Here is a 57,671-nt window from a genome sequence, read left to right on the forward strand (position 1 = left end):
AACTGTCTTGTTGTATAGGGAATGTAGATTCTTCTTTCCTCATCATCCCCTGCATCATCTTGAAAAACACCTATGACTTTAAACGCACTTCCGGTAACATCTATGTACTTCCCCAAGGCATTTTCATTTTTGAACAAATCTTTTTCCACCAGCCTCCCAATTACAGCATATTTGGCCTTTTCTTTGATATCTTCTTGATTAAGATATCTGCCTTTCATAATAATTGTCTTTTCTGCAAATTGATAGGATTCACTAACCCCTCTTGTGGTATAATTATTAGATTCATTTTTGTACTTAACCATTCCACCTCTGTCCACTCGTGGAGAAATATATTCTACAAATAATGGAAAATACTCCTCAATGTCGGTCAAGTCTGAATTATCAAATTCAATTTGTCTATTGGATTTATATCCTTTATAAGGCTTGGAAGTCCTACCAGGAAATACAAAAAAGGTATTGGTGGCATCGTCTTCAAAAAAATCATTGAAGGTATTTATGAGCCCATTCCCAAAACCATAGAGAACAACAAATATTAAAATGCCCAAAGCCACAGTAAAACCAGAAAGGAAAGTCCTTACCTTATTTTTCTGAATGGTTTCGAATATCTCTTTCCAGTTGTCCCGATCAAACATGCTGTCCCGCCCTTACTTGTTTTATTTTTTTATCCTCAACAATAACACCGTCCTTTAGGTGCACAATACGCTTGCACATATGCGCAATATCCTCTTCGTGGGTCACCACCAAAATGGTGTTGCCTTCATCATTGATTTTTTGGATCAAATCCATGACCTCATAGGAAGTTGTGCTGTCCAAAGCACCGGTAGGCTCATCCGCCAAAAGCACTTTGGGCTCCGCAGCCATGGCCCTAGCTATGGCCACCCGTTGTTTTTGACCACCAGACAGCTCGCTGGGAAGGTGGTTGGCCCATGGTTTTAGTCCAACCCTTTCCAAATACTGCATGGCTTTTTCCTGACGTTCTTTTCGGGGTACTTTTTGATAATATAGAGGGAGCGCCACGTTCTCTAAGGCACTTTTGTAATTGATAAGGTTAAAGGATTGAAAAATAAATCCCAAGAATTTGTTTCGGTATTGAGCCGCCTTGGTTTCACTTAAATTTTTAATGGGAACTCCATCCAAGGTATATTCGCCAGAATCTGCTCCGTCCAACATTCCCAATATGTTCAACAACGTTGATTTTCCCGATCCCGAAGATCCCATTATGGCCACAAGCTCCCCATCATCTACCTTGAAGTTTATCCCTTTTAGAACATGAAGGGAATTGCTCCCCATTTTATAGGACTTGTGAAGATCTTTGATTTCTATCATGATTGGTTATGTTAGCTATCTAATTTTTAACTTCTGCATGTAAGACATACAAGTTGTTAAATTGTTACAAGATAGTGTTGAAATTTTATGTTAAATGATTACTTAATTTGAAGGATCTTCCTCTATGGCGTTCCAAACTTTTACTTTGTCATTGGCATTGACACCCGATTTAACCTCTACGTAAATTCCGTCGCTAACACCCAACTCCACGTCCCTGCGTTCAAATTTTTGTTCCGAAGTCTCCACTTCCACAAAGGGTGCTTTGGTGTCATCATCAAACTGGACCAAAGCTTCCTTTACAGCCAAAACGCTGTCGGCCCGTGCCAAAATAATAGAAGCATTTGCACTCAGCCCAGCTCTGATGAAAGTGGTATCCAGTTTTTTCAAGCTGCCTTTTATCTCAAATTGAATGGCCCCGTTTTCTTCTTTCCCTTTGGGAGCGATGTAATCCAAGACGGCATCAAAAACTTTATTTTCAATGGCACCAACCGTAATTTCCAGGGGCAGATCTTCTTTTATTTTCCCCACTTCGGATTCATCCACCTTACCTTCAAAAATCATTTTGTCCACATCTGCAATGGCGGCAATGGTGGTTCCTTCATTAAAATTATTGGCTTCAATGACCTGATTCCCCACCTCAACAGGAACTTCAAGTACCATTCCGCTTACTGTGGCCTTGATTAAAGTGTTGGCCGCACTGCTGAGACCACTTGTGGTTCCGGTCTGGACAATATCGTAGCGTTTATTGGCCGCTCCATACGACTGCTTCGCCTGATCGTAGGATACTTGTGCACGCTCTAAATCCGTTTTGGAGATAACGCCCTTATTAAAAAGTGTCAACTGGCGCTCATAGTTTCGTTTTTGATCATCCAAATTAATTTTGGCCTCATCAATGGCATTTCTGGCATCGTTTAAAGCGGAAAGATTGGGCACCACCTTTATTTTGGCCAAAAGGTCGCCTGATTTCACGTAATCACCTCCCTCAACATAAATTTCTTCAATCACTCCCGAAATGTTGGGTTTGATCAATACTTCCTCCAAAGGAAGAATACTTCCTGTGGCCACTGCCTTTTTTACAATGGTCTGGGTGGATAGCGTTTCGGTTTCGTACACCACGGGATCCTCCGCATTTTTTGAGTACAAATAGTACATAGAGCCCCCGAATACGATCACAATGAGCAACAGGATGATAATGGTTACCGATTTTTTCATTTTTATCTAACTAATTTTGATTGATTTGATTTTGTTTATTCTGTTCGTAATGCTTCAATGGGCCGTACCCTAATGGCACTTTGCGCCGGAATGAATCCTGCCAAAAGACCGGATATCATCAGTATGAGCAATGCACCGCTTACAACCCCGACACTAACACTGGGATTCATGAACATATCCACTGGTCCTACACTTTCCAACAGAGAGTTGATTCCATAAATGATCAGGGAACCTAAAATAATCCCCACCATACCTGATATGATGGTAAGAAAAATGGATTCCATGAGAATCTGTTTTTTGATGGACCAAGGCTGTTCCCCCAATGCCCTCCGAATTCCAATTTCCTTGGTGCGTTCCTTAACAACTATCAGCATAATATTACTGACCCCGATGATTCCAGAAAGCAAAACCATGATTCCAACTATATAAGCCACACCTTTTAGCGCACCGAAAAGGCTTTCCACTCGGTTGTATTGTTCGTAAAGGTCAAAATAACCTATGGCGCGATTATCCTCTGGATGTACCTTATGCCTTTCCTTCATGACTTGGACAATCTTTTCCTTCAATTGGGATATGGAGCTTCCATCTTTGGCCGTTATGGCCATCCACCCCACATCTTCACCTCTATTGAACGCTTGCGAGAATGAGGTAAAGGGCACAAAAATTTCCTTTTGTCCTTCTTCCCCTCCTCCGCTGTTGTTCTTTTTATACGTTCCAATGACCATGAAATTGACCCCCTGAATCTTGATATAGGTTCCCAAAACCTCTTCGTCCCGATCGTAAAGGTCATTTTTGACCCCTTGGCCAATGATGGCCACTTTTCGCTTCTCTTTAATATCATTGAAGTTTAAAAAACGACCGGATGTTACCGTCATGGGGTCTTGGTTGATAATCTCTGGGTAGTCTCCATACACACTATAGGCTCCAGTTCTAATTCCACGTACCACATTGTTGGACCCCCGGAATCCGCCCAATTGGTTTCTGGGTGAGATGAATCGCAGATTGGGAACATTATCTTGGATGGCTTGCACATCACTGATCTTGAATTCAAAACTCCTTCCCTTGGGAAGCCCCTCATAAGGTTTGGTCGTGGCTCTGGTCCACATGAACATGGTGTTGGTGGCTGTATCCCCAAAATCTTGCTTGATACCATTTTCGAGCCCCTTCCCAGCTGCCAGCAATACTATTAGGATAAAGATACCCCAGCAAACTCCAAAAGCCGTGAATATGGTACGCCACACATTGGTGGTAAGGACTTCCAATATTTCGCGCCATCTGTCTCTATTGAACATGGTAAAAACTCTTTTTATTCATCTCGCAGTGATTCTATGACCTGAACCCGAGCCGCCCTCCAAGCTGGCACAAATCCAGCCAAGGTTCCTGCCAAAATCAATACAAGCACAGTAGCAAAGGCCACGTTAAAGTTTACAGAGGGGTTCTTCACATAGTCAATCTCAACATGTGGACCCACCAATTCCAATAAAGCCATACTAAAAATGAGACCGGCAAAGCCAGAAATAGCGGTCACAAAAATGGATTCGTGCAAAATCATGGCAATGATGGACCAAGGCTTTGCCCCCAAGGCTTTACGAATTCCTATCTCTCTAGTACGTTCCTTAACTACGATCAGCATAATATTACTTACCCCTACAACTCCGGCAATAATGGTACAAATGCCCACAAACCAAAAAAAGAGTTTAATGTTGTTGGTAAGTCCGTAATAGCGCTTGGCTTCCTCCAAGGCACTCCAAACTTCCACCGCACCTGTATCATCCGGGGCTATGGTATGTGCCTGTTGAATATATTGTCTGAGATTATTTTTAAAGGTGATGGATTGTGCCACAGCTTCATCAAAATTTTCAACTGGTGGAAGGGTGTACGACATATTACTTACCCTATCGCCTCCATTAAAAACACGTTGGGCCGTTGTGATCGGGATGTAGATTACTTCCTCCTCGCGATCTTCCATTTCATTGAATACTCCTACAATCTTGAAGGGAATCCCAGAAATATCGATGAACTCCCCAATGGGTGAATCCACTTCATTGAAAACATCTTTCTTGATTTTATTCCCGATGATGGCCACCTTTCCTGTGGAAACTTCATCTTGGTAATTGATAAATCGTCCTTCTACCATGGAGGCATTATCAATGAATTGAAAATCTGGGCCCACACCCTGTACCCCATAGATCAATGCCTCCTTGCCATAATTTACGCTAATACCACCAACATATATTCGAGCAGATTCATGTTCAATGGTCTCGTTGAACATGGCACTGACCTTTTCAAAGTTTTCGTTGACCAATTGAATGCGTCGCCCTGGGTTGAGACCCTTATATTCTTTGGAGGTCACTCCCGGCCAAATCCAAACACTGGTAGAGGCGTCTTGCTCAAATTCATGTTCAATGCCATTTCGCATACCCTGCCCAAAACCCAATAAAATTACAAGAATGAAGATGCCGGAGGCTACGGAAAGTCCAGTTAAAAAGGTACGAAGCTTGTTCTTTCGGATGGTGTCAAATATTTCTTGCCACCGTTCAATATCGAACATAGGTCAGTGTTTTGATTGATGAAGTACGCATGCGTACAGTTATAGGACTTCATCAAATTGAGTTTGTTACACTTTTGAGAAAGAAATTTTCCCAAAAATTTTCATCCTCTCATTCTCCGGTAAATAAAATAGAAGAGACCGGCCACCAAAATATACGGAATGGCCATAAGATATACAATACCGTTGTTGATGCCTTCCGCTGTACTTCCATCAGCTTCACTTTCCACTACCGCCCTGCACATGGCACATTGGGCCTCCATGGTATATGGAAAAATTAATATAAGTAGTGTAATCAAGAAAAGTTTAGTCTTCATACTATTTGTGCTATTAATAGTACGGTGAAATCATGATATAGACAATAACGCCCGTAACTGCCACATAAAGCCAAATGGGGAAGGTATATTTGGCCCATAGCCGATGACTTTCAAAATCATCCAAATACACTTTTGAGTAGGTAATCAAAACCAAAGGAATCACCGATATAGAAAGTACAATGTGTGTCATCAAAATAAAATAATACACATATTTAATGTTTCCCTCTCCTCCATAAAGTGTAGTCTCGGAAGTCATATGATAGGCCACATACATGACCAAAAACAAGGCTGACAAAAAGATGCAAGTGGTCATGAGCTTTTCGTGCAAAGCCCTCCTTCCGTTTTTAATTGCAATTACGGCCACTACCAACAAAATTGCGGTAATACCGTTTATAGTTGCATAAATAGGCGGTAAAAAGGTTAGAGGTTCCGAATTCGGTATTTTGTATGCAAACAATAATGCTACAACCAACGGAATCGCCACGGAGGTCACCGTAATCCACTTATTAATTCTCTTTTCCTTGATTGAATCTTCCATTATTCTGCCAGCAATTTTTTAATGTCCTCTTTTAATATGGTAATCTGCTGAGCTTCGCCATCCGCGTTTACCCCTTGTTTTTCTGTAATGGTACCTCTGTAATATATCAGTGGGTTGCCATATTGGTCTTCGCGCGAGCGAATATACCCATTTTTATCGATCAGGGCGAACATGCCAGAGTGCTCAAACCCGCCAGGGGCATCCTCGTCCTCATTGGCCAAAATATAGAATCCCTCTCGTGCCAGTTCATAGATTTTTTCCTGATTTCCTGTCAAGAAGTGCCAATCCTTATCTGTGACACCATATTTTTCTGCATACCTTTTTAGCACAGACGGTGTATCATATCTGGGGTTGATGGTAAAGGATGCCACACCAAATTCCTCATTATCCTTGAAGGTGTTTTGTAATTCCACCAAATTTTGGGTCATTATTGGGCAAATGGTTGGGCATGTTGTGAAGAAAAATTCTACCACATACACTTTTCCCAAATAGTCTTCATTGGTGACCAATATGCTATCCTGATCTAGAAATTGAAATTCGGGCACTTTTCGTTTTTTACCTTGGTTTACTACAAAACCCACCTTGTTTTGCCCTGCCGCCATACTCATACGGTCGTTTTCCACCACAGTGCCACTTTTGACCCTTTTGGTAATTTCATAGACGGCGAAAATCCCAAAAACCAAAATAATCGCTGATACCCAAACGTAGGTATATTTTTTCTTGTTATTTGATCCTGTCGGCATTGTTCTTTTTTAAAGCGAGACGATATTCAGCCAAAATTATTTTGACATCATCCTCCATTTTATTGTTGAGTTCCGCAACTGATGTTGTATTGAACCCAAATTTGACACCTTCATCCTCATCGTCATTTCTTCCTCTTAGGTTACGGTCTTTGTCTATGATGAACACATAAGGTGTGTAAAGATCAGCGTCTAATGTGATGTCTGTTTTCAGTTCTTGGAAAAATACACGTATAGCTTCTTTGCTTCCAAGGGCAAAATTCCACCTTTGGTCATCGGAGAGCTCACTGAGTTCCTCCCGAAGTGGTTCGATTTGGCTTTTGCTTTCTTCTGGCACCACCATAACTATCTGAAAATCTTGAAACTCACTAAAACGCTTGTAGATTTTTTGGTTCAGGTTGAAGGCATTGCCTTTTTTACCTTCCACATCACTCCCCAAAAAGCCCAAGATGGTAATTTTTCCATCCAATGTGACTGAGGAATCCACCTGTGAAATATCAGGGACATTCTCGGTAAGTGTGGGCAATTTTCCAAAGTTGTTGACCCCTGAGGCAAAAAACAGATAGGCCACCAATGGAAAGATGAAGAGAACCACTAAAACAAAGGTCTTTTTCATAACATTATAAGCCTTGCAAAAATAAAAAAAGACGGTTGAAAAACCGTCTTTTACTATCTTAAATCCTGTTTAGAAATTCCAAGCTACAAAGCCTTCCTTAAAGACGTTGTAAATGTAATCCGCCTCAAAAAGAAGGATGAATATTAAATAGCAGACCAAGAATATTGGGGTCCAAACTATTGCTCTTCTCAAGGAACTCTTCTCATCACGCAAGTGCATAAAGTCCCACGCAATGTAATAGGCTTTCACCAATGTAAGGATAATGAATATCCAGTTTAAGAGCTTCATGCCTATGAAATAGTTGTGCGTCAAAAACCGTGGCTTGGTGATACCTAAAGCAACTTCAACAGCCGTTACAATGGAAAGGAATATCAACACACCCCAAATTTTCTGGGTGTTCGACTTAAACTTTACCAGTCCTCTAAAAATCTCAAGTTTATGCTCGTGTGCCATTTATCTAATCAATGTTTTTATACCAAATAAAAGAATGTAAATACGAATACCCATACCAAATCCACAAAGTGCCAGTACAGACCCACTTTCTCCACCATTTCATAATGTCCTCTGCGCTCGTAGGTACCGAGAATAACATTAAAGAATATGATTATGTTGATCACTACTCCAGAGAATACGTGGAATCCGTGGAACCCTGTGATAAAGAAGAAAAAATCTGCGAAAAGGCGGCTACCGTATTCATTATGGATAAGGTTTGCACCTTCAACGACTTGTGAGGCGTCCAATAATTTGGCCAAAGATTCTTCCCTGTTCAAAAGGGTTTTCTCACCTTCTTCATTGATTGTTTCAGTTCGGATAAGAATATTTGGTGTGGTCTTGAATCCTTCCACCACCTCATTCAAGGAGAATGAAGTTTTGTACCCTTCTTGCTCAAACCAAATGCCCTCACTCTTCAAATGTTTTATCCGTTCTTCTGGAAGTGTAGTGGCAAAATCAGCCAATGCCGCTCTTTCACCAGTCTCTGCATTTACAAATTGTAGGATACGACCTCCTTTGGTTTCAACCGCTCCAAAATCTCCTTTAATAAAGGTAGCCCATTCCCATGCTTGTGAACCAACGAAAATGGCACCTCCAATAATGGTCAGGAACATGTAGAGAATAACACTGTTTTGTTTCATTTTATGTCCTGCATCCACAGCCAATACCATGGTCACGGAGGACATAATCAAAATAAAGGTCATAAAGGCCACATAGTACATGGGATAATTTCCATGGAAAAAGGGTACGTGGGTAAATACCTCATCGGCAATGGGCCAAGTCTCAATGAACTTAAACCTGGAAAAGCCGTACGACACCAAAAACCCAGAAAAGGTCAAGGCATCCGAGACAATAAAAAACCACATCATCATTTTTCCATAGCTAGCGCCGAGTGGTCTATTTCCGCCTCCCCAAACGCTGTCTTCTGTACCGGTAGTCACCGTTGTATCCATATAAAAAGGTCGTTTTAGTAAAACTTTCACAAATTTACACCTTTTGACGTATTCAAAAAGATAAACTTGAATGAAAACTTGTTGAACAAAGATTTATTTCACGAAATACATAAATAGTATTAAGTATACCCAAAGAAAATCCAAAAAATGCCAAAAGGTGGCCCCCAATTCCATCCCCAACATATCATCTGGCATATATTTTCCCCGCAGTTGCTGTACCAAGACCACTAAAAGTGATATCAAGCCCGCTACAACATGGGCAATGTGCACCGCTGCAATTAAAAACACATAGGACATTTTAATATTACTGGTAGGCCCTGTAAAGTAGTAGCCGTTTTCCAGCATCTGAGAAAATCCATGGAACTGAAGTGCAATAAAGCATATTCCCAAAACTAAAGTGACCAGCAAAAAGATAGTCCCCATTTTCTGGTCGTTTCTACTCACATACTTTTTGGCGATAAAATAGGTGATACTACTCAGGATAATTATTGCCGTGCTAATGAAAAAAGCTTGGGGCAATTCCAAATCACTGATCCAATCATCCCTTTTGCTGCTCACAATATAGGCGCTGGTCCAACCGGCAAACCCCATGATAAGACTAACAATGCCAAACCAGAGCATCATCTTCTTCGCCCTTTTGTTCTTTTCCTCTGCTGTTCCTTGGGTTAAATCCATTTTATGAAATAAACTTGTCTACTACGTAGATTATTTGAATCAATGATATATAGGTGACACTGGCCAACATTAAATGTCTTGCCGTGCGGTTTTCCTGTTTTTCGTAAAGCCTGAATGCGAAAAAGAGCATAACCAGGCCCGCTAAAAGTACTAGTATTGCTGCTGGAATGGACAGGCTCAACCTTCCCGTAATGCCAAAAGCTGGAATAACGGAAATGACAATCATCCAAATGGTGTAGAGAATAACCTGCATGGCCGTTCCCTTGTCCTTTTTTCCAGTGGGCAGCATTTTAAACCCTGCTCTTTTATAATCCTCGTCCAACATCCAGCCCAGTGCCCAGAAATGGGGGAATTGCCAAAAAAATTGAATCATGAAAAGGGTTCCAGGCTCAATGCCAAAATCGTCCGTGGCAGCTACCCAGCCCAACATAAAGGGAATGGCACCTGGAAATGCTCCTACAAAAACAGATAATGGCGTCTTTGTCTTCAAGGGGGTGTACACACTGGTATACAGAAAAATGGATATGGCACCGAACATTGCGGTCTTGGGACTTAGGGCAAATAGTGAAACCACCCCAAGAACGGTAAGCACAATAGCGATGGTCAGCGCAGTTTTAACCGACATTCGCCCTGAGGGTATGGGTCGGTTTTTGGTTCGGTTCATCAAGGCGTCCAAATCCTTCTCAATAACCTGATTGAAGGCATTGGAGGCCCCAACCATACAATATCCACCAAACGTCAGGAGCAAAAGGGAAACTGCATTGATCTGGTAAGCACCCAAAAAATATCCGGCAATGGATGAAAATACCACACTAATGGCCAGCTTGGCCTTGGTGATCTCCTTAAAATCGGAAAATAGTAAGGAAAGGGACGTATTTTTAACGGAACCTACAGCAGATTTCATCCACACATATAATTGGCTGGCAAAGATAATGTCAGCCTACATCTTATCCAACCAAATACAAGGTTTTATGATAGTTATGAAAAATATGCATAAAAAAAGCCCTGACGTTTCCATCAGGGCTTTTCCCATTCCTGCCTCAACAGGAATTTATAATTCTTTTACTGAAGCTTAAATGTAATTGGAATACTGAAAGGTACCTTTACAGCTCTACCTCTTTGTTTTCCGGGGGTCATTTTTGGCAATTTCTTGATGATACGCATTGCTTCTGCTTCCAAGTTTTTATCCGGTCCACGCATTCTAATATTTCCGATACTTCCATCTTTTTGGATAACGAAAATTACGTTCACCCTTCCTTGAACTCCCATTTCTTGGGCGATTTCTGGATATTGGAAGTTTTTACGGATATGCTTTTGCATCATTTCCTGAAAACATGCTTTTTTATCGCTGGCTCCCTCACAACCGGGAAAAACAGGTACATCTTCAATAACAGCAAATGGAACTGAAATATCTTCCTCAACTTCTTCCACCACTACTTCTTCTATTTCAACAACCTCTTCCTCTTGACTGGTCTCGGTGGATTCTATTACGGTTTCCTCTACTTCCTCTTCATCCTCAACAACCTCGATAACCTCAGGTGCTGCAGGTGGCGGTGGCGGTGGCGGAGTTTTTATTTGTTCGGTCATTGGCACTTCTTCGTCCAGCTGATCCTCTACGTTAAGGGCAATATCATAATCGTTTGCCTTGTCATATTTTTTCCATTCCATGGCTCCATACACCAATGCCAAAACAGCTGCCAGCCCTACAACAAAATAGAGTGAACTGTTTCTTCCTACATCAGCTTTTGGATTCTTCTTTGGTTCCATCTTTTTGAATTTAGTGTTCGCTAATTTAATTATTAATTCGTTAAATAAGCAATTAAAATTTCCATTTTAACGGCCTTTTCTTGGAAAAAAGCCATTGAACTAGGCCAATTCCTACAAATGCTCCTAAAGAATTTGCAAAAACATCGCCCAATTCGGCCATTCTATCGTCTGTAAGTGTATATTGTAAAACCTCAATAAGTATGCCATACCCAATAGCTGAAAGCAAAACGTAGACAATTGTTTTATCCAATTTTAAATGGCCGCGTGTACGTTCCCTTAGAAAAAAACATCCCAAAAACGCAAAGACCATGTAAAATACAAAGTGCGTCATTTTATCCGCATAGGGGATGTTTAACTTTCCGGTATCCAAATCCATATCGGAAAAAGAAAATAAGCTGAGCGTTGTTATGAACATCACCCAGCTTATAAATAATAAGGTATATCTGTGTTTTTTAAGCACCAATCAATGCCTTGTAATCCGCGTCACTCATTAAGTCGTCAACCTCAGAAGCGTCGCTCATTTTGATTTTGATCATCCAGCCTTCACCATACGGGTCGGTATTGACTTTTTCTGGCTCATCTTCCAAGGCTTCGTTGAATTCGATGATTTCACCACTCAGTGGCAAAAAAAGGTCCGAAACCGTCTTAACGGCCTCAACTGTTCCAAAAACCTCCTCTTTATCCAAGGTTTCATCCACGGTTTCCACTTCCACATACACAATATCACCCAATTCTCCTTGGGCAAAATCTGTTATTCCTACAGTTGCAATGTCTCCGTCAATCTTGACCCATTCATGGTCTTTGGTGTACTTTAGTTCGGATGGTATGTTCATTTGTCAAAGTTTGAAATTAGTCGATGGACAAATGTAACGGATCATGGTTTGGTTTTCAAACAAAGCTTTCAATTAAATTTGGGACAAATTCAGAGTCAACCCCAGTTAATTGCCAAAGTTGTACCTTAAGGTAAAACCTGTATTGATCGTGGTTTGCGGAAACGCTGTGGAAACCGCGAACTTGGAGAAGGAATGGTCGTAGAAAAATAGGGCATTCAAGCTTTTGCTCAAGGCATAATCCGCTGTAAACTTTAAGGAAACCAATTGTTGCCCGGATGTAATTTGGTTGTTGTCAATATCCAAGTTTCGGATAATGGTGATGTTATCACGAAGTGATAGATCGGCCTTTAGGTTTAAATCTCCCTTCAAGCGTGTTTTTTCGCCCCCAATATTGGTCACGAACTTTACATCCTTAAAGCGATATCCCAAGCCCAATGTGTATTCCTTACCGTTGATTTCGGTGAGCAAATTGTTGTCAAAACTGAGCGAAAGGGTTCTATCAGTTCTTATCTCAGCCAAGAAACTGAAGGAATTGGCCATTTCAAAGTCAACCCGCATCAATGGGTTAAACTGGTCGGTCAACACCACATTATTAATGATGTTGTCTGGCAGTACATCTCCAGTTTCAGGATCTGTGGCAGTATTTCTTTTTTCCAAATTGGTTTGAAAGGAGTTGATGGAATACGCCGCTCGGTATCCATGACTCAATGAAAAACGCTTGAATTTCTTTCGGAACCACTTGTTTTTCATCAATCCCGTGTATTTAATGTTCCAGTTTGGAATAGGAATTTGCCTGAAGGCATCCAGATTCACCCGGTTCACATCCTGACCTGTATAGGCTGCAAAGAATGCAGGAAGCAATACCTCTTGTTGCGTTTTTCCATAGCGCTCTGGAAATCCATCCTCATCTAGGGTACCTGGACTTTCCCCTCTATCGGCAACAAGTCTGTTGGCTATGGTTAGTCGGTTTTGTTTAAAGGTCTCAAAAGTTTCGGAATCAAACTCATCACTCTTGCTGAAAATAGTCCCGATCATGATGGTTGAAATACTGAAATTTCCGAAGGTATTGCCCAATAAGGTCTCATATTCCAATTGTCCACCCCCTAAATCATTCACCCTAAAGTTTTCCTGGTAGCTATTGGTCAATTGGCGGTCGGCGGTCAAGTCTATGGTAATATCCTGGGTAGGTTGCGCCGTAGCTGTAATGTTCAATTGTTTGGTTGAATTTTGCATATACTGCGAGTTGAACTCCGGGAAAGTCGTCAACCATCCATTACGGGCCGCTTCAAACCGAACATCGGCCTGGCTACCGAATACAAAACCTAAAGTGGGACGCGTTGTTCCGATAAATCCGATGGACTGGGTATATCCCGGTAAGACCTTACCACGGTTCTCGCTATAATTTACGTTTACCCGTTTTACCATGGTCAACACATCTACCAAGGTATTGAACCCTTTACTGGTCTTCTTGGGTGCGTTGCCATCAGTACCATTGGCAGGGTTACCCGCTTTGTCCCTTCTGATGGCCGCTTGGTTCGCCGTAACCTTTCCATCTCGCTTCTTCAACCCCAAATAGTCGTAGAGGCGTTGCATACTCATATTGGCGGTAATATTGTGGGTGCTGGCATTTTGTACCGTATTGATTTGGGCGTTGGGATCGTTCAATGCCTCCTGTACCACTTCAGCCAGTGCGTCACCACCACGTTGCCAGTCAAAATTACTGGTATAGGTGTATTGGGCATTGATGAAATTCAAGAACGGAAACTTACTGAACGGCAATTCATAGTTCAATTGCATTTGTTGGGCATGACGGTTGGGCTCCCCAACATCAAAAAAACCAGCCCATAAATCCAATGTCTCGTCAATACCCGAGTCTGGATCATCATCCATATTGAAATAATTCCGAACAATATTGTTATTGGAGCCGGTCAGATTCAATCGCAAGGATTTGCTCAGGCTATAATTTAAGGTGTACTGCCAATTGAAAAGATAATTACGCTGTTGCAGCAACGGCAATTCCAGAGCATCTACACCGGGTTCCAAAACGTCTCTAAAACGCTGTTGGTTAAAGGAACGGAGGTAGTTTGCATTTACTGACAAACTAGTAGGCAAAGCATTAAAATTTAAATCTTTGAGCCATTGCCAATATTTGCTCATAAAAAGAGAATCTTTCTTGGCAAAAGGGGCTACCGGTGCCGGTTTAAAATTGTGGTTGTACACAAACCCGGTGTTCACGTTTTGATCCCGAAGGTCAGCTACCTCAAAATCCCTGTGATTGGTTTCATTATAGGAATAGTTAAAGGTGAAGTTTTCCACGTCAAAGAAGTTGGCCTCGGCCTCTTCACCTCTGTTTTTTCGGACCCCAATCAGGTTGATGCTTGTGCGCTTGGTATAATCCTCAGCTTGTTTTTTGATGGCCTCCGCATCCTCAGGAGTTGCTGCAGCATCAATTCGATCTTCCAATTTTAGGTCGTCATAAACAGGATCGAACTCCGGAGTGATCAAGGTTTCCGATATACCATAGTTGAATGGCAATTGTAAATTCCATTTCTTCGGAAACAATTGCCCCACATTTACATTGGTGACCACATCGTAGGAAATGGCATCTTCCCTAGACCGTTCATTGGGCATTTGGTCAATGGACCCAAACCCAGAAGTACTTTTGCTTCCCGTGGCCGAAACATTGGCAAAATCAGCCATGTTGGCATCCAAGGCAGCAATAGCAGCCCATCCTCCGTTATTGTCCAATCCGGCCAAGCGTAGCTCATTGAACCAAACCTCACCTCTAGCCGGCAAATCGTCAATGTTTTTGATTCCAACCATCATCCCCCGAATACTTCCCAAAGACGGGTTTCCTCGAATTCCAATCCGCACTCTTCCTAAAGTCCTAGGCGAAAATTCATCCACAGGAACCACTTCGCCATCCACTATCTCATAGTAGCTGATTTGGTTCAGTGTCTGTTCGGCAATACCTCTCGATTTCACCTTGTTCAAATCATCCAAAGCAATGTCAATTTGGTTGACATCCGGCCAAATCTGGTCTGCTGATGTAACATTGAACGGCGTAAACTGAAGCGGTAATTCTATCTGATAAAAGTTTTCCGAAAAGTCGGTTCCAATTCTCAAGAAACCAACCAAAGGCGTATCATCATCTGAATAATCCCCACTTAATATTTTCTCCGCGTGCATGAACATTTTTATCCGCTGATATTGACGCACATCAATGTTCACATTTTTGAAAACCCCTCGCGAATCCTCAGATTCAAGATTTTCAACCACAAAAGACAAGGATTGTTCATTTTGACGGATAATGGTGTTATTGTTGTTCAACTGCTCCCGCACAACTCCTGGAGGCAGTACATAAGGAATAGGCTGACGTCCAAAGTTCTCTTCAATGTTCACGGTGTTCACATCGGTTACGGTACCATCATCCGATGGGTCATTGTCAACATCGGGCTGCAAAGACCTGGTATACGTACGCCAATCACCACGAACCAAATCCAAAGTGGCAAAACGAAGCACTACGTCATCTGAAAATCCGGTGAGGTACATCCGCATAAAGCTAATAGACCTAAAGTCGGTTATTCCGCCCACAGCATCAGTAAAATCACTTAATGGAATTTTATACTGAATCCATCTGCGGTTCAATTGGGTACCATTGGGCAATGAAGGAGTTTGTCCTTCGCGGATATCCGTTACATATTTGTCATTGATCGTTGTATTGGGCTTGATTTCGATACGGTACTCGTAATAACTGTTCACCGTGTTCATCGTCAAATCCCGGTCAATATCCTCCACATCGGGCAAAGTCGTGGAACCCCTATTGGTATTGGTCACGGCCACAGGTGAGTTCCCATCGGTATTGTTAAAATCTGAATATCGTTGTAAAATACCTCCGTCCCTATTTAAATAATATTGATAGTTATCCAAGGCAGGATCTTCCGCGGGACCGTTATAAATGGCTTGCTCCGCAGCATCATCCAATCCGTCCAAACCAACATCCTGTGCAGTCCGGTTGGTTTCATCGGCATCAAAAGCATACACCAATGATTGGGTTGAGGGAACCTGACCCCAGATTGTAGGTCGCGGTATTTCATTGTTGGTACTTGCCGGCAATCCATTTTCGTATTGCTTACGACCATCGCGTAGAATATCTTCGGAAATGTTTCCTAGGTTCAATACCAATTCTCCTGCATTGGCATCAGTGGTCTCACCATCCACATAAGGGTCTAGCACCCAAAACTGCACAAATTCCACATTGGATTGTTCAAAGTTGGTACTGCTCAAGGGACGCATAATACCGGCCCATTTGGCATCTGGTGTCTCCGTTTCAAAACTGGGATTGGCATTATAGGGCCCTTTTTGATTGGGGTAATAGACAATATCCAAGGTACTCTGCACTTGTGTTTGCCCTTGGGCGATATCTGTTTCTGTAAAGACCTCGTCAATGAACACCCTACGGGTGGAATTCAACGAAATATCATTATCCGAAAGCCCTGCTGGTCTCTGATTGGTATAAAAAATAGGGTCTATGGTATACCAAGCCATTTTGGCCCGTTCGTATCCTACATCGATATCGGTTCGGTCCTGAATAAATTCAACTGGAGGGCTCGCCAAGGTCCATCCCAGCGACGAACGGATATCTATCAATGCCTGTGCGCCTTCAAAATCATCCAAATAGGTAGTGGTCTCTCCTTGGAAATCTGCATTCTTCGGTGAGTTCGGCTTCAAAAATGCCACCTCACCCCGTAGAGACAGGTTCGATGGCACGTCGGTATCAATGTTGGGCAATTTATTGGCCAATCGGGTCAAAAAGGGCATTTCGGTACTGAAGTTTCCGTTCAAACCAAAAATGGTATTGTTCACGGGTTCGATTCCGTAGTTGGATTTTTGGGTGAGTGGTCGCTCATTCAGGTTGAGAAGCGTTCCACCCAGCACAAAATTTTCATTGAACTGGTGTTCCACATTGATTCCGGTAAATCTTCGGGTTTGCTGTCCGAAAACGGCATTGTTCTCCACTGAAATGTTGATGGGCGTATTGGAGGCTTGCAAGCTGGGGTCCAAAATCTGAACGGTCCCCGCCTGATAGTTCACGGTATAATCAATCCCTTCCTGAAGTTGACGCCCCCCGGCCGTTACTCTTACCGAACCTCTCGGAACATTAAAGGCACCTATAGGGATACCGTTGTTTCCTTGAGATTTGTATCGTCCTTTTATCTGAAAACGGTTCTTTTCGGCATCTTGTAACGAAGCTGCCTTGGTCTTGGCGTACATGTTTCTGAACACGTACCGCTGTTGGTTGGCGTTATAGCCTTGATCATTCTCAACATCATAGGTTCCACCGCCCAATTGCTCAAACAAATATTCCCCGAAAGGCTCCACTTTGGTAAAGATGATACGTCCTGATTGGGGATCCACCGTAATACCGGGCACATAGTCAAAGAAGCCATCCCCACCAGGTTGCACATCATTGTAGACATTTAGGCGGTCTAGGTTGAAAACGTTGATTAAAATTCGGTCTTCCAAGCCTTCGGGCCATCCTGCATTGGGATCAACAGGAGTAATATAGTTCCGTGGAGTGGGGTCGGAATAAAGAATATTCAACTTAAAATCCTCTTCACTCAACTGAAAAGCTCCAGTGGCGTAGATGTTCTTCATCATCAAATCCCAAATGGGATCCTCCACATTGGTGATATTGCTCTTCAACAATTTTAGAATAAGGGTGTTGTTCTCAATTATGGGATTTACACCGCCTGAAACGGTCGTGGCATCCACACCCCCATTGGCAAACTCCCCTACTTGGTAGACCTCTCCATTGAAGGTGTATTGAAATGCAACCCCCAACACCTCATCATTGCTCAAACGCTGGTTCAAGGAGATATACCCTAATTGGGAATCGAATTGGTAATCCCGCCCCTGTTCCAATTTTCGTGCATTTTCCAAAATGGCGTAATCAAAACCTTGGTTCACTTGGTATCCAGGGATATTGAAACCAGCTTCCACGGTGGCTATATCACGAATGGAAGGGGTCAGTGCCCCAGACCCAATTTGGTTGGGGTTATAGTCGTTGGCCGCATTTTGGGGAAGCCCGGTAGCAATGGCCGCCGGGTTAAAAAATCCTGCTGGGTCCCCATTGTTTCTTCCGATTCGGGTTTTATCCGATAAAGCTTCACCTAAATCCTGAATGGCCACTACATTCCGTACGTTCAAGGTCTGCTGGTTACGGTTGGTCACCCATACTTCCAAACGGGTAATTTGTATTTGACTCCTTATGAAGGGATAATTTTGTAATGCTTGGTCGTAATTGTCCCTAAAGTATTGGGCCAAGAAGAAGTGTTTGTCCTCATCATAATCCAAAGCGGTAAGAGCAAACTCATTTAAGGTTCCCCCACCCTGTGCTACAACGGTATTATTTTGGGAACGTTGCTCAGAAAAAACTGCGGTAACGGTGGTTTTTCCAAACTGCAATTGTGTCTTTACCCCAAAAAGGCTTTGTGCCCCAGTGATCAAGGAACTGTTCAACGGCATATTTACGTTACCAATTTCAATTTTCCGAAGAATGTCATCTTCGGTTGGCGTGTAATCCAGTTTGACCAAATTTTGGAAATCAAAAGTGGCCTCGGTATCATAGTTTGCAGTGACTTGGAGTCGTTCGCCCACTTTTCCCAATAAGCTTAAACTGATTCTTTGGTCGAAATCGAAGGAAAGGTTGGTTCGGTTTCGTGGTGATAATGCTGGATTATCATTTTTTTGCCACAACACTCCCAAATCCATGGCCACAGAACCTTGTGGAATTACTTCAATGGTATTTCCTCCAAAAATGGATTCAAAAAAGTTGCTGTTCACATAAAAATTGGGCAGTAGATTTTTTCGAGCTTCCTCACTTCCTTCCTTTCTTCCGGTAAAGGCATCTATTTTTTCCTTGAAATAGGATTTCATCCTTTCTTTTTCAACCAAATCATAGTACTGGTCTGGGGTAAGGATGAGCGGATAACTCACATTGAAATCGCCAATGCTCTCTGTGTAGATATATTGATCGGTCTCTGGGTCGTAGGTATACTTGGCAACGATACTGTCTGGGTCATCCAATATCAAGCGACCAAGCGCTACGCCTGTCTGTACAGAATCTTGAGCCTGTTCATCGGTTTCCTGACCCATCATGGTGGTCACGGCAAAGAAACAAGTAAACAAGAAAATGTACTTAAAACTCGATGGTTTAAGCATTGGTTTTGCCCCTCTTTTCAAACTAGTTACAAATTTTTCAGCGCCAATTTAATAGTGTTCTCGACGCTAAGTGAAGGGTCTTGGGAAAGCACCTTATCAACCACTTTTTCAGATTGTCTTCTGGTGAAACCAAGAACCTCTAAAGCAGATAACGCTTCTTCTTTACTTGTATTGTTTGATTGAGGGGAAACTTCTCCCATATCGTAGACTTTCAAAATCTTGTCCTTAAGGTCCAAGATTACGCGTTGGGCCGTCTTGGCCCCAATTCCCTTGATTGCCTGTATGGAAGGTACATCACCATTGGCAATGGCATCCCTCACTTCGGTTGGTGAGAGTGAGGATAACATGGTCCTAGCTATGCTGGACCCAACCCCTGAAACGGAAATGAGCAACCTAAATATCTCCCGTTCTGATCGCTCGGCAAAACCGAACAGTGTATGGGAGTCCTCCTTTACCAAAAGATGGGTGTACAAATGAATGTTTTCGTCATCCTTCAGCAAGGAAAAGGTATGTAAGGAAATGTTTAAAAAGTACCCCACCCCATTGCATTCCACTATGGCATAGGTGGGATTCTTTTCTACCAATTTTCCTCTTAAATGGTTGATCATTAGGCTAACCTTTGGTCACTCTTATTTTGAAATTAGGATTCCATTCTGGCTTTTCGTCGTTTTTCCCGTTCTTGGGCATCGATTACTGCCACTGCGGCCATGTTTACCATTTCATCCACACTTGCACCCAACTGGATTATATGGGCCGCTCTGGGCAAACCTACCATAATGGGACCTATGGAATCTGCTTCATGTAATCCTTTGAGCAATTTATAGGTAATGTTGGCCGATTCCAAATTAGGAAAAATCAATGTGTTCACTTTCTTTCCTGAAATTTTAGAAAACGGAAAATTGTTGTTGCACAATTCTTGGCTCAAGGCAAAATCGGTCTGAATTTCACCATCAACGATCAAATCAGGATTTGTCTCATGAAGAATCTTAACCGCATCCCTCACCTTTTGGGCATGGGGGTGCCCTGAGGAGCCAAAATTGGCATAAGACAACATGGCCATAACCGGTTCAAAACCAAATGTCTTGGCCACGTTGGCGGTCATTTGGGCGATTTCCGCCAATTCCTCGGCATTTGGATTAATATTGATAGAGGTATCCGCTAGAAAAAGTGGTCCTCTTTCTGTAATCATAATGTTTACTGTGGAAGCATTCTTAACTCCCTTGGCACGACCCAAGACTTCAAAAACCGGTTTTAGCACCCTTGGATATGCTCTCGAATATCCCGAAATCATTCCGTCGGCATCCCCTTCCTGAAGCATCATTGCACCAAAATAGTTTCGTTTGCCCATATTTACCCGGGCACTGTACTTGGTCTCTCCTTTTCGCTTTCGGATTTCCCAAAGTTTCAAGGCGTACTTTGTACGCATGGCACTGGTCTCATCCGACCTTGGGTCTATTATGGGCACTTCGGCATCAAAATCCAGCTCCTGTTTCAATTTTTCTATGGTCTCCTTATGCCCCAAAAGTATGGGCATGGCAATGCCTTCATCGTGTACAATTTGTGCTGCTTTCAGAACATCCAATAGTTCGGCTTCGGCAAAAACAATGCGTTTTGGGTTCAGCTTGGCGCGGTTGTGCATCAATCGCACCACTTTGTTGTCATTGCCCGATCTTAGATAGAGTTCTTCCTCATATTTTTCCCAATCTTGTATGGGGAACTTGGCCACACCACTTTCCATCGCAGCTTTAGCTACCGCAGGTGGAATTTTGGTAATCAACCGCGGATCAAATGGTTTTGGGATGATGTACTCCTTCCCAAAAGCCAATCGTGTTGTATCATAAGCTATGTTCACCTGTTCCGGTACAGGCTCACGTGTTAGATCGGCCAATGCCCGAACTGCGGCCATTTTCATTTCCTCATTGATTTTGGTGGCCCTAACATCCAATGCTCCTCTAAAAATAAAAGGGAAACCTAGTACATTGTTCACTTGATTGGGATGGTCTGAACGACCTGTAGCCATAATGACATCTTTACGGGTCTTCAGAGCCAGATCATAGGCAATTTCTGGATTTGGATTGGCCATGGCAAAAACTATCGGGTCGTCTGCCATGGACTTTAGCATTTTAGGTGTTACAATGTCGGCAATGGAAAGTCCAATAAACACATCGGCATCTTTCATGGCCTCTTCCAGTGTATCTATTTTTCTGTCTGTGGCAAATTCTTTCTTCTCTTCGCTCAGGTTATCTCTATCGCTTCGGATAACCCCCTTACTGTCCAACATCACAATGTTTTCTGCCTTTGCCCCAAATGCTTTATATAATTTTGTGCAGGACACGGCTGCTGCTCCGGCTCCACTGACCACTATTTTGACCTCATCCATCTTTTGGTCGGTCAACTCCAAAGCATTCAACAGAGCTGCTGCGGAAATTATGGCTGTCCCATGTTGGTCATCGTGCATCACGGGAATATCCAATTCCTCTTTTAGACGACGTTCAATTTCAAATGCTTCGGGAGCTTTAATGTCTTCCAAATTGATTCCCCCAAACGTTGGGGCAATGGTCTTTACGGTTTCGATGAATTTATCGACATCTTCGGTATCCAATTCAATATCAATTCCATCAATATCCGCAAAAATCTTAAAGAGCAGGCTTTTTCCTTCCATGACCGGTTTGGATGCTTCCGGTCCAATATTGCCTAGCCCCAAAACAGCAGTTCCATTAGAAATTACGGCAACAATGTTTCCCTTGGCGGTGTATTTGTAGACATCGTCCTTGTTTTTTTCAATTTCCAGACAGGGCTCGGCAACCCCTGGAGAGTAGGCCAATGCCAAATCTCTTTGTGTTGAATAGGGTTTGGTTGGCACTATCTTTATCTTTCCTGGTTGTGGCTTGGCGTGATAAAGTAACGCCTCTCTTCTTTGCTTTTCCTTACTCATATAGTAGCTAATGAAAGGGTAAAGGTAGGGCATTCGTTGGTTTTAGGGCAATACCATAAACACCAATTTTGATAGAAAAGTGAAACCTCAAACAAATTATAGGGCCTCAGCCCTTTACTTCACAATCATTCGGGAATTTCTGTATCCAACTCAGAATCCACTTTGTCTTTAGGAAGGTTAAGCCGCATGGCCAACAACCCAGCTATGATAAAAAATATGCCTCCAAACAAAATAGCATTGATTGCGCTATTGTTCATCCAACTTTTTATAATTGGCCCAAAACTTACCGTTTGAATCAGCATGGGAATAACGATCATCATATTGACAATACCCATATATACCCCTCGACGTTCTTCTGGAATAACCTTTGACACCATGGCATAAGGAATACCCATCATAGCGGCCCAACCTATTCCGAATAAGACCATGGGCGCCAACAATAGCCATTTGTCTGTAATGAAGGGCATACTCAACATAGCTATTCCTGTTAAAAACAGACAGAGGACATACACCAATTTTGAACCAATCCGTGAAGCAATGGGCACCAATGCCAAGGCCACCAGCATGGTGACAAAATTGTAAGTCCCGTTCATCAATCCAGCATGGCCCAATGCCTGCTCGGCCAAAGATTGAATCTGCTCCGCGAAGGTCATATCTTCGGCACTGATTTGAGCTCCTTCCCGAAAAGAAGACATTATGGATTCAAACCGTTCATTATCCTCATTGGTTATCCCGTAAAGACTACTGCGCAGCATAGGTGGCATAAACTGCCAGTACACGAACAATGCATACCATTGAAACAAATAAACGGCGGCAAGTTTCCACAAAAATCCGGGCATAACCCCAATAGCTTCGGCAGCCTCAAGCAGGGGATTCAAAGTTTCGCCCAGTTTTTTGATGGTTGGATTTCCAGTATTCCTTTTAATGATTTTATATAGCATGTACAACCAAAAAAAGGCAAACACCAAGACGATAATGACCCAAAGGTTGATATTATCCCAAAGTGCTGGATAAACTCCGCCAACAAGATAACCCAAGGCCAACGGGACAGAAAAAATGACGAAAAGCACGCTCAATATTTGAATGATTGGCGCTGGAGTATTTTTATTGAGTTCTTTAATTTCATCAAGTTCTTCAGGTGATGGAGGAATTTCTGGGGTTTTCCAAACGGACCACATCACGGTTCCAATAGATGCCAATGCACCCAAAAAGAAGGAGTAGTACACCCAAGTAGGTATCGAAGAAACACTCTCCGTACTAGCATCAAAAAGACCACCTCCTTCAACTGGGGTACTAAACCAGTGTTGGAACATAAAAAGTGATAGATTGGCCAAGGTAATTCCAGCTCCCACAAAAAGGCTTTGCATCTGATAACCAAAAGTCAATTGACTATCTGGTAGTTTATCCCCCACAAAAGCCCGATAGGGCTCCATGGCAGTGTTGTTGCCAGCATCCAAAATCCATAAAAGTCCCACAGCAAACCATAATTCAGGACTAAATGGAAAAGCAAAAAGACACAAACTGGCCAATATGGCCCCTATTAAAAAGAAAGGCTTACGACGACCACCCCATTTAGGTGACCACGTTTTATCTGATATGGCACCAATAATGGGTTGAATCAGCAATCCGGTGACTGGGCCGGCCAAGTTCAGGAGTGGCAATTCATCATGATGGGCCCCTAAAAATGAAAAAATGGGACTAACGGCGGTTTGCTGTAACCCAAAACTGAATTGGATTCCGAAGAATCCAACATTCATATTCCAGATTTGCCAAAAGTTCAACCTTGGTTTGGTAATCTTCATTGTTGCGAGAGTTTAGTTAGTTAGCAATGGGTATAGGAAATAATTGAGAATTCCTCAAAACCCGACTTCAAGATAGCATTTTTTCGTAATGGCCGGGGAAATAATTCCTGAAAGGCCTAATCAGAAAGTTTTCTAATCCTTAATGAAATCAATATTCCGTTTAAGCCCAGACAACTTGGTTCTCTTTACTGCAGATTTCTGGAAGATTTTTTTGAAGACGTCCTCGGTAATTTCTTCCCAATCTTTTTTAGTGAATGTGAGCAACTCCGGATTGGGATTGAACAAGGGTTCTTGGTGTGGTTTTGAAAATCGGTTCCAAGGACATACATCTTGACAAATATCGCAGCCAAACATCCAATCCTCAAATTTCCCCTGGAATTCTGAGGGAATCTCATTTTTAAGCTCGATGGTGAAATAGGAAATGCATTTACTGCCGTCCACCACATAAGGCTCTACAATGGCTTCCGTGGGGCAGGCGTCGATACAGGCAGTGCATGTACCGCAGTGGTCCGTTACTGGGGTATCATATTCCAGTTCCAAATCAATGATAAGTTCGGCAATAAAGTAAAAAGAGCCCACTTGTTGGGTCAACAGATTGCTGTGCTTGCCCATCCATCCCAAGCCACTTTTGGCTGCCCAGGCCTTGTCCAAAACCGGAGCAGAATCGACAAAAGCTCTTCCGTGCACCTCCCCTATTTCCTCCTGAATGAACTGCAACAAGTTTTTGAGCTTATCTTTTATCACAAAGTGATAATCCGTTCCATAGGCATATTTGGATATTTTATAAGAGTCTGGGTTTTGTTCTTCGGAAGGATAGTAATTCAACAATAATGAAATGACCGATTTTGAACCTTCGACCAGTTTAGTTGGATCTAGCCGCTTGTCAAAATGGTTTTCCATGTACTGCATTTCACCATGCCTATTGTTCTTGAGCCATCTCTCTAATCTTGGCGCTTCTTCTTCCAGAAATTGCGCTTTGGAAACACCACAAGACAAAAAACCGAGGCGCTTGGCTTCGGTCTTGATTAATTTTGTGTACTGGTGCTTATTGGTCATTTGTCATGCTGAGCGCAGTCGAAACGCTTACTTATCCATTATTCTTAATTCAACCTAAAAAAGTCCTCCCTGTGTTCTGTCCTTAATCCTCCCTAAATGTTTATAGGCCAATTCGGTGACTTCACGCCCTCTTGGGGTGCGCATAATAAACCCTTGTTGAATTAGAAAAGGCTCGTAGACCTCTTCGATGGTTTCAGCACTTTCCGAAACCGCCGTGGCTAAGGTTGTGATTCCCACAGGTCCTCCTTTAAATTTATCAATAATGGTGGTGAGGATTTTATTGTCCATTTCATCCAGACCATGGGCATCCACATTCAACGCTTTCAGTCCAAATTGGGAGATATCCAAGTCTATACTTCCATTACCCTTAATCTGGGCAAAATCCCGTACCCTTCTCAACAAGGCATTACAAATTCTTGGAGTGCCTCTGCTCCGCCCGGCAATTTCTATGGCTGCATCCTGACTGATGGGCACTTTTAAGATTTCCGCACTCCGCTCCACGATGGTAGAAAGTAGTTCAGTGTTGTAGTATTCCAATCGACTTTGAATGCCAAACCTAGCTCGCATGGGTGCGGTTAGCAATCCTGAGCGTGTTGTGGCGCCTATCAATGTAAACGGACTAAGGTTTATCTGCACCGTTCGGGCATTGGGGCCCGTCTCGATCATGATATCAATTTTATAATCCTCCATGGCCGAGTAGAGATACTCTTCCACAATGGGGCTCAGCCGATGGATTTCATCAATGAAGAGAACATCCCGTTCTTCAAGGTTTGTCAACAACCCCGCCAAATCACCGGGTTTGTCCAACACTGGGCCCGAGGTCACTTTTATGCCCACTCCCAACTCATTGGCCAAAATGTGGGCCAAGGTAGTTTTTCCCAATCCCGGAGGGCCATGAAATAGCGTATGGTCTAGGGCCTCTCCACGCAAATTGGCGGCCTCAACAAATACTTTCAGGTTTTCCAATACCTGCGCCTGACCCGTAAAATCTTCAAACGTGATGGGTCTGAGCGCTCTTTCAATGTCTAGCTCTTCTTGGGAAAAATTCTCGGCAGTTGGGTCTAAATGTTCATTCATCTCTTAACAAATATAGTTGAAAACCCAATCAGCCTAAAACCATTTCACCTAAAATGAGCTTGCGTGCACATCTTAATATTCTAAGCCTTACCTTAGTTATTCTGAAATAACAGGCCTTGCCTCAACCCTCAAATTATGGTTACCACAGATTATTCCCTTGGAATTTTACAATACATTCCTTTTTTCTATGTTATTTGGTCTGATGACCTCTTATCAACTTCTGAAATTTCCGTTGTTGAAAATACCATTGAGAAGGACTCTTCCCTTGACCCCAGTGAAAAAGAGCAACTTAGACATTGGCTTATCCGTGAAAATCCACCTTCGAATGAAGAGTTAAAAACTTGGAAACAAAGCATTGCCACTTCTGGGGTGAAACTTATTGAGAGTGACACCTATCCTTTGACCTCTCTTAGTCAGCGATTGGTGAATACACATTCTGACACATTGGGTTTTAATGAGCATTTAAAGCATATCGAGATTAACTTGGGAATTCAGCCCAACCATTACAATCATTTGTTTGAAGTTGAAGTGGTGCATGAAAAAACTTCAGACCAATATGATGCCAACGTATTGGACAATCTTTTGAAGGGGCCACATTCTTTGGTGGTAGATGAATTCCGAAACTTCTTGGACCAATCCATTTTCAATTGGGATATCCGAAGGGACAAAGCGGAATTCCGGGGCAAGGTTTTGAAACAGGTTGAAGTTTTAGGTCAAAAGGGATATGGTGCCCTAGCGTACCCCTCAGAATATGGCGGAACGGGAAACATGCCGGCTTATGCCGCCATTTTTGAACACTTAATGTTTGTTGAAGGCAGTCTGGCCGTAAAATTCGGGGTGCAATTTGGACTTTTTGGAGGCAGTATTCAAAAATTAGGAACCAAAAAACACCATGACCGATACTTATCCGATGCAGGCACCACAAATTTACTGGGTTGTTTTGCCATGACCGAGACCGGGCATGGTTCCAATGTGCGCGGGATCAAAACTACCGCTACATATGACCCAACCACAGATTCCATCGTAATTGATACTCCAGGGAAAAATGACAATAAGGAATACATTGGTAATGCGCTGCATTCCAAGATAGCTACGGTATTTGCCCAACTGATTGTTAACGGAAAAAATGAAGGAGTGCATGCCGTTCTGGTTCCCTTACGAAATGAAAGTCATGAACTTTTGGATGGCATCACCATAGAAGATAACGGTTATAAGCTTGGCCTAAATGGGGTAGATAATGGGAAAATTTGGTTCAACAATGTTACAGTACCTCGAGAGAACCTTTTGGACAAGTATGGGGAAATCAAGTCTGATGGCACTTACCATTCGTCCATTAAAAATCCTAGCAAACGCTTTTTTACCATGCTGGGCACCTTGGTGGGTGGTCGTATTTGCGTAGCGCGAGGTGCCCTTGGCGGTTCAAAGATGGCTTTGGCCATTGCCGTAAAATACGCATTGAACAGGAGACAGTTCAATGACAGCGTTAAGGTCCAAGAGGATTTGATTATGGACTACCCCACACATCAACTGCGATTGACCCCTGCCGTGGCCAGTGCTTATGTGTACCATATTACTTTGGAGGAAATGATGAAAAGGTATAGTGACGAATCACAGCCTGATAAACGGCAAATTGAAACCCAAGTGGCGGGATTGAAATCGGTCATCACGTGGTTTGCCAATGAGACCATCCAAGAATGTCGTGAAGCTTGTGGCGGAAAAGGATACTTATTGGAAAATCGAATAGCAGACCTCAAAGGCGATGTGGATATTTTTACCACTTTTGAAGGTGACAATACCGTATTACTACAGTTGGCGGCCAAAGGCGTTCTATCTGATTTTAAAGCAGAGTTCAACAGTGCTGGGTTTGCATCGGTGCTTAAATTGCTACAAACCCAGCTCTCGGATAAGTTAACAGCCATCAACCCACTATATTCCAATAAAGTGGATGCGGAGCATTTGTACAATCCAAAGTTTCACAAACATGCTTTTAATTACAGAACGCGACGCTTGACCTATACTTTGGCTATGCGAATTCGTGGCTACATTAAAAAAGGGATACCATCCTATCAAGCTTTTTTAAAAGTGCAGACGCATTTGCTGGCTTTGGGAAAGGCCTATAGTGTGGAACTGGCCTATCAAATATTCAGTGATTTTTGCACCAGTGTTCAGGATGAGGAATACAGGGGTCTTATGGAAAAATTGGGAGCGCTCTATGCGTTACATGAAATTCATACGAATGCGCGATGGTATTTGGAACAGGGTTATATCGGTGGAACCAAATCCAAGGCCATTCGGCAGCGTGTCGAACGGTTATCTACAGAATTGCGTCCCCATATTGAGGTTTTAGTGGATGGCTTTGGGATTCCCGAGCATTGCTTGACGGCTCCTATCGCCAAATAAAATAGGTCAGTCCTCTTTTTTGATGAGTTGTGCGGTATCCAAAAACTCCAAAACCGTGATCTTGGGTGCGCCATACAAATAAACTCTGGTTCTTCCTTTGGCACTCAGTTCAAAATCGCCATGTGCATAAATGTCGGCGGTGGCATCTTCTTCCAAGGTTGCCTTCATGGTTCCAGCCTCCATGGCCTCCCCTTTGTATTTTGAATTACCGACCAAGCGTGCCTGAATTGTATTGGATGTTCCTTCAAGGGTCAAGGCTGCGTTTTCGTCCAAGTCCACCAAACTGGTTCCGTTTACGGCATAAATGTAAGCATCAGCCCTATTCCCAATGGTAATGTTAAGCGAATCTACATCCACATTAAAATCGCCATGACTGGTATCCTCCAAATTAATATCCATTATGGATGCACTGGCTTTGATATCCAACTTGGTATTGTTGAATCCATCCACAAAGAGCTCATCACTTTCAATGATGTCCGATGAGCTAACACTCCCATCTTTTAGGGAAATTGCCCTAAGTTCTGTATAGGTCACGGTGATATCGAGCTGCTTTTTTGCAGTAACATCATAATAGGAACTAATGACCAAGGTGCCATCCTGCACCTCAAATTTGAGGATGTCGATTAGGTTATCATCAGCCACAATCTCATAACCCGGCCCAAAGGATTTTTTTAGAACAATATCCAAATTATCATTTAAAACTATAGCATTAAAGGGTGGCAGTTCCTCGTTGACCTCGGTTACAATACGACTTCCTTTTATTCTGGGTTTCCGTTGCGCCAAGGTGATGATGGGAATGATGAGCAGTGCGACTACAAGTATTTTTTTCACGATTGTTTTTTTGGGGTATGGTGCATTAAAGATATTACAAATACTGCTAACTATTGTGATTCAACCAGATGCCAAAAAAAAGCCCATCCTGAAGGATGGGCCGAATATTTTTAACAGAAACTCGTTAATGATTGAGCTCTTCTTCGTTTTCTTGCAAAGGCACGTTCTGTGGCACAAAATCTTGTCCCGCAATAATGTACTCTCCATTTTCATAGGTCTTACTGTAATCATAGGCCCATCGGTATACATGTGGAATCTCACCAGGCCAGTTACCATGGATGTGCTCTTGTGGCGCTGTCCACTCCAAGGTATTGGAGCTCCATGGGTTCAAAGGACCTCTTTTTCCGTAGAAAATACTGGAGATAAAATTATATACGAACACCAATTGCGCCAATCCAGCAATGATGGCGAATACCGTCATCAACACCTGAACATTGGTCAACTCATCAAACATTGGGAAAGCCGTGTTTTGGTAGTAACGTCTCGGTACTCCTGCCATTCCCACAAAGTGCATTGGGAAGAATACCCCATAGGCACAAATTGCAGTAATCCAAAAGTGCACGTACCCTAAGTTCTTGTTCATCATTCTACCTTGGAACATTTTAGGGAACCAATGGTATACCCCTGCAAATAGTCCGTACAATGCCGAAATACCCATTACCAAATGGAAGTGGGCCACTACAAAATAGGTATCGTGAACGTTGATATCCAATGTGCTGTCACCCAAAATAATTCCGGTTAAACCCCCTGAAATAAAGGTAGAAACCAAACCAATGGAAAATAGCATCCCCGGATTCAATTGCAGATTCCCTTTCCAGAGTGTGGTGATATAGTTAAATGCTTTTACTGCCGATGGAATTGCAATCAAAAGGGTTGTAAATGTAAAAACAGAGCCCAAGAATGGATTCATCCCGGAGATAAACATGTGGTGGCCCCATACAATGGTGGATAGGAAGGCAATTGCCAAAATAGAGGCAACCATCGCCCTATATCCAAAGATGGGCTTACGTGCGTTGGTGGACATTACTTCGGAAGTAATTCCCAATGCCGGCAATAATACGATGTATACCTCGGGGTGACCCAAGAACCAGAACAAGTGCTCGTACAATACGGGCGAACCGCCTTGATAATGCAATACTTCTCCTTGGATAAAGATATCGGATAGGAAGAATGATGTTCCAAAGCTTCTGTCCATAATCAACAACAAGGCTGCAGAAAGTAAAACTGGGAATGAAATCACACCAATTACAGCGGTAATAAAGAAGGCCCAGATGGTCAATGGCAAACGTGTCATTGACATTCCTTTTGTCCTTAGATTAATTACGGTTACGATGTAATTCAAAGAGCCCAATAATGAAGATGCGATGAATATAGCCATGGAAACCAACCAAAGGGTCATACCGGCCCCTGAACCAGGTTGGGCCATGGGCAGCGCGCTCAACGGAGGATAAATGGTCCATCCTGCGGCGGCTGGTCCTGCCTCAACGAACAAAGAAATCACCATGATTACCGAAGACAAGAAAAACAACCAATAGGACACCATGTTCAAAAAGCCTGATGCCATATCCCGTGCCCCAATCTGCAATGGAATCAATAGGTTACTAAAGGTACCACTCAATCCGGCCGTCAATACAAAGAACACCATAATGGTACCGTGAATGGTCACCAATGCCAAATAGATATCGGCATCCATAACACCATCGGGGGCCCACTTTCCAAGCAAGGCTTCAAAAATTGGGAACGATTCCCCTGGCCAGGCCAATTGCATTCTAAACAACAATGACATTGCAATACCAATGAATCCCATAATAAGACCCGTAATAAGGTACTGCTTGGATATCATCTTGTGATCTTGACTGAAGATATACTTCGTGATAAAGGTCTCCTTATGATGATGCCCGTGATCGTCGTGTCCGTGTTCGTGTCCAGTAGCTGACATAATCTTTTTTAAATTTATTTTGGTTCTTTTCCTAGCCTAATATTATTCTGCGGGTGCCATGCTCGCCTTGAAGGTAGTTTGCTCCGCCATCCAATTGTTGAATTCCTCCTCAGTCTCCACCACTATCCGCATTTGCATATTGTAGTGTGATGTTCCACAAATCTTGTTACAAAGTAACACGTAATCAAATTCCCAAGGCTCTTGTGCATTTTCAGCTCTAATGGCATTGGTTCTTTTGACTTTATCCACAACATCTGGATTCAATCTCATTTCTTCCGTGGTGATGGTGGGTGTAAATGAAAATTGTGTAATCATACCGGGAACACAGTTCATTTGCGCTCTAAAGTGGGGCATGTAGGCGGAGTGCAATACGTCCTGGGAACGCATTTTAAAATTCACTTTTCTTCCTACAGGCAAATGCAGTTCTTTTACAATGACGTCGTCCTCACCATTAGGGTCGGATTCATCCAATCCCAAAACGTTGGCTTTGTCAATATCGATCAAACGTACACTGGCATCACCTAAAACATTATCATTGCCGGCATAACGGGCCGTCCAATTAAATTGCTGTGCATATAGTTCAATGATGATGGGGTCATCTTCATCGTTAACATCCATAATGTTGGACCAAGTGTACAATCCCCACAGAATCAACCCTGCCAACACAATCACAGGAATAATGGTCCAAATAAATTCCAAACGGTCGTTATCGGCAAAGAAAAGTGCTTTCTTCCCTTTTTCACCTCTGTACTTGTAGGCAAAGTAGTGTAATAGAGCTTGGGTGATGAACTGAACAAAGAAAATAATGGCAAAGGATACCCACATCAATTGATCATACTCACCTCCATGTTCTGATGCCGCTTCTGGCAACAGCATTTTTGTATATTTTGCAAAACTAAATATGGTGATTCCGTATATGAATACGAGGAATCCAAACATAAGATAGCCGTTATTCTTATTGTCATTGTCAGTTGCTACCTCAGTGTGCTCTGTTTTGAGTTGGGACAATTCGAAGATTTTGGTCATTTGCCAAATTGCAATCGCCACCAGTACTAAAACAGTCAAAGTTAATAATGCAGTCATCGTGTATCTATCTAAGACTTAAATCGTATTAATAATGAAAATGTCTACTTTCTTCAATAAATGGGTTTCGTTTTGGCAACAATGGAGCCTTTGTTAGGGTATTGAACACCCAGTACACAAAGAGTCCACCAAAGAACAAAATCCCACCTATTTCAGGTAATCCTATATACCATTGATCTCCTACTGTAGCAGGCATCACCATATTGAAAACATCCAAATAATGGCCCAACAATACCACAATACCAGCCATTACCACAAACCAGTTCACCCGCTTGTAATCGCTGTTCATCAACACTAACAATGGGAACACAAAGTTCATGACCAACATACCAAAGAATGGCAGTTTATAGTCTTGAAAACGGGCGATATAGTAGGTAACTTCTTCAGGGATATCAGCATACCAAATCAGCATGAATTGCGAGAACCACAAATAGGTCCAGAAAATACTGATACCAAACATGAATTTGGCCAAATCATGGATATGGCTGTCGTTTACCACTTCCAAATACCCTCTTGATTTCAGATAGATGCTCACCATAGCTATTACAGTAATACCTGATACGAACATACTAGCGAACACGTACCATCCAAATAAGGTGCTGAACCAGTGGGGGTCTAAACTCATGATCCAATCCCAAGACATCATGGACTCGGTTACCAAGTAAAATACCAAGAAACCGGCAGACCATCTAAAATTCTTTACAAAGTTTGAATTGTCATCAGACTCATCTTGCGCTAAGGATAATTTTCTTGAATATTCACGGTAGAAAATCCAACCGCCCAAGAAAATGGCAGCACGAATCAAGAAGAAGGTTGGGTTCAAATATCCTGCTTTTCCTTGTAGTAATTCATCATGTGCCACAACTTCAGCATCCATCCAAACAAACATGTGGTTCATGTGCAATACAGAAAGCACCAATATCACAAAAACAATGATACCTCCGGGAACAATGTACGCAGTTATCCCTTCCATTACTCTAAACAGCAAAGGTGACCAACCGGCTTGAGCAGCTCGTTGAATGGCATAAAATGCCAGTACCCCCAATGAAATCATAAAGAAGAAGAATGCAGCAACGTACAACGCGGCCCACGGTCTGTTCTGCAATTGATGCAACAAATGCTCATCGTGGGAGGCATCGTGACCTTCATCATGGCTTGCCTCAGCTCCATGGGCAGCTTGGGCTCCATGGTCTTCACCATGACTTACTGCTTCTTCGGCATGACCTCCACCATGACCATCTCCGTGGGCGGCTGCCACAATAGCTTTTGCCTCTTCCACGGTTGAGGGTGCGGATACAAAGCCTATTGCCAAGAAAATAAGTCCAAGACCCATGGCAATGAAAGATCCTATTTTTAGTCTGTTTGAAAAGGTATACATAATCAACTCTTATCCAATTATTTTGTTAGGTCTTCCTTTAATTTCATCACGTATTCGGACACCTGCCACATTTCTTTTTCGTTAGCAAATTGTGCAGCATAGGAGCCCATTGAATTCAATCCGTAATAGATGGTATGGTATGTGGTACCCACAGTAATGTTACGTGCTGGATCCGCATAGCTGGGAACACCCAATATTTTTTCTCGTTTTACCAAATTGCCCTGTCCATCTCCCTTAGGTCCGTGACATACTGCGCAATAAATCGCATACAATTCGGCACCTTTTACCATGTTATCCTCCATATCCAAGGAATCCAATGGGCTAGGGTTTAAACGGGCCAACTCTTTACCTTCTGGCGTGTTTTCAAACTCGTAGGGCATATAGCCTCTGGAAATGGTTCCTTCAACAGGAAGCATGGCCGCTGTTCCTTCGGGGAACAACCCATTGTCCACACCTTGATAGGTTTCATATCCTACGGGTTCGTACATGTTTGGCATATATTGGTAGTTGGGACTGTTTTTATCGGCGCAAGCTGCAACCAACAGTACCAAGACCAAGACAACACTTATTTTACCTAAATGCTTCATAGTTTTAAGACTCCTTTTCTGTAACATTTATTTCCACCGCACCTGTTTCCCACAACAAATCGGTTAGTTCCTTTTCATTATCGTGTACGCCGATTTCCATTAAAAAGTGGTCATCTGTTGTACGTACATCTGGGTTTTCCGCTTTTTTAAAGGGCCACATTTTACTTCTAAGGTAAAAGGTAATCACCATTAAGTGGGCTGCAAAGAAAACCGTCAACTCGAACATGATAGGCACAAAGGCTGGCATGTTCTCCAAATAGCTAAAGCTGGGCTTACCACCAATATCCTGAGGCCAATCCTCGATCATGATGTAGTTCATCATCACAATGGCAACGGTCAATCCCAAACAGCCATACATAAAGGAGGTGATTGCGATACGGGTATCTTCCAATCCCATGGCCTTGTCTAGACCGTGGACAGGGAATGGTGTGTACACTTCCTCTATATGATGGTGCGCTGCCCTCACTTTCTTTACGGCATGCATCAACACATCGTCATCGTGGTAAAGTGCCTGTATAACTTTTGATGCCATAACTATTTTTTATTGTTTAACAACTTTGCCTGTCCCGCCCAATCGTCGCGTTGAGCGCGCCCTGGGAACCTTCCGGTTATCGAGTCCAACAAATCATACTCCTTTTTGGTCATTCTGGCGACCTGGGCATAGGTAAATATGCCTATTTCGTTCAAAGTGCGTTCCATTTCAGGACCTACACCTTTTATCTTTTTTAAATCGTCTGGTGTTTCAGTTGCTGGATCAAAAGTTCCTATGGAGCCCAACAATTCGGAAACGCCTACTTTATCACCTACGGTGGGTTTTGGTTCGCCCATCAACACATCATCTGTGATGGATTCCTTCTGACTTACCACCTTGTTGACACCTGCGGGCATTTCATACAATGGTTTTCCGGCATCCCTCAATTTCTTATAGCGTTCACCTGATGATTTCAAGATGGACTTTACTTCCGCCTGTGCAATTACCGGGAACGTTCTTGAGTACAACAGGAACAATACGAAGAAGAATCCTATGGTTCCAATAAATATTCCGATATCCACAAAGGTTGGGGAGAACATGGTCCAAGAAGAGGGCAAGTAATCCCTGTGCAATGAGGTTACGATGATCACAAAACGCTCAAACCACATTCCTATGTTTACCACAATAGATATGAAGAAAGAGAACATGATACTGGTACGCAATTTTTTGAACCACATGAACTGCGGCGAGAACACGTTACAGGTCATCATGGACCAGTATGCCCACCAGTAAGGCCCTGTAGCACGGTTCAAGAAGGCGTATTGTTCGTACTCTACTCCCGAATACCAAGCAATGAACAACTCCGTGATATAGGCACATCCTACGATGGAACCTGTAATCATGATTACAATGTTCATCAACTCAATATGTTGTACAGTGATATATGCTTCAAGGTTACACACTTTACGCATAATGATCAAAAGCGTGTTCACCATGGCAAATCCGGAGAAAATCGCACCCGCAACAAAGTAGGGCGGGAAGATGGTGGTGTGCCATCCCGGAATTACCGATGTGGCAAAGTCAAAGGATACGATAGTGTGTACAGAAAGTACCAAAGGTGTTGCCAAACCGGCCAAAACCAAGGAAACTTCCTCAAAACGCTGCCAATCTTTGGCGCGACCTGTCCAACCAAAGCTCAACAGGCTGTATATTTTCTTTTGGAAGGGTTTTACCGCCCTATCACGAATCATGGCGAAGTCAGGCAACAATCCTGTCCACCAGAATACCAAGGATACGGAAAGGTAGGTTGAAATCGCAAATACGTCCCAAAGCAAGGGTGAGTTAAAGTTTACCCACAAGGAACCAAATTGATTAGGAACTGGAAGTACCCAATAAGCCAACCATGGTCTACCCATGTGAATGATCGGGAACAATCCTGCTTGGATAACTGAGAAGATGGTCATTGCCTCTGCGGAACGGTTGATCGCCATTCTCCATTTCTGTCTAAAGAGCAACAATACCGCCGAAATCAAGGTTCCTGCGTGACCAATACCTACCCACCAAACAAAGTTTGTAATATCCCAGGCCCAGTTCACGGTTCGGTTAAGACCCCAAACCCCAATACCTGTGGAAATGGTATAAATAATACATCCTAGACCCCAAAGGAATGCTATCAAAGCAATGGAGAACACTATCCACCATTGTTTGTTGGCCTTTCCCTCAACTGGAGCTGCAATATCAACAGTTACATCGTGATATCCTTTATCTCCGAGTACTAAGGGCTTTCGAATAGGTGCTTCGTAATGCGACGCCATAATTTATCTTCTAGTTACTTCTTATTATTGATTAAGCCTCGTCTGTGTTTCTTACCTTAACGTGATAGAACACATTGGGTTTTGTGCCCACGTGCTCCAACAAGTGGTACATTCTATCATCTTCCTTCAAATGGGCTACCTTGCTCTCCTTATCATTGATGTCTCCAAAGACCATGGCCCCACTACTACATGCCGCTGAACAAGCAGTCTGGAACTCACCATCCTTGATAACTCTTCCATCCCGTTTAGCATCCAAGATGGTCTTTTGAGTCATTTGGATACACATGGAGCATTTTTCCATAACCCCTCTGGATCGTACGTTGACATCTGGGTTGATGACCATCTTGCCCAAATCATTGTTCATGTTGAAATTGAACTCATCATTGTCACTGTACAAGAACCAGTTGAATCGACGTACTTTATAAGGACAGTTGTTGGCACAATATCTTGTACCTACACAACGGTTGTAAGCCATATGGTTTTGACCTTGTCTACTGTGCGATGTTGCCGCAACCGGACAAACGGTCTCACAAGGTGCGTGGTTACAGTGCTGACACATAACCGGCTGGAAAGCCACTTGCGGGTTGGCTGATGGATCTTCCATTTGACGGAATCCGCCCAAAGAACCATTATCGCCCCAAAGACCATCCATGCTCTCTTTCTTCTCATTGTCCTGCTCAAAAGTATCTTCTGAAGAGTAGTATCTATCAATACGCAACCAGTGCATATCTCGTGAGCGACGGATTTCCTGTTTTCCAACCACGGGAACGTTGTTCTCGGCATGACATGCGATCACGCACGCACCACAACCGGTACAAGCGTTCAAATCAATAGATAGATTGAAGTGGTGTCCGATAGAACGGTCAAAGCTTTCCCATAGGTCAGCATCTGGAGATGTCACCGGAATTTCTTGATGGTTCAAGGAAACATGCGGCATGGGATTCCATTCTGCATGGTCTTTGGTATTGAAGATTTCTAAGGTAGTTTCCTTGATGATATCTCCACGACCCATCAGTGTTTTTTGTTGTTGCACACAAGCAAACTCGTGTTCTCCAGCAGCCTTTTCAACTGTTACGGATTGAACATCGGAGAAATCTTTGTACAATGTATATGCATTGACACCTGTGGCCATTTCATCCTGCATTCCTGCTTTCTTTCCATATCCAAATGAAAGTCCAACAGTACCAACAGCCTGCCCAGGCTGAACGATTACAGGAACATTTTCCAACACCTTTCCATCAACGGTAAGCTTCACATAACTACCATTCACCCCACCATTTGCCACGGTAAAGTTTTCCACGCCCCATTGTTCAGCATCAGCTTTGGAAACCGTTACATAGTTGTCCCAAGAAACCCTAGAAATAGGATCAGGGAATTCTTGCAACCATGGGTTATTGGCTTGTCGACCATCTCCCATACCCACTTTGGAGTACAACACCATTTCGGTTCCGCTACTTGTTGCGTTTACCAAAGAACGTATCGCAGAAGCTATCGGAACGATGCTTGGCTCAACTTCCTCTTCGGTGGACTCAGTGGCAGCAACCATAGGTTGTTGTTCCTCCCCTTCAACAGGAGTAACTGCGGATGGCACAAAAACACCATCCTGAAGTGCTTGGTTCCAAGAACCTCCCTGAAGGATATCGGTACTCCATGTTTCTTTCAGGTAATCGTAGTATGTTTTTTCACTGCCCATCCATGTCAGTAGTGCTGACTGAAATTGCTTGGTATCAAACAATTCCCGGATAGCAGGCTGCATCAAACTATATTGTCCTTTCTTGAATTGCGCATCACCCCAAGACTCCAAGTAGTGGGATGCCGCAGCAACATATTGTGATGCTTGCGCGGTCTCATCATTGTTGAAGGCAAAGGCAACAGAAAGATCTACTTGCCCAAGCCCTGACACAAATTCATCAGCATTTGGAAGGGTGTACACCGGATTCACTCCAGCCATGATCAAAGCACCAACACGACCTGCATTCATATCGGCAATCAACTTGGTTACTTTGGCAACATCCCCTTGACGTACATATTTTGGGTTTTCTGCATCAAACGCCTCACTGGCCAACAATTTGTTGATGGCCAATACAACAGTTTGCGCATGAACATCATTCAATCCAGAAACCACAACTGCCTTACTTCCAGCTTTCTTGATTTGAGCAGCTACATAATCAACTGCTCCATCAACATCTGAGGTACCGCCACCCACATTGCTTCCATTTAATTTGCCATACAATTTGGCCAAAGCAATTTTTTGTTGGGTTGGGGTCATCGGGTAACGCTTATCGGCATTGGCCCCGGTCAATGACATATTGGATTCCAACTGGATATGCTTGGACATTTTGCCGTTTTTGGGCACGCGTCCTTTGGCATAACCACTGTCATATCCTCCACCTTGCCAATCTCCCAAGAAATCAGCCCCGAAAGAGACAATCACATCCGCTTTTTCGAAATCGTAATCAGCCAAAGCACGTTCACCATAAGCAGCATTGTAAGCACTTAGGGCAGCATCTTCCGAAATGGCATCGTAAACAACGTGGTTTACATTTTCACCATATTCTGCTTTGAACTCGGCAATTAATTTATCTGTTGACGGGCTGGCAAAGGTCTGGGTAAGAAGCACAACTTGTTTGTTGCCTCCTTTTAAACTTCCCAATTTGGCTCGTACCGTAGCATCCAATACTTTCCATTCAATAGGCTCACCGTTGGCCATAGGCCCTTGAACCCTCTTGCTATCGTATAGTGTCAGAACAGATGCCTGAACACGGGCATTGGCCCCTCCATTAATCTTTGCATCAGTATTGTTTTCGATCTTAATGGGTCGACCTTCACGGGTCTTCACCAAAATACTGGCAAAATCAAACCCATCTGCAATGGTGGTTGCATAGTAATTGGCCACACCGGGAACAATACTGTCTGGCTGCACCACATACGGAATGGATTTACGAACAGGACCTTCACAAGCTGCCATGGTAGCTGCCGCGGTACTGAATCCAACATATTTTAAGAAATCCCTTCTGTTGGTATTTGAAGCCGACAATTTCTCCTTGTCGCCCAAGAACTCATCCACGGGAATCTGTTCTGTAAATTCGTTATTTCTTAGCGCCTCAACAATGGAATCGTTCGGATTTAACTCCGCTTCGCTTTTCCAATATTTTTTGTTTGATGCCATACGATATATCTGAGATTATCTTCTTTATATTCTTAATAGTGACACTTACCACATTCCAAACCACCCATCATCGCTGCGGTCAAATTTTCAACCCCATACTTTTTGGATAGTTCCGCATGGATAGCTTCATAATATGCATTGCCAGCAACCTTAACATTGGTTTCACGGTGACAGTTGATACACCATCCCATGGTCAGTGGTGAGTGCTGCTCCACAATCTCCATTTCCTCTATGGGTCCGTGACAGGTCTGGCACTCAATTCCCGCAACGGAAACGTGCTGTGAGTGGTTGAAATAGGCAAAATCAGGGAGGTTGTGGATCCTAACCCACTCCACAGGTTGTGCCTCGCCGGTATATTTCTGGTTCTCTTCGTCCCATCCAACAGCTTTGTACAATTTCTTGATTTCTTTGGTATAGAATTCATTGGTATATCCAGAGGCCAAATCTTCTGCGGAAGGCCCTTCTGGATTTCCAGTATATTGATAGATGGACTTGTGGCAGTTCATACACACATTCAATGATGGTATGCCGGAATGCTTGGAAACCCTTGCCGAAGAGTGACAGTATTTACATTCAATCCTGTTATCTCCTGCGTGGATTTTGTGTGAAAAATGGATGGGCTGTACCGGAGCGTATCCTTGATCAACCCCAACCTGCATCATCCACCCGTAAGCAAAATAGGCGCTGGCCAGTAACAGAAAGATGACACTCATCAATACCAAGAACTGGTTTTGTGCAAAAGCTTTCCATAACGGTACGCTCTTTTCCGCTTTTTCCTTTTCAAGGATTACACCATTGGCTTCAGCAATGCGACGCAAGGTCTTATTTACCAAAATCAGCATCACCACCAACAGACCAAACACCAATGCTAGTGCACCTAGAATTATTTCGTTGGAAATTCCACCTGAAGCAGCCCCAGCCTCTCCCGTTCCAGCAGCTGCAGCAGTTGCTTGCGCAGGCGCAGATGGCGGTGCAGCGGTATAGGCCAAAATATCATCAATATCCTGATTGGACAAGGTTGGAAAAGGTGTCATGGCCGCCTGGTTGTACTCGGCATAGATTTTATTGGCATAGGCATCTCCCGAAGCAATCACCCCAGGACTATTCTTGATCCATGCATAGAGCCATTCTTTGTCCAATCCCTCCTCTTCGGAAAGACGTTGCTCCACATTGGCCAAGGCAGGGCCGGTCATTTTACGGTCCAGGGCGTGACATGCGGCACAATTTTGATTGAAGATCTGTTTTCCCTTCGCCGGGTCACCCCCAGCAGCATCGGCAGCAACCTCTTGGGCAGCATCCTCCGCAGTTGCGTTGGCAGCTTCCTCTTGAGCATAAAATGAAGCGGAAAAAAGTAAAAGAGAAAAACCTAAAACTTTAGAAAATAGATGGCGGTATAAAACCTTTTTCATATTATCGAAATTTCTGTCGAAATCTTTGGTATGATTCTTTCTATTGATATTGAGAGCAATAGCTTTTCACCTACCAAAATTGGTGACAAAAGTACGACATAGAGTCATTTTTTGAAATGTTAAGGTATTGATAACATCTAATTTATAAGCATTCTAAATAATAGGCGATTCACTGGTTTAGAACTTAAAGAATTACATTTGTGAAAAATAAAATTAAAAAACACCGAAATCCCATGAAAACACCCGTATTTATTGCATTTCTAACAGGGTTGGCTTTTCAACTTTCGGCACAGGAAGGCACCGTGTCCATACAGCAGGACCCCAGAATAGAGCAACTTGTAAAATTATATGCCGAGGCGAATTCCAAGGCAGAATTTTACCAAATCCAGGTAGGTTTTGGCAATTTTCAAAAAGCACAGAACCTCAAGAACCAAGTGGACATCGATTTCCCGGGATGGTACTCTAAAATAGAGTTTGAATCACCAACCTATAGGGTTCGATTGGGCAGGTTCAGAACCAAATTGGAAGCGGAACGAAAGTATTTGGAAGTCCGGAAAAAATATCCAGACGCCATGCTCTTAAAGCCGGAAAGCAGTTCCCAATAATAAAAAATCCCGCACTTGCGGGATTTTTTATATTCAACCTGTATTTGAAAAATTACAGCTTTTTCTTGACCGCAACTTCTTGGAAGGCCTCCACAATGTCCCCTTCCTTGATATCGTTATAATTCTTTATCTGAAGTCCACAATCATATCCTTTGGATACTTCTTTCACATCATCCTTAAATCGTTTCAACGAAGCCAATTCCCCAGTGTAAATTACCACACCGTCACGAATCAAGCGTACTTGCGAATTTCTAAAGACCTTACCATTGGTGACCATACAACCTGCAATGGTTCCAATTTTTGAAATCTTGAAAGTCTCCCTAATTTCTGCAGTACCGGTAATTTCCTCTTTTATCTCTGGAGAAAGCATACCTTCCATGGCATCCTTCAGGTCGTTGATGGCATCATAGATGATGGAGTACATTCTAATATCGATTTCCTCCTTATCAGCTACCATTCGGGCATTGCCCATTGGCCTTACGTTAAATCCTATGATGATGGCATCTGAAGCGCTGGCCAACAATACATCAGATTCTGTAATGGCGCCAACACCTTTGTGGATAATATTCACCTGAATTTCGTCTGTGGACAATTTCTGGAAAGAATCCGTCAATGCTTCCACAGAACCATCCACATCACCTTTCAATATAATATTCAACTCTTGGAAATCGCCCAAAGCAATTCTTCGACCGATTTCATCAAGTGTAATATGTCGTTGTGTACGGACGGATTGCTCGCGTTGCAATTGCGAACGTTTAGCTGCTATCTGTTTGGCTTCCCGTTCATCCTCAAGCACGTGGAACCTATCCCCAGCCTGGGGCGCTCCATCCAACCCTAAAATTGAAATAGGTGTGGAGGGACCTGCACTCTTCACAGTCTTTCCACGTTCATCCTGCATTGCCTTAACTTTACCACTACAGGTTCCAGCCAAGACATAATCTCCAATATTCAACGTTCCGCTTTGCACCAAAATAGTGGACACATAGCCTCGCCCTTTGTCCAAAAAGGCTTCCACTACGGCACCTGAAGCCAATTTATCAGGGTTTGCCTGCAATTCCAGCAACTCGGCTTCCAACAATACTTTTTCCAACAATTCCTTGACCCCTTGTCCAGTTTTGGCCGAAATGTCATGGGATTGGATTTTTCCACCCCAATCTTCCACCAAAAGGTTCATTTGGGCAAGACCTTCTTTGATTTTATCAGGATTGGCCGTTTGCTTATCAACTTTGTTGATAGCGAATACTATGGGAACTCCAGCGGCTTGGGCATGACTTATGGCCTCCTTAGTCTGGGGCATGATGTCATCGTCCGCAGCAATCACCACAATGGCAATGTCCGTAATTTGGGCACCACGCGCACGCATTGCCGTAAAGGCCTCGTGACCCGGGGTATCCAAGAAGGTGATTTTTTGACCATCAGGCAAGGAAACTCCATATGCTCCGATATGTTGGGTGATTCCACCGCTCTCACCTGCAATTACATTCTCTTCACGAATATAATCCAACAAAGAGGTTTTACCGTGGTCAACGTGTCCCATAACGGTAACAATCGGCGCCCTTGATTTCAAATCTTCTGGAGCATCTTCCTCCTCCTCAATGGATTCCTCAATTTCTGCGGTGATGAATTCCACTTCATAGCCAAATTCATCAGCAACAATGGAGAGTGTTTCTGCATCCAAGCGCTGGTTCATGGTAACCATGATACCCAAGGACATACATGCCGAAATGATTTGGGTTGAGGACACATCCATCATGGTGGCAAGTTCGTTCACAGTAACAAACTCGGTAACCTTTAGGATTTTACTTTCCAGCTCCTGTTGCTCCAGGTCTTTTTCTGTCTGCTGACGGTGCTGATCCCTTTTCTCTCTTCTATATTTTGCGCCTTTACCCTTACTGGATTTTCCTTGGAGTTTTTCCAAGGTTTCACGCACTTGCTTTTGTACTTCTTCTTCGGTAGGCTCTACCTTGGGAGCGGAACCTCGCTGTCCTCTTCTTCCTTGGCCGCCACCACCTTTATTGGGACGTCCGTTTCCAGATTGCGGACCACTTTTAACAATGCGTTTTCTACGCTTCTTTCTATCTGAGCTACTATCAGAAGAGCCACCACTTGATTTTTGCTGCTCCTCTTTCTTCTTTTTGGGCTTGTTAAACTGGGTAAGGTCAATTTTATCCCCTGTAATCTTGGGACCACTCAGCTTTTGGTATTGGGTCTTTATGGTTCCAGATTCTGGCTCGCTTTCCTTTTCTTCAGGTTTTGCTTCCTTTTTTGGCTCCTTGGGCTCCTCTACCTTTTTGGGTTTGGTCTCAGCTTTTGGAGTTTCAGGTTCCTTGGCCTTAGGGGCTTCGGTTTTTTCTTCTGGCTCCTCCTCCTTTGGGGTTTCCTTTTTCTTATCCAAGTCAATTTTGCCAACAGTTTTTGGCCCGGAAAGCTCCGCTTTGGCCTTGATCACCTGTTGTTCGGCATTCTTTTTCTCCCGTGCCAACCTGCGTTCTTCCTGCTCTTGTTCCATCTGGATTCTGATGGCTTCCTTCTCCTTGCGTTTTTCTTCACCAACTTCTTTGGAAGCTACCTTTTTACTCTTATCCGTTTGAAACTCATCCAACAGGACTTGATACACTTCGTCCGTAATCTTGGTAGTGGGGCGTGCCTCTACGTCGTGTCCAACGGAGGTAAGATAGTCCACTGCCCGATCTAGTGAAATGTTCAATTCCCTGAGAACTTTATTAAGTCGTATTGTTGGGTTTCCTGCCATAAATTGTCTTACTTGCCCTAAATTTCGCTGCTAATATATAGTTTAATCTTCAAACTCTTCCTTGAGGATGCGAACGACTTCTTGGATAGTTTCCTCTTCCAAATCGGTACGCTTCACCAAGTCAGACACATCTTGCTCCAAAACGCTGCGCGCGGTATCCAATCCAATCTTCTTGAATTCATCGATCACCCAACTTTCTATTTCATCCGAAAACTCGGTCAACTCCACATCTTCCTCAACGCCTTCACGGAACACATCAATTTCATATCCTGTTAATTGACCCGCCAATCGAATGTTATGCCCACCTCTACCAATGGCCTTGGAAACTTCTTCTGGCTTCAGGTATACTTGGGCGGTTTTTTTCTCATCGTTCAATTTCACTGATGATACCCTTGCAGGGCTCAATGCCCGCGTCACCATCAATTGTGGATTGTTGGTCCAGTTGATGACATCAATATTTTCATTACCTAGTTCACGAACAATTCCATGGATACGGGAACCTTTCATCCCCACACAAGCACCTACAGGATCAATTCTATCGTCATAGGAATCCACTGCCACTTTTGCCTTTTCCCCTGGGATGCGAACAGCTTTTTTAATGGTGATCAAACCATCGAATACCTCTGGAATCTCTTGGAAGAACAATTGTTCCAAGAAAATGGGAGAAGTTCGGGACATGATAATGGCGGGCTTGTTTCCTTTCAATTCCACGCTCTCAATGATACCTCGAACGTTGTCTCCCTTACGGAAAAAGTCAGATGGAATCTGCTTTTCCTTGGGAAGGATGATTTCATTCCCCTCGTCATCCAACAAAATAATGGCCTTGTGGCGGATATGGTGCACCTCAGCGGTATAAATCTCACCTTCCAAGTCCTTAAATTGCTTGTAGATGGTGGTATTATCATGCTCATGGATCTTGGAAATCAGGTTTTGGCGCAACGCCAAAATGGCCCTTCTTCCCAAATCTATCAATTTTACCTCTTCAGAAACATCTTCGCCCACTTCAAAATCGGGCTCAATTTTTCTGGCCTCAGACAATGAGATTTCTTCATTGGGTTCTTCCACTTCACCATCCTCGACCACCACACGGTTTCTCCAAATCTCCAAATCCCCTTTATCTGGGTTGATGATGATATCAAAGTTATCATCGGAACCAAATTTTTTCTTGAGTGCATTTCGGAACACATCTTCCAAAATGGCCATAAGGGTCACCCTGTCAATAAACTTATCGTCCTTAAACTCCGAAAAGGATTCGATGAGCGCTAGGTTTTCCATTTTTGATCTACAATTAAAATTTTAATATCACTTTTGCTTGTTGAATGTCAGAATATGCAATTTCCTGCTTCTTCTGCACGGTAACTTTTCCTTTACCCACTGGTTTGGGCTCACGGGCCTTCCACTCCAAGGTAATACTATTTTCCGAAGCCTGGGTCAAGGTGCCTTCCAATTCCTCAGCCTCTGTCCTAACCTTTATTTTTCTTCCAATATTCTTATGGTACTGACGCGGTAACAGAAGTGGCGATGTAGCTCCCGCAGAGGTGACTTCCAAGGAAAAGTCTTCTTCCTCACGATCCAAATTGTGCTCAATGGCCCTACTGATGTCCATACAATCCTGAAGATTGACACCTGTATCCCCATCCAAAATCACTCTGATGTTGTTATCTCCGCCCACCGTAAAATCTATCAGAAACAACGATGGATGCTCCTCCAAAGCCTTATCTAACAGCGACTTCACTTTCTCCTTAAACATAAGAATTCAGTAATAAAAGAGGGGACCTAAGTCCCCTCATGAATACTTTTATATCCGTTCAGTGGTGCAAATATACGACAATTAATACAGGATGTGCAACCCAAGTCGAACAAAACTCATTTTGCCCCAGTATTTTAGTGAAAACGCACTACCAAACTCTGGTGAATCCGGGTTAATTCAACCTCTCTATCATTTTACTACAAAACTGAGCAGCAAGAAACATTACAAATCAAGGGTTAAACATCCCTATTCTCCCATTTCACAACAAATATTTTCCAATGCCTCATATGAAGGTAGCTTTGCATATAAATCAACGTAGAACATGACCTCAACTTTGTTCACTGAGGAGATAGCACCTAGAATTTCCAAAAGCCACAAGGCACTTTTGGCATTCTTCTTATGGGGGACTTGCCTTTCTTTCTCGCAAACTACTATTTGGAGTGAGAACTTCAATAGCTATGCCAATGGAACGGAAAACGGAACGGCTTCTGGACCTTCTGCAACAGCATGGACCACAACGCTAACAGGAGCTGTTTGGGTACAAAGCAACCGTATTGAGGCCAATAATTTGGGTACCGAGGGCATCTGGCAGACGAATGCCATAAACATTTACGGTTATACTTCGGTTAGTTTTAGTTTGGATGTGGCCACTATGGCTGCCACAAATCAATTTGAAGCAGGAACCGATTATTTTATTGGTGAATATCGAATCAATGGCGCTGCCTCGTGGACCGAGTTTGAAAATGCTTCTGGAGATTCCAGCCCCTCAGATCCTTTAAATCCATCGTATACAGTAAACCTGCCTTCCACAGGATCAACCTTGGAAATCAGAATACGATTTTACAATACCGCAAACAACGAAACATATTACATTGACAATGTTTCGGTACAAGGAACCCTTCCCTTCTGTTCGGGTGAAGTAGATTTTGAGTTCTACGATAGTGTTCCTTCAGGAAATACAGTGGACAATATTCCCACCAGTGGTGCATTGGGCACAGGAACTTACACCAGTTTTGATGTGGATGCCCTTCAAAACCAAGAAGACCCCGGGGATACCAATACCTTCAGTATTCGATACGATGGCTATATCCAAATCAACACTGCAGGTTCTTATACCTTTTACACCTCTTCCGATGATGGCTCGAAACTCTATATTGATGGGGTTCAAATTGTAAACAACGATGGACTTCATGGCACACAGGAAAGGTCAGGTACCGTAACACTTACCACAGGACTACATGATATTCGAGTGCTTTTCTTTGAAAACAGTGGTGGTGAAACCTTGACCGTTCAGTACCAAGGCCCTTCCATCTCCAAACAGAACATTCCTTTTTCCATACTTTATTCGAACTGTAGTGCTCCTGTGGCCGATTTGGACGGTGATGGCATTGAGGACAGTGCGGATGTTGATGATGATAATGACGGTATTTTAGATACCGACGAATGTGGTGGCACAGGAGGAAATTTTGTGCAAACCGCAACAAATTTGGCCTTTTTTAGGAGTCCAACAAATGCTCAGGGATCTCCTGGAACCACCTACGCTTACAATTCAACATCCACCTACGAAGGACAATCTGAAATACTATTGCAATTTGCCCAACCCATTACTGTAGGTACTTCCGTAAGTGTATTTTTAGGAGCAGACCCCGGAGTGTCCAGCACAGATATGCAAGTGCAACGTTCCTCTGCTGCCGGAGGAAGCGATGGTTGGTTGGCCGGCGCCAATGGCACAACCCCAGGTTCCATTCGAGAAGTGACCTTTACCGTAAGTGGCACTAGTTTACAATACATTAAAATAATAGCATGGAACGTTGGAGCTCGAGTGTATGGCGCCAGTTACGGTGGAGCTGTGGATTGTACCACAGTAGACACCGATGGAGACGGAATCCCCAACTATCAAGATTTAGATAGTGATGGAGATGGCATCCCAGACAATGTGGAAGCCCAAACTTCATTAGGATATACGGCACCATCAGGCTCTGATTCGGATAATGATGGTTTGGACAACGCTTATGAGTCTAGTGGAATTTCCCCTGTAGACTCAGATTCAGATGGTACTCCCGACTTTATGGATACAGATAGCGACAATGATGGCACTAACGACACCAGCGAAGCAGCCTTGACCCTTTCCGGAACAGATAGCGACGGGGACGGTTTGGATAACGCTATAGATACCACAACCGGGTATGGTGATCCAGGGGGAGATATAGACAATCCGTTGAACACCACAGGGGGGACACTTATGCTTCCTGACTCTGATGGAGATGTGGCTTCTGGCGGTGATTTGGATTTTAGGGATGACACTGTGGATGCTGACGAACCACCTTCAATTACAGCCACGGGCGATCAAGAATTCTGTCCTGGCAATGCCATTGCCATTGTGGAAAGTGTTTCCATTGAAGATCCGGATGATACCACTTTGGATGCCGTCTATATTCAAATTTCATCAAACTATGATGTTTCCGGTGATATTTTAAGCCTCACAGGGACGCACCCCAATATTACTTCAAGCTGGGATGTTTCCGAAGGAAGGTTGACCCTGACCGGGCCAACAACTTTGGCAGAATTCGAAGCAGCCGTAGCCGCCGTTGAATTCCAAACCACGGCAACAGTGACCTCAGGAGATACCCGCACCTTTTCAATTGTTTTGAATGAGGCCAACTACTTGGAATCAACCGGGCATTATTACGAATATGTGCCCTCTTTAGGCATTACCTGGACCAACGCGCGTGATGCAGCTGCCTTGCGAACCTTTTATGGCTTACAAGGCTATTTGGCCACTATTTCCATTCAGGATGAATCCGATCTTTTGGGTTCTCAGGCGCCAGGCGCTGGATGGATCGGAGCCAGCGATGCTGCTTTGGAAGGCGATTGGTACTGGGTAACCGGACCCGAGGCGGGAACCCTGTTCTGGCGTGGAACTGCAGGAGGAACCGCTTTTGCCTACGAATTTTGGAATGGTGGCGAGCCCAATAATAGTGGAAATGAAGATTATGCCCACATTACCGCACCGGGGGTAGGTTTGCCTGGGTCATGGAACGACCTTTCCAACACTGGAGCGGGTAGCGGAGACTATCAACCTAAAGGATATTTAGTAGAGTATGGTGGTATGCCGGGAGACCCACCGTATCCCAATTTAGCAGCCACTACAACCATTACCGTGGATTATACAGATCCAACTGCAACGGCTCCTTCACCAGTAACGGTGTATTGTAGCGCAGATATTCCCGCAGCTGATGTTTCCAGTATTACGGATGAAGCGGATAATTGCGACCCAAGCCCTACCGTAACTTTTATTAGTGATGTCAGCGATGGGGGAACAAATCCAGAGACCATTACCCGAACGTATCGTATTACGGATGCCTCTGGCAATTCAGTGGATGTTTACCAATTTATCACCGTAACGCCTTTTACCATAACATCACAACCAACCGACCAAAATGTGGTGGTGGGCAACAACGGAACTTTTTCAGTAACTACTAACGGTGCGGATACCTACCAATGGGAAGTAAGCACCAATGGTGGTGGTTCTTTTGCGACCATTACGGATGGGGCCGAATATTCAGGAACGCAAACGGCCACACTGACGGTGACCAGTCCAGATATGGATAAAAATGGCTATATCTATCGCGTGCAGGTATCCAATTCAGGATCTACCTGTGGGGATTTAACCTCCAATGAAGCCACATTGAACCTTACCGTTGGTACCGTGATTACCAACCGTAGAATTACCTATAGAGTGAATAAAAATTAACATAGACATACAACCAAACCAATACTATGGGAAGCCCTGCAAATTTGCAGGGTTTTCTTTTTTTAGTCTCCCTTGTTCCACTCCAAGCTTTTGCCTTTTGAATTTATGATATATTTGAAGGGAGTTGCACCTACGTAAATAATGCATCACATCATTAGCATGTCGTTATTGGGTATATCTAAATGTTTCAAATACGTTGTAACTTATTTAATTTAAACCTACAATGAATATTCCAAATCTAAGTTTTCTGATTCTTTTCATGGTATTGCCTACCCTTTCATTTGCACAAATTCCAAAGGGACATTTTCTTGATTCAGATGGAGAAATAAAACCTTTCAAGCAAGAGGAAAAGGAGATTTATCATTATGCTGTTCTATCTGAGTTGCCATTTGAAAATACCTGCCCAAAAAAGAATCAGATAGATTGTACCGAAGAAAAACTATCAGAACTAATAAATGATGGATTAAAAAATAAGCCCAAGTATAAGGGGCGGGCATACGTTTATTTCACAGTTAACGAAAATGCAGAGATTAAAGATGTTAACGTTACCTCCTATCCTAAATCTAATTCAATAAATAATCTTTTGGAAAAGGTCACCAAAAAACTAACGATGCGCCATGCCCAATACAATGGAAGAATAGTCAAAACAAGATTATGGACTTATTTAGTATTTGAATAAAAGTTTTGCAACATTGGAAATCATTTTTACCAAGCTTACAACCCACATTATACCGAAATGAAAAAATGGATTTTATACATAATTGCTCTTGGATTTTCTTCCTACTGGGCATCCAACCTACTGTTGTGGTTTCCCTGGAGTTATAACCCAACCTTGGGAATCACCTTAATGTTGACCGTTGTACCTCTTTTATGGGCTTACGCTACGTTTCTAGCTCTAAAAACGTATCCAAATGAAGGGTTGTTAAAGGGCGCTTTACAGATTGCCTCTATCTTTCTGGTATTGGCCGTAATACTGGACTATATTTTCTTTGGCCTTATCAGAAATGCAATGGACGATTTGTATCATCCCACCACCTTTTATGGCTATGCGTTTTTAGTGTTCTGGCCCCTCCTCTTAGCTTTGATTTTTAGAAAGAACATATCCCAAAGAAAAAAGGATGTCACAAAAACCGATTTCGTTAGAGGTGGTATGTTCGGGCTGCTCTGTTTTGGGACAGTGACCTTGATAATTCTCCTTAGAATTGAAATTTGAAACAAACAAAATGATCCTAAAGGGTTGAGAAAAAAGCAAGTCTTTTTTGGCTAACTTCGAGGCATCATAATAAAAACGTTCAGAATGCGTCTCACCCGAAGAAATCATATTATTTTTCTAACATCCGCGGCGGTGCTACTTTTTGGTGCTTGCCGTTCCAAAAATCAGAAAACAGAAGACCCTAATACATCCAAAGAAGATAATCTTTATTTGGGCCAAAAACCGCCTGGCTCCACCCCAGAGCCTTTTGCTCCAGGAATAGTGACTTCAGAAGATTGGGAGGTGAGTGGTGTCTTTACACCCGACCTAAACGAATTTTATTTTATTCGACGGGATGCGAACAAGGAAAAACAAGAAATGGTCACCCTTACCAACAAAGATGGCCAATGGCATGAAACGGCCACTGCTCCCCGTAGGGGACAACCCTTTTTCTCTTCGGATGGAGAGACCCTATATTTGAGCAGTTGGCACAGAAAGCGCACAGAAACTGGTGAATGGTCCGAAATGGAAGCTCTTACTTCACCCTTTGACACCTTACCAACCATGCGTCTTTCCGTATCGGACAAGGGGACCTATTTTTTTGATGAGTTTAAATCGGATATTACAGGTGATATTTGGTATTCGCAATTTATTGATGGAAAGCACGAAGAACCAAAACGTCTTCCCAACACCATCAATACTGGCAAAAGTTTCCACCCCTTCATCGCTCCAGATGAGTCCTATCTTATATTTGATAGCGAGAGAGAGGGCGGTTATGGCGATTCTGATATTTATATCAGCTTCCGGCTGCCAGATGGCTCATGGGGCAATCCCATTAATTTAGGGGACAAAATAAATACGGAAGCATGGGAGGCCTGCGCCAGCATTACACCAGATGGAAAATACCTTTTTTTCAATAGAACCGTTGGCCCCGCTGCAAATGAAAATGATGGTTACGAAAATGTAGATATCTTTTGGGTGGATGCTGGATTTATCGAAAACCTCAGGAATAAATAAGCCATCATCAACATTTAAGAAAGGAAACAATCAAAAATAAGCACTGTTATACATGAATCATAAAGCAATAAAGCTCTTTTTGCGGCTTGCACTATCATTAGGGTTTCTATCCGCGGTTGCGGACCGATTTGGGATGTGGGACGAAGAAATTTCGGTTTGGGGGAATTGGGAAAATTTCTTGGGCTATACAGAATTGATCAACCCCTGGCTTCCCGATTCCATAATTCCGGCCATTGGAACCTTGGCAACGGCAGCGGAAGTTATTTTTGCCATCTTCTTGATTATCGGATTTAAAACGGAATTGTTTGCGAAATTGAGCGGGTTTCTCCTTTTGTTATTTGCCTTATCTATGACTTTTTCAACCGGAATAAAGGGCGCATTTGATTATTCCGTATTCAGCGCTGCCGCGGCTGCTTTTGCCTTAAGTCTTATGAAAGAAAAATATTTGGAATTGGACACCCTTATTTTTAAACCCAAAAAATAAAGATTTACCATATAGTGCTGTTCCCGTCTTCTTCTAAAAAATTCCTGAATGAAACAATCTATAATACACATTGCTTTGGTGGTAAAAGACTACGATGAAGCCATTGAATTTTATACCAAAAAGCTCAATTTTAACTTGCTAGAAGATACGTACCAACCCGAACAGGACAAAAGATGGGTGGTTGTGGCCCCGCCTAATTCCACTGGGACAACAATCTTGCTCGCAAGGGCATCAAAACCAGAACAAGAGCAGTTTATAGGCAACCAATCGGGAGGAAGGGTCTTTCTGTTTTTGCATACTGATGATTTTTGGAGGGATTACAACGAAATGAAATCCAAGGAAATTGAATTTGTTAGAGACCCGAAAGAAGCAGAATATGGAACAGTGGCCGTTTTCAAGGATCTCTATGGCAACCTGTGGGATTTATTGGAACTGAATTCTGACCACCCTATGCTAAAAAGAATATAATGAGCAATATCAGTTCCCAAGGGCTGGTCTATTTATTCTAGTAATGCAAGAAACCATGTTTAGAAAAAAGATTAAGCCGCTTGAATTAAGTATCTTACGGTCCAAACACATAGAAACGAAAAACAAACAACCATGAAACCGCTACCCCTGTTAGACCACAAAATACCACTTACACTGGGAGCCTTGGCATTGACCCTTGCCCTGATTATTGTGGAATATTTGAACGGAGGCGTTATTACCCATCACTTACTGGCAGATGATAATTTACCGGGGGTTTCCAACTGGTGGGGACTTGTTACTGTCCCATTAGCAACCTATGTGGTGGTTACTTTACTTCAAAAAAGACAAAATAAGACAACCTCCCATAACGATTCAAATGGGATTTTGTACCGATTTTTTGGCGCACTTACCTTGGGTATTGCAATGTGCATTTTATGGGCATTTGGGCTTGTGGAAATAATGCAATATTTAATAGTGTTGCCTGTGGTCATCGCGTTGTTCCGACCTGTCTATTTGCCCGAATGCTTTTTAGGGTTTGTATATGGAATGCTGTACACTTTTGGTGGCATATTACCTATCCTCATAGGACTTGTTTTAACGATATTATGCTTCATAGCCTATAAAGGTATTCGGGGAGGAATATTGTTTCTGGTCTCCAAAATTTAAGCACCTTATTCATAACCTGGTTAGTAAAAACATAAAAAATCCAATGAACAAATTTCTTATTCTCTTGGGAGCCATTATAGTTGTGGTTTCTTGCAAAAGTGACAAAACGGTCCTTACTCTTTCCAACGGAATCCATATTTCAAATGCGCACATCATAACATCCGAAGATGGCACCTACTCCCCTTATGTGGGTCATGTTGTTACAGAAGAAGGTAAAATCATCTATGTTGGGGAAGAAGAGCCCACTATCAACGGAAGTTTTGAAAGCATTGATGGGACAGGGAAGTTTTTAATTCCCGGATTAATAGATAGCCACACCCATATTACCGAAGTGCAAGGTATGCTCCCATACCAGATGGAAGCCTATCCAGAACTGGCGGAGGCGTTCATTGCACAAATGCCCAGAAGTTATCTCTATTTTGGATTTACAACTTTGATCAATCTGGGTGGAATATCGGAAAAACAAATTTCAGACTTTAACAGCCAACCCCTACACCCCGACCTATACCATACCGGAAGATCAGGGGCGTCCGTGGCAAATGGCTACCCCATGAATTTTGCTCCTGAAGAGTTCCGTTTTGATGGAGCACCAAACTTCATCTATTTGGAAAGCGAAGCAGATAATATTCCTGATAAATTCAATCCTAGCGAACATACACCAAAAGCTGTGGTGGAGCGCATCAAAAAGTCTGGTGGCATCGCCGTAAAATCCTATTACGAGTCCGGCTTTAGGGGAATGCCAAAACTACCCGTTCCAACCAAACAGATCATGAACGATTTAATGGAAAACACCCACAAGAATGGAATGGTGTTGACGGTTCATGGAAATTCATTGGAAGCCCATTCCTTCCTAACCGATGTGGGAGTCGATGTTATTGCCCATGGCATGTGGAACTGGGGCGAATACAGAAATGTTCCGTCAGATTCGTTGCCTGACGAAGTTAAAAACGTGTTGGACCTGCAAATTCAGAAGCAAATTGGTTACACCCCAACGCTCACCGTTCTTGCTGGTGAGGAAGCATTGGCCGACTCCCTATTTCTGAACGATCCCCAACTCAAAAAAGTAGTGCCGCATAAACTATTGGAGTGGTATGCAACTGAAGAGGGACAATGGTTTGCCAAAGAGCTTTTTTCAGAACTTCCTGCGGAAGAAGTCCACAAAATTTATGGGGACATTCAAGCACATGCCATGCTGGCACTTAAATATTTGTCTGATAACAATGGACGTATTCTATTTGGCACCGATACCCCCTCTGCCCCAACCTATGGAAATCAACCTGGGCACAATGGATATTGGGAACTCAAGTTGATGAAAGAAGCCGGTATGCCCTTAGATCAAATACTGGCCTCTGCAACTATCAACAATGCCCAAGCTTTTGCATTGGATTCTGTGGGTTCCATTGCCGTGGGAAAAAAGGCCCACATGTTGCTTCTGTCCAAAAACCCATTGCAAGACATAGAAGCCTACAATGCCATTGAAAAACTATTTGTAAGCGATACGGTGGTAGAGAGAGAAGATTTGTCGGTAAACTAAAAGAGATTTGGGTTTTTAGATGATTTCGAGTCAGTTAGCACAAGCATTTTGACAGTCCTAAACACTCCTCGGCTTACTCATTCCCCCAACTTTAAAAAAAGTGCAGGCATGGTCTCAGAATCTAAGGCTTCCATGTCCACCAATTGCAGCGATTTTACCATGTGCTTCGTGCTTGTCTTGTAGTGTATAAAATGTGGCGTTTGCAAATGTGATTGGTAAGCTTCTTCACTGGCATAGATTTCCAATAGCCTAATTTGGTTCGGATTGTCGCGTTGGAACATCGGGTAAATACAAATAACCCCGGGTTCCAACCGTACCGAAGCTTCCGCTTCTTCTTTTAAAATAGCCACATAGTCGTCCCGAAATTCTGGGACAATTTCAATCTCGGCAATACGGACCATCACACTATCATAATCTACCTCAGTCTCATTTATATGACCCTGGTTGCACGAACCCAATAGAAGAATTGTCAGTATAGTGAGTAAGCCAAGTTTTTTCATATTCGCCTATCTGTTCGCGTCCAATTGCTTTACCACCTTGGCCGGCACCCCTGCTACCACGGTATTATCAGGCACATTCTTGGTTACTACGGCCCCAGCAGCGACAACGGAGTTTTCTCCAACAGTTACCCCTGGCAAAATGGTGCAGGCCGCCCCCAACCAAGCATTCTTTTTAATGAGAATAGAACTCAAATCCAAGGATTTACGGTTCAAAGGATCAAGTGGGTGGTTTTCGGTAATCAAATTTACCTTTGGACCGATTTGTACATCGTCTTCAATGGTAATGCCCCCCAAATCAAGAAAGGTACAGGCATGATTTATAAAAACATTTTTGCCAAGTTTAATGTGCTTTCCAAAATTGGTATAGATAGGTACAAATACCCTTGTGGTAGTATCTATGGGATTCCCTATGAGTTCCGAAAGTCTCTCTCGAATTTCATCAACACTTGTAGCGGTATTTAAATCAGCCGAAAGCCTTATGGCTCGATTCACCAACTTCCATGCCTTTGGCCAGCCCGAATGTTCCTTTGGAACAATGCCGCCAATAAGCATTAGCTCAAAAATGCTATTTTCTTCCTCGGCCATTATTTTCAGGTCAATTAAGGCTTCTAAATTCTTTGGGCGAATGCCCCACTTGCTTTTTGAACAATCTGCTAAAGTGCTGCGGATATTTAAATCCAAGCTCATATGCTATCTCACTGACTGATTTGTTGGGATTGAACACCTTTTCCTTGGCCACATCAATAAGCTTGTTCTGAATGTATTCTTGTGCCGAATAGCCCATTTCCTTTTTCACCAAATCTCCAAAATAATTTGGAGAGAGATTCAGTTGGTCCGCAAAATACCCTACGGAGGGCAAGCCGTGTTTTTGTGGTTTTTCCGAAGACAGGTAATCATTGAGCAACACATCAAATTTTTCCAAGGCTCCTTGGTGGGGAATCTCACGGGTCAAAAACTGTCGGTCATAAAACCGTAGACAATAATCCAGCAAGAGCTCAATATTACTCACAATCAATTTTTTGCTGTGCTTGTCCAGATTTTGCTCCAATTCATACTGAATTTTGTCGATAACACTTAAAATCAGCCCGCGCTCACGGGCAGATAAATGCAAGGCTTCCTTCACGGAGTAGGAAAAAAAAGTGTAGCTATTGATTTTTCGCCCTAAATCACTTCCCAACAACAAATCGGGATGAAAAATCAAGGCATACCCTTTGGGCTTGTAATCTGGGTCATAACTAATTCCCGCTTTTTGACCCGGCCCCATAAACACCATGGAACCTTCATCAAAATCATATTCGCCACCGCCATATTTTAACTTGCAATTCTTGGCATCCTTCAGGAAAACGGCGAAGCAATCAAACTGCAGACCGTCGTACGAATAATCAGGATATGCGGTTGTTCGCTCATAATCCAAAATGCCCACCAGTGGATGATCTGGTTTGGAATTTCGCCAAGCGAAATAATCCGCCACTGATTGTATATGGTATATGTTTTCCATCTATTGTTAAATTTTATCTAAAGATAAGGGATTGATTGTCAGCTAATCAACCTCAATGCACAAAATCTGTAATAATGGTATAAACATCCGTGATCTGGGTATTACTTCCACTTACATAGATGAATACTTTTGGTTTGATGGAAAATCTTAAAAAAACATCATCATGAAAAAAATAATTTGCTTCATCGTGTTTGCCATATCTGCAAGCATTTCTGCCCAAGATTCAATTTACACCGTTTCTTCCTATTTCACCGAAGG

The 57,671-nt window shown here is 43.0% G+C and carries 48 protein-coding genes (2 of these 48 cut by a window edge); 11 read left to right on the plus strand and 37 right to left on the minus strand.

What is annotated here, in order from left to right:
- The 22 genes from AB1A65_RS01675 to ruvB form a co-directional block, all read right to left on the minus strand.
- On the minus strand, positions 1-632 hold the 5' portion of the coding sequence (locus tag AB1A65_RS01675) for an ABC transporter permease (protein ID WP_366584970.1). The gene continues 598 nt to the left of window position 1, outside the view; 632 of the gene's 1,230 nt are visible here — the first part of the coding sequence; it begins with the start codon at positions 630-632; its stop codon lies off the left edge, out of view.
- On the minus strand, positions 625-1,326 hold the full coding sequence (locus AB1A65_RS01680; RefSeq protein WP_366584972.1) for an ABC transporter ATP-binding protein: 702 nt from the start codon (positions 1,324-1,326) through the stop codon (positions 625-627). Before AB1A65_RS01680 ends, AB1A65_RS01675 begins: the two co-directional genes overlap by 8 nt.
- Positions 1,327-1,428: 102 nt before the next feature.
- The gene (locus AB1A65_RS01685) at positions 1,429-2,538 is read right to left on the minus strand and encodes an efflux RND transporter periplasmic adaptor subunit (RefSeq protein WP_366584974.1); all 1,110 of its coding nucleotides are present in this window, start codon (positions 2,536-2,538) and stop codon (positions 1,429-1,431) included.
- 35 nt (positions 2,539-2,573) lie between these two features.
- The gene (locus tag AB1A65_RS01690; protein WP_366584976.1) at positions 2,574-3,830 is read right to left on the minus strand and encodes an ABC transporter permease; all 1,257 of its coding nucleotides are present in this window, start codon (positions 3,828-3,830) and stop codon (positions 2,574-2,576) included.
- 14 nt (positions 3,831-3,844) lie between these two features.
- Complete coding sequence (locus tag AB1A65_RS01695; RefSeq protein ID WP_366584978.1) at positions 3,845-5,089, minus strand: ABC transporter permease; 1,245 nt, start codon at positions 5,087-5,089, stop codon at positions 3,845-3,847.
- Between the two features lie 101 nt (positions 5,090-5,190).
- Complete coding sequence (locus AB1A65_RS01700) at positions 5,191-5,403, minus strand: hypothetical protein (RefSeq protein WP_366584980.1); 213 nt, start codon at positions 5,401-5,403, stop codon at positions 5,191-5,193.
- A 13-nt stretch (positions 5,404-5,416) separates the two neighbouring features.
- Entirely contained in the window at positions 5,417-5,941 is a 525-nt protein-coding gene (locus AB1A65_RS01705) for a DUF420 domain-containing protein (protein WP_366584982.1), read from the minus strand.
- Positions 5,941-6,684 (minus strand): SCO family protein, encoded by a 744-nt coding sequence (locus AB1A65_RS01710; RefSeq protein ID WP_366584984.1) that lies wholly within the window; start codon positions 6,682-6,684, stop codon positions 5,941-5,943. Before AB1A65_RS01710 ends, AB1A65_RS01705 begins: the two co-directional genes overlap by 1 nt.
- Positions 6,665-7,297, minus strand: coding sequence for a hypothetical protein (locus AB1A65_RS01715; protein WP_366584986.1), 633 nt, complete (start codon positions 7,295-7,297; stop codon positions 6,665-6,667). The genes AB1A65_RS01710 and AB1A65_RS01715 overlap by 20 nt, the downstream gene beginning before the upstream one ends.
- 69 nt (positions 7,298-7,366) lie before the next feature.
- Positions 7,367-7,750, minus strand: coding sequence for a cytochrome C oxidase subunit IV family protein (locus tag AB1A65_RS01720; RefSeq protein ID WP_366584988.1), 384 nt, complete (start codon positions 7,748-7,750; stop codon positions 7,367-7,369).
- Between the two features lie 17 nt (positions 7,751-7,767).
- Complete coding sequence (locus AB1A65_RS01725) at positions 7,768-8,742, minus strand: cytochrome c oxidase subunit 3 (RefSeq protein ID WP_366584990.1); 975 nt, start codon at positions 8,740-8,742, stop codon at positions 7,768-7,770.
- Between the two features lie 93 nt (positions 8,743-8,835).
- A complete protein-coding gene (locus AB1A65_RS01730; protein ID WP_366584992.1) occupies positions 8,836-9,417 on the minus strand; it encodes a cytochrome c oxidase subunit 3 in 582 nt (193 codons plus the stop codon).
- A 1-nt stretch (position 9,418) separates the two neighbouring features.
- Entirely contained in the window at positions 9,419-10,321 is a 903-nt protein-coding gene (cyoE, locus tag AB1A65_RS01735) for a heme o synthase (RefSeq protein ID WP_366584994.1), read from the minus strand.
- Positions 10,322-10,479: 158 nt separating this feature from the next.
- The gene (locus AB1A65_RS01740) at positions 10,480-11,184 is read right to left on the minus strand and encodes an energy transducer TonB (RefSeq protein WP_366584996.1); all 705 of its coding nucleotides are present in this window, start codon (positions 11,182-11,184) and stop codon (positions 10,480-10,482) included.
- Positions 11,185-11,236: 52 nt separating this feature from the next.
- A complete protein-coding gene (locus AB1A65_RS01745) occupies positions 11,237-11,599 on the minus strand; it encodes a VanZ family protein (RefSeq protein WP_366584998.1) in 363 nt (120 codons plus the stop codon).
- A gap of 37 nt (positions 11,600-11,636) precedes the next feature.
- Positions 11,637-12,017 (minus strand): glycine cleavage system protein GcvH, encoded by a 381-nt coding sequence (gene gcvH, locus AB1A65_RS01750; protein WP_366585000.1) that lies wholly within the window; start codon positions 12,015-12,017, stop codon positions 11,637-11,639.
- A 105-nt stretch (positions 12,018-12,122) separates the two neighbouring features.
- Positions 12,123-19,262: a cell surface protein SprA gene (gene sprA, locus AB1A65_RS01755; protein WP_366585002.1), complete on the minus strand. Its 7,140-nt coding sequence runs from the start codon at positions 19,260-19,262 to the stop codon at positions 12,123-12,125.
- Between the two features lie 5 nt (positions 19,263-19,267).
- Positions 19,268-19,849: a Holliday junction branch migration protein RuvA gene (gene ruvA / locus AB1A65_RS01760; RefSeq protein WP_366585004.1), complete on the minus strand. Its 582-nt coding sequence runs from the start codon at positions 19,847-19,849 to the stop codon at positions 19,268-19,270.
- A 32-nt stretch (positions 19,850-19,881) separates the two neighbouring features.
- Positions 19,882-22,176: an NADP-dependent malic enzyme gene (locus AB1A65_RS01765; protein WP_366585242.1), complete on the minus strand. Its 2,295-nt coding sequence runs from the start codon at positions 22,174-22,176 to the stop codon at positions 19,882-19,884.
- A 125-nt stretch (positions 22,177-22,301) separates the two neighbouring features.
- Positions 22,302-23,978, minus strand: a complete 1,677-nt coding sequence (locus AB1A65_RS01770) for an MFS transporter (protein ID WP_366585006.1) — start codon at positions 23,976-23,978, stop codon at positions 22,302-22,304.
- 132 nt (positions 23,979-24,110) lie between these two features.
- Positions 24,111-25,034 (minus strand): tRNA epoxyqueuosine(34) reductase QueG, encoded by a 924-nt coding sequence (gene queG, locus AB1A65_RS01775; protein ID WP_366585008.1) that lies wholly within the window; start codon positions 25,032-25,034, stop codon positions 24,111-24,113.
- Positions 25,035-25,088: 54 nt separating this feature from the next.
- Positions 25,089-26,111, minus strand: a complete 1,023-nt coding sequence (gene ruvB, locus AB1A65_RS01780) for a Holliday junction branch migration DNA helicase RuvB (RefSeq protein WP_366585010.1) — start codon at positions 26,109-26,111, stop codon at positions 25,089-25,091.
- A gap of 135 nt (positions 26,112-26,246) precedes the next feature.
- On the opposite strand from ruvB, the gene AB1A65_RS01785 reads away from it, so the two are divergent.
- The gene (locus tag AB1A65_RS01785) at positions 26,247-28,511 is read left to right on the plus strand and encodes an acyl-CoA dehydrogenase (RefSeq protein WP_366585012.1); all 2,265 of its coding nucleotides are present in this window, start codon (positions 26,247-26,249) and stop codon (positions 28,509-28,511) included.
- Positions 28,512-28,517: 6 nt separating this feature from the next.
- On the opposite strand, the gene AB1A65_RS01790 is transcribed toward AB1A65_RS01785, so the two are convergent.
- The 9 genes from AB1A65_RS01790 to AB1A65_RS01830 all read right to left on the minus strand — a co-directional run bounded on the left by AB1A65_RS01790 (position 28,518) and on the right by AB1A65_RS01830 (position 41,193).
- Positions 28,518-29,342 carry a DUF2807 domain-containing protein gene (locus tag AB1A65_RS01790; RefSeq protein ID WP_366585014.1) on the minus strand — a complete coding sequence of 275 codons (825 nt, stop codon included), beginning with the start codon at positions 29,340-29,342 and terminating at the stop codon, positions 28,518-28,520.
- 124 nt (positions 29,343-29,466) lie between these two features.
- A complete protein-coding gene (locus tag AB1A65_RS01795) occupies positions 29,467-31,281 on the minus strand; it encodes a cbb3-type cytochrome c oxidase subunit I (protein ID WP_366585016.1) in 1,815 nt (604 codons plus the stop codon).
- Positions 31,282-31,323: 42 nt separating this feature from the next.
- Positions 31,324-32,364 (minus strand): cytochrome c oxidase subunit II, encoded by a 1,041-nt coding sequence (locus tag AB1A65_RS01800; RefSeq protein WP_366585018.1) that lies wholly within the window; start codon positions 32,362-32,364, stop codon positions 31,324-31,326.
- 28 nt (positions 32,365-32,392) lie between these two features.
- Positions 32,393-33,742: a quinol:cytochrome C oxidoreductase gene (locus tag AB1A65_RS01805; RefSeq protein ID WP_366585020.1), complete on the minus strand. Its 1,350-nt coding sequence runs from the start codon at positions 33,740-33,742 to the stop codon at positions 32,393-32,395.
- A gap of 17 nt (positions 33,743-33,759) precedes the next feature.
- Positions 33,760-34,329, minus strand: coding sequence for a cytochrome c (locus tag AB1A65_RS01810; protein ID WP_366585022.1), 570 nt, complete (start codon positions 34,327-34,329; stop codon positions 33,760-33,762).
- Positions 34,330-34,333: 4 nt separating this feature from the next.
- Positions 34,334-34,861, minus strand: a complete 528-nt coding sequence (locus AB1A65_RS01815) for a DUF3341 domain-containing protein (protein WP_366585024.1) — start codon at positions 34,859-34,861, stop codon at positions 34,334-34,336.
- Between the two features lie 2 nt (positions 34,862-34,863).
- Positions 34,864-36,615: an NrfD/PsrC family molybdoenzyme membrane anchor subunit gene (gene nrfD / locus AB1A65_RS01820; RefSeq protein WP_366585026.1), complete on the minus strand. Its 1,752-nt coding sequence runs from the start codon at positions 36,613-36,615 to the stop codon at positions 34,864-34,866.
- Between the two features lie 31 nt (positions 36,616-36,646).
- Positions 36,647-39,784: a TAT-variant-translocated molybdopterin oxidoreductase gene (locus tag AB1A65_RS01825; protein WP_366585028.1), complete on the minus strand. Its 3,138-nt coding sequence runs from the start codon at positions 39,782-39,784 to the stop codon at positions 36,647-36,649.
- 32 nt (positions 39,785-39,816) lie between these two features.
- On the minus strand, positions 39,817-41,193 hold the full coding sequence (locus AB1A65_RS01830) for a c-type cytochrome (protein ID WP_366585030.1): 1,377 nt from the start codon (positions 41,191-41,193) through the stop codon (positions 39,817-39,819).
- A gap of 233 nt (positions 41,194-41,426) precedes the next feature.
- Here AB1A65_RS01830 and AB1A65_RS01835 point away from each other — a divergent pair, with 233 nt between their 5' ends.
- Entirely contained in the window at positions 41,427-41,798 is a 372-nt protein-coding gene (locus AB1A65_RS01835; protein WP_366585032.1) for an SPOR domain-containing protein, read from the plus strand.
- A 52-nt stretch (positions 41,799-41,850) separates the two neighbouring features.
- On the opposite strand, the gene infB is transcribed toward AB1A65_RS01835, so the two are convergent.
- Genes infB through rimP form a run of 3 tightly spaced genes read right to left on the minus strand, consistent with a single transcriptional unit; the run spans position 41,851 to position 46,300 of the window.
- On the minus strand, positions 41,851-44,550 hold the full coding sequence (infB, locus tag AB1A65_RS01840) for a translation initiation factor IF-2 (protein WP_366585034.1): 2,700 nt from the start codon (positions 44,548-44,550) through the stop codon (positions 41,851-41,853).
- Between the two features lie 42 nt (positions 44,551-44,592).
- Complete coding sequence (gene nusA / locus AB1A65_RS01845; protein WP_366585036.1) at positions 44,593-45,825, minus strand: transcription termination factor NusA; 1,233 nt, start codon at positions 45,823-45,825, stop codon at positions 44,593-44,595.
- Between the two features lie 13 nt (positions 45,826-45,838).
- A complete protein-coding gene (gene rimP / locus AB1A65_RS01850) occupies positions 45,839-46,300 on the minus strand; it encodes a ribosome assembly cofactor RimP (RefSeq protein WP_366585038.1) in 462 nt (153 codons plus the stop codon).
- A 322-nt stretch (positions 46,301-46,622) separates the two neighbouring features.
- On the opposite strand from rimP, the gene AB1A65_RS01855 reads away from it, so the two are divergent.
- From AB1A65_RS01855 to AB1A65_RS01890, 8 genes are all read left to right on the plus strand, one after another.
- Complete coding sequence (locus tag AB1A65_RS01855; RefSeq protein WP_366585041.1) at positions 46,623-50,054, plus strand: PA14 domain-containing protein; 3,432 nt, start codon at positions 46,623-46,625, stop codon at positions 50,052-50,054.
- Positions 50,055-50,277: 223 nt separating this feature from the next.
- Entirely contained in the window at positions 50,278-50,733 is a 456-nt protein-coding gene (locus tag AB1A65_RS01860; protein WP_366585043.1) for a hypothetical protein, read from the plus strand.
- Positions 50,734-50,790: 57 nt separating this feature from the next.
- Positions 50,791-51,267 carry a hypothetical protein gene (locus tag AB1A65_RS01865; RefSeq protein ID WP_366585045.1) on the plus strand — a complete coding sequence of 159 codons (477 nt, stop codon included), beginning with the start codon at positions 50,791-50,793 and terminating at the stop codon, positions 51,265-51,267.
- 84 nt (positions 51,268-51,351) lie between these two features.
- Positions 51,352-52,263, plus strand: a complete 912-nt coding sequence (locus AB1A65_RS01870) for a hypothetical protein (RefSeq protein ID WP_366585047.1) — start codon at positions 51,352-51,354, stop codon at positions 52,261-52,263.
- 52 nt (positions 52,264-52,315) lie between these two features.
- The gene (locus AB1A65_RS01875) at positions 52,316-52,747 is read left to right on the plus strand and encodes a DoxX family protein (protein WP_366585049.1); all 432 of its coding nucleotides are present in this window, start codon (positions 52,316-52,318) and stop codon (positions 52,745-52,747) included.
- Between the two features lie 48 nt (positions 52,748-52,795).
- Positions 52,796-53,215 (plus strand): VOC family protein, encoded by a 420-nt coding sequence (locus tag AB1A65_RS01880; protein WP_366585051.1) that lies wholly within the window; start codon positions 52,796-52,798, stop codon positions 53,213-53,215.
- A 132-nt stretch (positions 53,216-53,347) separates the two neighbouring features.
- Positions 53,348-53,881, plus strand: coding sequence for a hypothetical protein (locus AB1A65_RS01885; protein ID WP_366585053.1), 534 nt, complete (start codon positions 53,348-53,350; stop codon positions 53,879-53,881).
- 43 nt (positions 53,882-53,924) lie between these two features.
- Positions 53,925-55,415 (plus strand): amidohydrolase family protein, encoded by a 1,491-nt coding sequence (locus AB1A65_RS01890; protein ID WP_366585055.1) that lies wholly within the window; start codon positions 53,925-53,927, stop codon positions 55,413-55,415.
- Positions 55,416-55,492: 77 nt separating this feature from the next.
- Here AB1A65_RS01890 and AB1A65_RS01895 read toward each other — a convergent pair whose 3' ends face one another.
- The 3 genes from AB1A65_RS01895 to AB1A65_RS01905 are packed head-to-tail and all read right to left on the minus strand — an operon-like array spanning position 55,493 to position 57,413.
- Positions 55,493-55,915: a putative quinol monooxygenase gene (locus tag AB1A65_RS01895; RefSeq protein WP_366585057.1), complete on the minus strand. Its 423-nt coding sequence runs from the start codon at positions 55,913-55,915 to the stop codon at positions 55,493-55,495.
- Positions 55,916-55,921: 6 nt separating this feature from the next.
- Positions 55,922-56,500 (minus strand): DapH/DapD/GlmU-related protein, encoded by a 579-nt coding sequence (locus AB1A65_RS01900; protein ID WP_366585059.1) that lies wholly within the window; start codon positions 56,498-56,500, stop codon positions 55,922-55,924.
- A 10-nt stretch (positions 56,501-56,510) separates the two neighbouring features.
- Positions 56,511-57,413, minus strand: a complete 903-nt coding sequence (locus AB1A65_RS01905; RefSeq protein ID WP_366585061.1) for a helix-turn-helix transcriptional regulator — start codon at positions 57,411-57,413, stop codon at positions 56,511-56,513.
- A gap of 163 nt (positions 57,414-57,576) precedes the next feature.
- Here AB1A65_RS01905 and AB1A65_RS01910 point away from each other — a divergent pair, with 163 nt between their 5' ends.
- Positions 57,577-57,671 carry the 5' portion of a cupin domain-containing protein gene (locus tag AB1A65_RS01910; RefSeq protein WP_366585063.1) on the plus strand. Its footprint extends 379 nt past the window's final position, so 95 of the gene's 474 nt are visible here — the first part of the coding sequence; the start codon lies at positions 57,577-57,579; the stop codon falls past the right edge of the window.

This window comes from Allomuricauda sp. ANG21 (assembly GCF_040705235.1).
GTDB classification, from domain to species: Bacteria; Bacteroidota; Bacteroidia; order Flavobacteriales; family Flavobacteriaceae; genus Flagellimonas; species Flagellimonas marina.

Excerpts from the sequence above, each read along its gene's own strand:
- cyoE (WP_366584994.1), bottom strand. The coding sequence starts at position 10,321 with ATGAAATCTGCTGTAGGTTCCGTTAAAAATACGTCCCTTTCCTTACTA.
- AB1A65_RS01810 (WP_366585022.1), bottom strand. The coding sequence starts at position 34,329 with ATGAAGCATTTAGGTAAAATAAGTGTTGTCTTGGTCTTGGTACTGTTG.
- AB1A65_RS01890 (WP_366585055.1), top strand. The coding sequence starts at position 53,925 with ATGAACAAATTTCTTATTCTCTTGGGAGCCATTATAGTTGTGGTTTCT.
- AB1A65_RS01855 (WP_366585041.1), top strand. The coding sequence starts at position 46,623 with ATGACCTCAACTTTGTTCACTGAGGAGATAGCACCTAGAATTTCCAAA.
- nrfD (WP_366585026.1), bottom strand. The coding sequence starts at position 36,615 with ATGGCGTCGCATTACGAAGCACCTATTCGAAAGCCCTTAGTACTCGGA.
- AB1A65_RS01725 (WP_366584990.1), bottom strand. The coding sequence starts at position 8,742 with ATGGATACAACGGTGACTACCGGTACAGAAGACAGCGTTTGGGGAGGC.
- rimP (WP_366585038.1), bottom strand. The coding sequence starts at position 46,300 with ATGTTTAAGGAGAAAGTGAAGTCGCTGTTAGATAAGGCTTTGGAGGAG.
- AB1A65_RS01805 (WP_366585020.1), bottom strand. The coding sequence starts at position 33,742 with ATGTATACCTTTTCAAACAGACTAAAAATAGGATCTTTCATTGCCATG.
- AB1A65_RS01685 (WP_366584974.1), bottom strand. The coding sequence starts at position 2,538 with ATGAAAAAATCGGTAACCATTATCATCCTGTTGCTCATTGTGATCGTA.
- AB1A65_RS01770 (WP_366585006.1), bottom strand. The coding sequence starts at position 23,978 with ATGAAGATTACCAAACCAAGGTTGAACTTTTGGCAAATCTGGAATATG.
- AB1A65_RS01885 (WP_366585053.1), top strand. The coding sequence starts at position 53,348 with ATGAAACCGCTACCCCTGTTAGACCACAAAATACCACTTACACTGGGA.
- AB1A65_RS01835 (WP_366585032.1), top strand. The coding sequence starts at position 41,427 with ATGAAAACACCCGTATTTATTGCATTTCTAACAGGGTTGGCTTTTCAA.
- AB1A65_RS01695 (WP_366584978.1), bottom strand. The coding sequence starts at position 5,089 with ATGTTCGATATTGAACGGTGGCAAGAAATATTTGACACCATCCGAAAG.
- nusA (WP_366585036.1), bottom strand. The coding sequence starts at position 45,825 with ATGGAAAACCTAGCGCTCATCGAATCCTTTTCGGAGTTTAAGGACGAT.
- ruvB (WP_366585010.1), bottom strand. The coding sequence starts at position 26,111 with ATGAATGAACATTTAGACCCAACTGCCGAGAATTTTTCCCAAGAAGAG.
- AB1A65_RS01865 (WP_366585045.1), top strand. The coding sequence starts at position 50,791 with ATGAAAAAATGGATTTTATACATAATTGCTCTTGGATTTTCTTCCTAC.
- AB1A65_RS01830 (WP_366585030.1), bottom strand. The coding sequence starts at position 41,193 with ATGAAAAAGGTTTTATACCGCCATCTATTTTCTAAAGTTTTAGGTTTT.
- AB1A65_RS01825 (WP_366585028.1), bottom strand. The coding sequence starts at position 39,784 with ATGGCATCAAACAAAAAATATTGGAAAAGCGAAGCGGAGTTAAATCCG.
- AB1A65_RS01700 (WP_366584980.1), bottom strand. The coding sequence starts at position 5,403 with ATGAAGACTAAACTTTTCTTGATTACACTACTTATATTAATTTTTCCA.
- AB1A65_RS01815 (WP_366585024.1), bottom strand. The coding sequence starts at position 34,861 with ATGGCATCAAAAGTTATACAGGCACTTTACCACGATGACGATGTGTTG.
- gcvH (WP_366585000.1), bottom strand. The coding sequence starts at position 12,017 with ATGAACATACCATCCGAACTAAAGTACACCAAAGACCATGAATGGGTC.
- AB1A65_RS01860 (WP_366585043.1), top strand. The coding sequence starts at position 50,278 with ATGAATATTCCAAATCTAAGTTTTCTGATTCTTTTCATGGTATTGCCT.
- AB1A65_RS01740 (WP_366584996.1), bottom strand. The coding sequence starts at position 11,184 with ATGGAACCAAAGAAGAATCCAAAAGCTGATGTAGGAAGAAACAGTTCA.
- AB1A65_RS01800 (WP_366585018.1), bottom strand. The coding sequence starts at position 32,364 with ATGACTGCATTATTAACTTTGACTGTTTTAGTACTGGTGGCGATTGCA.
- ruvA (WP_366585004.1), bottom strand. The coding sequence starts at position 19,849 with ATGATCAACCATTTAAGAGGAAAATTGGTAGAAAAGAATCCCACCTAT.
- AB1A65_RS01765 (WP_366585242.1), bottom strand. The coding sequence starts at position 22,176 with ATGAGTAAGGAAAAGCAAAGAAGAGAGGCGTTACTTTATCACGCCAAG.
- infB (WP_366585034.1), bottom strand. The coding sequence starts at position 44,550 with ATGGCAGGAAACCCAACAATACGACTTAATAAAGTTCTCAGGGAATTG.
- AB1A65_RS01900 (WP_366585059.1), bottom strand. The coding sequence starts at position 56,500 with ATGGCCGAGGAAGAAAATAGCATTTTTGAGCTAATGCTTATTGGCGGC.
- AB1A65_RS01880 (WP_366585051.1), top strand. The coding sequence starts at position 52,796 with ATGAAACAATCTATAATACACATTGCTTTGGTGGTAAAAGACTACGAT.
- AB1A65_RS01715 (WP_366584986.1), bottom strand. The coding sequence starts at position 7,297 with ATGAAAAAGACCTTTGTTTTAGTGGTTCTCTTCATCTTTCCATTGGTG.
- AB1A65_RS01720 (WP_366584988.1), bottom strand. The coding sequence starts at position 7,750 with ATGGCACACGAGCATAAACTTGAGATTTTTAGAGGACTGGTAAAGTTT.
- AB1A65_RS01895 (WP_366585057.1), bottom strand. The coding sequence starts at position 55,915 with ATGAAAAAACTTGGCTTACTCACTATACTGACAATTCTTCTATTGGGT.
- AB1A65_RS01870 (WP_366585047.1), top strand. The coding sequence starts at position 51,352 with ATGCGTCTCACCCGAAGAAATCATATTATTTTTCTAACATCCGCGGCG.
- AB1A65_RS01745 (WP_366584998.1), bottom strand. The coding sequence starts at position 11,599 with ATGTTCATAACAACGCTCAGCTTATTTTCTTTTTCCGATATGGATTTG.
- AB1A65_RS01705 (WP_366584982.1), bottom strand. The coding sequence starts at position 5,941 with ATGGAAGATTCAATCAAGGAAAAGAGAATTAATAAGTGGATTACGGTG.
- AB1A65_RS01875 (WP_366585049.1), top strand. The coding sequence starts at position 52,316 with ATGAATCATAAAGCAATAAAGCTCTTTTTGCGGCTTGCACTATCATTA.
- AB1A65_RS01730 (WP_366584992.1), bottom strand. The coding sequence starts at position 9,417 with ATGGATTTAACCCAAGGAACAGCAGAGGAAAAGAACAAAAGGGCGAAG.
- AB1A65_RS01690 (WP_366584976.1), bottom strand. The coding sequence starts at position 3,830 with ATGTTCAATAGAGACAGATGGCGCGAAATATTGGAAGTCCTTACCACC.
- AB1A65_RS01710 (WP_366584984.1), bottom strand. The coding sequence starts at position 6,684 with ATGCCGACAGGATCAAATAACAAGAAAAAATATACCTACGTTTGGGTA.
- AB1A65_RS01905 (WP_366585061.1), bottom strand. The coding sequence starts at position 57,413 with ATGGAAAACATATACCATATACAATCAGTGGCGGATTATTTCGCTTGG.
- AB1A65_RS01680 (WP_366584972.1), bottom strand. The coding sequence starts at position 1,326 with ATGATAGAAATCAAAGATCTTCACAAGTCCTATAAAATGGGGAGCAAT.
- queG (WP_366585008.1), bottom strand. The coding sequence starts at position 25,034 with ATGACCAATAAGCACCAGTACACAAAATTAATCAAGACCGAAGCCAAG.
- AB1A65_RS01795 (WP_366585016.1), bottom strand. The coding sequence starts at position 31,281 with ATGTCAGCTACTGGACACGAACACGGACACGACGATCACGGGCATCAT.
- AB1A65_RS01785 (WP_366585012.1), top strand. The coding sequence starts at position 26,247 with ATGGTTACCACAGATTATTCCCTTGGAATTTTACAATACATTCCTTTT.